This window comes from Palleronia rufa (assembly GCF_000743715.1).
GTDB classification, from domain to species: Bacteria; Pseudomonadota; Alphaproteobacteria; order Rhodobacterales; family Rhodobacteraceae; genus Palleronia; species Palleronia rufa.
In genome coordinates, this window is record NZ_JQEY01000016.1 from 1 (window position 1) to 57,671 (window position 57,671).

General features: G+C 68.0%; 43 protein-coding genes (1 of these 43 running past the window's edge). 22 read left to right on the forward strand and 21 right to left on the reverse strand.

Features of this window, described 5'->3' with window-relative positions; genetic code table 11:
• From KW83_RS15925 to KW83_RS15960, 8 genes are all read left to right on the forward strand, one after another.
• Positions 1-644, forward strand: a 644-nt coding sequence (locus tag KW83_RS15925; protein WP_036180952.1) for an IS481 family transposase, incomplete at its 5' end; no start/stop codon positions are given.
• A 63-nt stretch (positions 645-707) separates the two neighbouring features.
• Complete coding sequence (locus KW83_RS15930; RefSeq protein WP_036180954.1) at positions 708-2,006, forward strand: ABC transporter substrate-binding protein; 1,299 nt, start codon at positions 708-710, stop codon at positions 2,004-2,006.
• Between the two features lie 90 nt (positions 2,007-2,096).
• Entirely contained in the window at positions 2,097-3,002 is a 906-nt protein-coding gene (locus tag KW83_RS15935) for a branched-chain amino acid ABC transporter permease (RefSeq protein ID WP_036180957.1), read from the forward strand.
• 10 nt (positions 3,003-3,012) lie between these two features.
• On the forward strand, positions 3,013-3,987 hold the full coding sequence (locus KW83_RS15940) for a branched-chain amino acid ABC transporter permease (RefSeq protein WP_036180958.1): 975 nt from the start codon (positions 3,013-3,015) through the stop codon (positions 3,985-3,987).
• Complete coding sequence (locus KW83_RS15945) at positions 3,984-4,736, forward strand: ABC transporter ATP-binding protein (protein ID WP_036180959.1); 753 nt, start codon at positions 3,984-3,986, stop codon at positions 4,734-4,736. The genes KW83_RS15940 and KW83_RS15945 overlap by 4 nt, the downstream gene beginning before the upstream one ends.
• Positions 4,736-5,404: an ABC transporter ATP-binding protein gene (locus tag KW83_RS15950; RefSeq protein WP_036180962.1), complete on the forward strand. Its 669-nt coding sequence runs from the start codon at positions 4,736-4,738 to the stop codon at positions 5,402-5,404. Before KW83_RS15945 ends, KW83_RS15950 begins: the two co-directional genes overlap by 1 nt.
• A gap of 21 nt (positions 5,405-5,425) precedes the next feature.
• Positions 5,426-6,175 (forward strand): SDR family oxidoreductase, encoded by a 750-nt coding sequence (locus tag KW83_RS15955; protein ID WP_036180964.1) that lies wholly within the window; start codon positions 5,426-5,428, stop codon positions 6,173-6,175.
• Positions 6,175-6,993 carry an FAS1-like dehydratase domain-containing protein gene (locus tag KW83_RS15960; RefSeq protein WP_036180966.1) on the forward strand — a complete coding sequence of 273 codons (819 nt, stop codon included), beginning with the start codon at positions 6,175-6,177 and terminating at the stop codon, positions 6,991-6,993. The genes KW83_RS15955 and KW83_RS15960 overlap by 1 nt, the downstream gene beginning before the upstream one ends.
• Before the next feature lie 232 nt (positions 6,994-7,225).
• Here the strand turns inward: KW83_RS15960 and KW83_RS15965 are convergent, their stop codons facing one another.
• Entirely contained in the window at positions 7,226-8,371 is a 1,146-nt protein-coding gene (locus tag KW83_RS15965; RefSeq protein ID WP_036180968.1) for a CaiB/BaiF CoA transferase family protein, read from the reverse strand.
• Between the two features lie 144 nt (positions 8,372-8,515).
• Between KW83_RS15965 and KW83_RS15970 the strand changes: the two genes are divergently transcribed.
• Positions 8,516-9,829 carry a cytochrome-c peroxidase gene (locus tag KW83_RS15970; RefSeq protein WP_036180971.1) on the forward strand — a complete coding sequence of 438 codons (1,314 nt, stop codon included), beginning with the start codon at positions 8,516-8,518 and terminating at the stop codon, positions 9,827-9,829.
• A gap of 62 nt (positions 9,830-9,891) precedes the next feature.
• On the opposite strand, the gene KW83_RS15975 is transcribed toward KW83_RS15970, so the two are convergent.
• Both KW83_RS15975 and KW83_RS15980 read right to left on the reverse strand, forming a co-directional pair.
• Positions 9,892-11,367 (reverse strand): CRTAC1 family protein, encoded by a 1,476-nt coding sequence (locus KW83_RS15975; protein ID WP_036181026.1) that lies wholly within the window; start codon positions 11,365-11,367, stop codon positions 9,892-9,894.
• 20 nt (positions 11,368-11,387) lie between these two features.
• Positions 11,388-12,572: an ROK family protein gene (locus KW83_RS15980; protein WP_235191446.1), complete on the reverse strand. Its 1,185-nt coding sequence runs from the start codon at positions 12,570-12,572 to the stop codon at positions 11,388-11,390.
• A gap of 284 nt (positions 12,573-12,856) precedes the next feature.
• On the opposite strand from KW83_RS15980, the gene xylF reads away from it, so the two are divergent.
• From xylF to KW83_RS15995, 3 genes are all read left to right on the forward strand, one after another.
• Positions 12,857-13,891, forward strand: a complete 1,035-nt coding sequence (xylF, locus tag KW83_RS15985; RefSeq protein WP_036180973.1) for a D-xylose ABC transporter substrate-binding protein — start codon at positions 12,857-12,859, stop codon at positions 13,889-13,891.
• Between the two features lie 78 nt (positions 13,892-13,969).
• Positions 13,970-15,262, forward strand: coding sequence for a sugar ABC transporter permease (locus KW83_RS15990; protein WP_036180976.1), 1,293 nt, complete (start codon positions 13,970-13,972; stop codon positions 15,260-15,262).
• Complete coding sequence (locus KW83_RS15995) at positions 15,262-16,026, forward strand: ATP-binding cassette domain-containing protein (protein ID WP_036180977.1); 765 nt, start codon at positions 15,262-15,264, stop codon at positions 16,024-16,026. The genes KW83_RS15990 and KW83_RS15995 overlap by 1 nt, the downstream gene beginning before the upstream one ends.
• Positions 16,027-16,029: 3 nt before the next feature.
• On the opposite strand, the gene KW83_RS16000 is transcribed toward KW83_RS15995, so the two are convergent.
• From KW83_RS16000 to KW83_RS16025, 6 genes are all read right to left on the reverse strand, one after another.
• Positions 16,030-16,806, reverse strand: coding sequence for an NAD-dependent epimerase/dehydratase family protein (locus KW83_RS16000; protein ID WP_235191447.1), 777 nt, complete (start codon positions 16,804-16,806; stop codon positions 16,030-16,032).
• Positions 16,807-16,835: 29 nt separating this feature from the next.
• Positions 16,836-17,639: a glycosyltransferase gene (locus KW83_RS16005; RefSeq protein ID WP_036180981.1), complete on the reverse strand. Its 804-nt coding sequence runs from the start codon at positions 17,637-17,639 to the stop codon at positions 16,836-16,838.
• A gap of 31 nt (positions 17,640-17,670) precedes the next feature.
• A complete protein-coding gene (locus tag KW83_RS16010) occupies positions 17,671-18,888 on the reverse strand; it encodes an NAD-dependent epimerase/dehydratase family protein (RefSeq protein ID WP_036180984.1) in 1,218 nt (405 codons plus the stop codon).
• Positions 18,889-18,989: 101 nt separating this feature from the next.
• Positions 18,990-19,853: a dimethyl sulfoxide reductase anchor subunit family protein gene (locus KW83_RS16015; protein WP_036180986.1), complete on the reverse strand. Its 864-nt coding sequence runs from the start codon at positions 19,851-19,853 to the stop codon at positions 18,990-18,992.
• A gap of 46 nt (positions 19,854-19,899) precedes the next feature.
• Positions 19,900-20,646, reverse strand: a complete 747-nt coding sequence (locus KW83_RS16020; RefSeq protein ID WP_036180988.1) for a 4Fe-4S dicluster domain-containing protein — start codon at positions 20,644-20,646, stop codon at positions 19,900-19,902.
• On the reverse strand, positions 20,643-23,555 hold the full coding sequence (locus tag KW83_RS16025) for a molybdopterin-dependent oxidoreductase (RefSeq protein ID WP_235191448.1): 2,913 nt from the start codon (positions 23,553-23,555) through the stop codon (positions 20,643-20,645). Before KW83_RS16025 ends, KW83_RS16020 begins: the two co-directional genes overlap by 4 nt.
• A 169-nt stretch (positions 23,556-23,724) precedes the next feature.
• Between KW83_RS16025 and KW83_RS16030 the strand changes: the two genes are divergently transcribed.
• From KW83_RS16030 to KW83_RS16040, 3 genes are all read left to right on the forward strand, one after another.
• Positions 23,725-26,214, forward strand: coding sequence for a GcvT family protein (locus KW83_RS16030; RefSeq protein WP_036180989.1), 2,490 nt, complete (start codon positions 23,725-23,727; stop codon positions 26,212-26,214).
• Positions 26,215-26,290: 76 nt separating this feature from the next.
• Complete coding sequence (locus tag KW83_RS16035; protein ID WP_036180991.1) at positions 26,291-26,920, forward strand: Hint domain-containing protein; 630 nt, start codon at positions 26,291-26,293, stop codon at positions 26,918-26,920.
• Positions 26,921-27,401: 481 nt separating this feature from the next.
• Positions 27,402-29,558 (forward strand): DEAD/DEAH box helicase, encoded by a 2,157-nt coding sequence (locus KW83_RS16040; protein ID WP_036181030.1) that lies wholly within the window; start codon positions 27,402-27,404, stop codon positions 29,556-29,558.
• 6 nt (positions 29,559-29,564) lie between these two features.
• On the opposite strand, the gene KW83_RS16045 is transcribed toward KW83_RS16040, so the two are convergent.
• From KW83_RS16045 to xdhA, 11 genes are all read right to left on the reverse strand, one after another.
• Positions 29,565-30,329, reverse strand: a complete 765-nt coding sequence (locus KW83_RS16045; protein ID WP_036180993.1) for a glycoside hydrolase family 25 protein — start codon at positions 30,327-30,329, stop codon at positions 29,565-29,567.
• Positions 30,330-30,348: 19 nt separating this feature from the next.
• On the reverse strand, positions 30,349-31,281 hold the full coding sequence (locus KW83_RS16050) for an aldo/keto reductase (protein ID WP_036180996.1): 933 nt from the start codon (positions 31,279-31,281) through the stop codon (positions 30,349-30,351).
• A 273-nt stretch (positions 31,282-31,554) separates the two neighbouring features.
• Complete coding sequence (locus KW83_RS16055; RefSeq protein ID WP_036180998.1) at positions 31,555-32,631, reverse strand: BMP family ABC transporter substrate-binding protein; 1,077 nt, start codon at positions 32,629-32,631, stop codon at positions 31,555-31,557.
• Positions 32,632-32,645: 14 nt separating this feature from the next.
• A complete protein-coding gene (locus KW83_RS16060) occupies positions 32,646-34,202 on the reverse strand; it encodes a tannase/feruloyl esterase family alpha/beta hydrolase (protein ID WP_200879699.1) in 1,557 nt (518 codons plus the stop codon).
• Between the two features lie 153 nt (positions 34,203-34,355).
• On the reverse strand, positions 34,356-34,856 hold the full coding sequence (locus tag KW83_RS19345) for a GNAT family N-acetyltransferase (RefSeq protein ID WP_051928581.1): 501 nt from the start codon (positions 34,854-34,856) through the stop codon (positions 34,356-34,358).
• A 136-nt stretch (positions 34,857-34,992) separates the two neighbouring features.
• On the reverse strand, positions 34,993-35,922 hold the full coding sequence (locus KW83_RS16070) for an ABC transporter permease (protein WP_036180999.1): 930 nt from the start codon (positions 35,920-35,922) through the stop codon (positions 34,993-34,995).
• Positions 35,923-36,168: 246 nt separating this feature from the next.
• Entirely contained in the window at positions 36,169-37,254 is a 1,086-nt protein-coding gene (locus tag KW83_RS16080) for an ABC transporter permease (RefSeq protein WP_036181002.1), read from the reverse strand.
• Positions 37,251-38,801 (reverse strand): ABC transporter ATP-binding protein, encoded by a 1,551-nt coding sequence (locus KW83_RS16085; RefSeq protein ID WP_051928582.1) that lies wholly within the window; start codon positions 38,799-38,801, stop codon positions 37,251-37,253. The genes KW83_RS16080 and KW83_RS16085 overlap by 4 nt, the downstream gene beginning before the upstream one ends.
• Complete coding sequence (gene xdhC / locus KW83_RS16090; RefSeq protein ID WP_036181003.1) at positions 38,798-39,703, reverse strand: xanthine dehydrogenase accessory protein XdhC; 906 nt, start codon at positions 39,701-39,703, stop codon at positions 38,798-38,800. Before xdhC ends, KW83_RS16085 begins: the two co-directional genes overlap by 4 nt.
• Positions 39,700-42,168: a xanthine dehydrogenase molybdopterin binding subunit gene (locus KW83_RS16095; protein ID WP_036181005.1), complete on the reverse strand. Its 2,469-nt coding sequence runs from the start codon at positions 42,166-42,168 to the stop codon at positions 39,700-39,702. Before KW83_RS16095 ends, xdhC begins: the two co-directional genes overlap by 4 nt.
• Positions 42,165-43,655, reverse strand: coding sequence for a xanthine dehydrogenase small subunit (gene xdhA, locus KW83_RS16100; protein WP_036181006.1), 1,491 nt, complete (start codon positions 43,653-43,655; stop codon positions 42,165-42,167). The genes KW83_RS16095 and xdhA overlap by 4 nt, the downstream gene beginning before the upstream one ends.
• 211 nt (positions 43,656-43,866) lie before the next feature.
• Here xdhA and dnaE point away from each other — a divergent pair, with 211 nt between their 5' ends.
• The 7 genes from dnaE to KW83_RS16135 all read left to right on the forward strand — a co-directional run bounded on the left by dnaE (position 43,867) and on the right by KW83_RS16135 (position 57,492).
• On the forward strand, positions 43,867-47,364 hold the full coding sequence (gene dnaE, locus KW83_RS16105; RefSeq protein WP_036181014.1) for a DNA polymerase III subunit alpha: 3,498 nt from the start codon (positions 43,867-43,869) through the stop codon (positions 47,362-47,364).
• Positions 47,365-47,456: 92 nt separating this feature from the next.
• Positions 47,457-47,744 carry a hypothetical protein gene (locus tag KW83_RS16110; RefSeq protein ID WP_152563622.1) on the forward strand — a complete coding sequence of 96 codons (288 nt, stop codon included), beginning with the start codon at positions 47,457-47,459 and terminating at the stop codon, positions 47,742-47,744.
• Between the two features lie 137 nt (positions 47,745-47,881).
• Entirely contained in the window at positions 47,882-50,518 is a 2,637-nt protein-coding gene (locus KW83_RS19350) for a calcium-binding protein (protein WP_161785519.1), read from the forward strand.
• Between the two features lie 348 nt (positions 50,519-50,866).
• Positions 50,867-51,190, forward strand: coding sequence for a hypothetical protein (locus KW83_RS16120; protein WP_152563624.1), 324 nt, complete (start codon positions 50,867-50,869; stop codon positions 51,188-51,190).
• A 314-nt stretch (positions 51,191-51,504) separates the two neighbouring features.
• A complete protein-coding gene (locus KW83_RS19355; RefSeq protein WP_051928584.1) occupies positions 51,505-53,967 on the forward strand; it encodes a M10 family metallopeptidase in 2,463 nt (820 codons plus the stop codon).
• A gap of 114 nt (positions 53,968-54,081) precedes the next feature.
• A complete protein-coding gene (locus KW83_RS16130; protein WP_036181019.1) occupies positions 54,082-55,155 on the forward strand; it encodes a hypothetical protein in 1,074 nt (357 codons plus the stop codon).
• Positions 55,156-55,161: 6 nt separating this feature from the next.
• Entirely contained in the window at positions 55,162-57,492 is a 2,331-nt protein-coding gene (locus KW83_RS16135) for a rhamnosyltransferase WsaF family glycosyltransferase (protein WP_235191449.1), read from the forward strand.
• Positions 57,493-57,495: 3 nt separating this feature from the next.
• On the opposite strand, the gene KW83_RS16140 is transcribed toward KW83_RS16135, so the two are convergent.
• Positions 57,496-57,671: the 3' portion of a SlyX family protein gene (locus tag KW83_RS16140; protein WP_036181020.1), read on the reverse strand. The gene runs 25 nt beyond the window's last position; the window shows 176 of its 201 coding nt (coding positions 26-201); its start codon lies beyond the right edge, outside the window — the gene reads right to left on this strand; it ends in the stop codon at positions 57,496-57,498.

Here is a 57,671-nt window from a genome sequence, read left to right on the forward strand (position 1 = left end):
GGGTGAGCAAGCTCCGCGACCTCACACCAAAGGCGCCGAAGCCTGCGCACAAGCCTTTCAGGGCCTATGAGCCCGGCTATCTGCATGTCGACGTGAAATACCTGCCGCAGATGCCGGACGAGCAGCGGCGACGCTACCTCTTCGTGGCGATTGACCGTGCGACCCGATGGGTCTTCGTCCGCATCTACCCAGCGAAGACGGCCGCCAACGCGCGCCGCTTCCTGCGTGACCTGGAGCGCGCCGCGCCGATGAAGATCACACGTGTTCTCACCGACAACGGCAAGGAGTTCACCGACCGGCTGTTCGGCCTGCGCAAGCGCGCGGCCACGGGCAACCACGAGTTCGACCGCCTCTGTGCCGACCTCGGGATCGAGCATCGCCTCGCACCACCGATGCGGCCGCAAACCAACGGCATGGTGGAGCGCTTCAACGGGCGGATCGAGGACGTCCTGCAGAGTCATCGCTTCCGATCAGGCGAGGACCTTGAGCAGACGATCCTGCGCTATGTCCGCCTCTACAACGGCCAGCTCCCGCAATCCGTCCTGAAGGGCAGAACGCCTATCGACGCCCTCAAGGACTGGCATCGCCAAAAGCCAAGGCTCTTCAAAAAGCGGCCATACAATCAAGCGGGATCTGACAGCTAGGCTGATGGCCAGACGCGCGCCCGGCCGCTTGCCGGGTGCCCATACATTCAAGGGAGGATCGACATGACCAGGACAGGACTGCTTTCCGCGACGATTCTGGGCGCCGCGCTGGCGCTGAGCGCTCCGGCCGCCGCGCAGGACAAGCCAGAAAGCCTCAAGATCGGCATCACCACGTTTCTGACCGGGCCGGCCTCGGTCTTCGGTGTGCCCGCCCGGGACGCGGCCGAGATGCTGATCGAACAGATCAATGCGGACGGCGGCATCGGCGGTGTGCCGGTCGAAGCCAGCTTCATCGACGAGGGCGCGGGCGGCGAGGCGCTGACCACCGAATACCGCCGCCAGGTCGAAGACGAGGGCGCGGATGTCATGCTGGCCGCGATCTCCTCGGGCAACTGCACGCAGCTGGCCCCTCTGGCCGAAGATTTGCAGGTCATCAACCTGATGTGGGATTGCGGCACCCAGCGGATCTTCGAGGAGGGCGACTACACCTACGTGTTCCGCACCCAGGCCAACGCCACCCCGGAGATGCTGGCCAGCGTCCTCTACCTGCTCCGGCAAAAGCCCGACTTCCAGACCATCGCCGTGGTGAATCAGGACTACGCCTGGGGGCGCGACAGCTGGGACATCTTCTCGACCGCGCTGAAGGCCCTGAAGCCGGACGTGGAAATCGTCGGAGAGTTCTTTCCGGCTTTCGGCGCGCCGGACTATTCCACGGAAATCTCACGCCTGTCGGCCATGCGGCCGGACGTGATTCTGTCCACCTCATGGGGCGGCGATCTGGATACGTTCGTGCAGCAGGCCGCGCAACGGGGACTGATGAACCAGTCCACCTTCGTGCTTCCGCTGGCGGAAAGCTCGCTGGAGCGGCTGGGCACTGCGCTGCCCGACGCCGTCATCGTCGGCGCGCGGGGCGACCACTATTTCCAGCACCCCGAAATGGTCGGCCAGGAGGGGTTCGACAGTTTCGTGGCCGATTTCCGCGATCGGACCGGCGCCTACCCGATCTATTCGGTCTTCCACATGGCGCAGGCCCTGTCGGCGCTGGAAGCGGCCTATGAGACGGCCATCGAGCAGAACGGCGTAGAATGGCCGACGGAGGAACAGGTGATCGCCACTCTCGAAGGGATGGAGTTTCAAGGGTTCGGGCGGCCGGTGACCATACGTGCGGATCACCAAGGCGTCGAGGCGCAGCTTCTGGGGACGACCACCACCGACAACGACCTCGGATTCGCTTCCCTGACCGATATCGCCATCTACGACGGCGGGCCGCTGACGACCCCGGTTGGCGAGAATTCGATCGAATGGATCGAAGCGCTCGACCCGTCCTTCGTGGATCAGGTCACGCCGACGACCTTCGACTGATCCCGGACCCCCTGACCGGGACCGGACACCGAACCATGGCCGGCCCGCCCCCCCGGGGGGGGGGCGGCCCCCGGGCGAAAGCAGGACCACATGACCGGCGCGACCATCCTTTTGGCCATCTTCGACGGCGTCGCCTACGCGGCGCTGGTCTTCATGGTGGCGGTGGGGCTGACGCTGATCTTCGGCGTGCTCAGGATCCTCAACGTCGCCCACGGCTCGCTCTATGCCATCGGCGCGTATCTCACGGCATCTATCGGCGGTGCGATCTTCGCGATGGGCTGGTCGCCGGTGCTGGCCTTTCCGCTGATGCTGGTGTCGGCCGCGCTGGTGGGCGTCCTGCTGGGCGCACCGATGGAGCGGCTGCTCTTGCGGCGGATCTATCACCGGCCGGAGGTGCTGCAACTGCTGGTCACCTTCGCGGTGTTCATGATTCTTGAGGACGTGCAGCGCCTGGTCTGGGGCAACCAGCCCTATTTCGAAAGCTCGGCGCTCGCGCTTCTGGGCAATGTGCAGGTCTTCGGCGTCTATTACACCGTCTATCAGCTGATCCTGCTGCCGCTTGTGGCCATCGCCACACTGATCGGGCTGCGGCTCTTCCTGCGCCGGACCCTGACCGGCAAGCTCATCACCGCCGTGACCGAGGACCGCGAGGCCGCGCAATCCATCGGCATCGACGCCGACCGGGTCTATTTGCTGACCTTCGTTCTGGGCGCGGCCCTGGCCGGTCTGGGCGGCGCGCTGGCGTCTCCGACAACCTCCGTGCTGCCCGGGATCGGAGCAGAGATGATCGTGCTTTCTTTTGCCGTGGTCGCCACCGCGGGACTGGGCCAGATCGAGGGGGCCGCGCTGACCGCGCTGATGATCGGGCTGGGCCGGTCCTTCGCCGTCTATCTCTTCCCGGAGCTGCAGGTGCTGGTGCCGTACCTCATCATGCTCGCGGTCCTGCTGATCCGCCCCGAGGGGCTGTTCGGCAGCCCCGCGGCGCGCAAGATCTGAGGTCCAGCACATGTCCGTCCGCCTGATCCTTCCAGCCCTTGCCATCGTCGCCCTGGCGCTGGTCCCGCCCCTGGCGCCATTCCTCCAGGTGCTGCTGACGCTGGCCATGGCCAAGGGTATCGCGGTGATGGGTGTGACCCTGCTGCTCCGGGCCGGACAGGTCAGCTTCGGACACGCGCTGTTTTTCGGCATCGCCGCCTACGGGGCCGCGTTCCTTGCCGCCTCGCCGCTGGACGACCTGCTGCTGCTCTTGCTGGCGGGCGCGCTGGGCGCCGGGATCGCGGGGGTACTCGTGGGCCTGTTCGTGGTCCGCTACCGGGGTATCTTCTTCGGGATGCTGAACCTGGCGTTCTCGATGATCTTCTGGTCGATTCTGGAGAAGTTCTATTACGTCACCGGCGGCGCGGACGGGCTGCGCCTGCCGCGCCCGTCCGTCGCGTTCATCGAGATGGACCGAGGTCCCTATGAGGTGCTGCTTTACTATGCGTCGCTTCTGCTGGCCATCGCGCTCGGCTGGTTCGTCGTGCGGTTCCTTGCCAGCCCCGTGGGCCAGCTCTTCCAGACCGTCAAGACCAACGAGACGCGGCTGGAATACCTCGGCGTCTCGGCCCGGCGGACGCTGCTGAAGGGCTACGTGCTTTCGGCGGTGCTCTGCGGTGTCGGCGGCGTGCTGATGGCTGCTGCCCAAGGCATCGTGACGCCCAGCTACGCCTACTGGATCCGGTCGGGGGAAATGGTGTTCATCGCCGTCCTGGGCGGGGCGGGGTCGGTCGTGGGCGCCTTCGCCGGGTCCATCGCCTATGAACTGGTGCGCAGCTACGCCGCCGCCTTCGCGGCCGATGCCTGGCAGATGGTGCTGGGCGGATTCCTGTTGGCCATCATCCTCTTCGCGCCGGGCGGTCTGGTGGGGATCTACGCGGCATTTGCCGACCGGATCGGGGCCAGGCGCGCCAAGTCCGCATCGAAGAAGGAGGCCGGGACATGAGCGACGCCTTGCTCGAAGCCCGTGGGCTTGAGATCCGGTTCGGCGGCGTGGTCGCGGCGGATGACGTGAATCTGCGCATCGAGGAAGGCCGGAACCTTGCGATCATCGGACCGAACGGCGCGGGCAAGACCACGTTCCTGAACATCTGCACCGGCTGGATCAAGCCCACCAGGGGCACCGTCCTGTTCCGTGGCAAGGACGTGACCAGGCTTGCCCCGCGCGACATCGTGCGCCGTGGCGTGGCGCGTGCATTCCAGATCCCGCAGCTGTTCACAGAGCATACCGCGATGGAGAACATGCTGATCGCCGCCTCCGCCCGCACCGGACGGCAGTCGCCGCTTCTGGACATGCACGACATGCCGGAGCGCGAGGAAATGGCGCGGCTGCTGGAGATGGTCGGCTGCGACCGCGTGGCCGACCGCCCCGTGGTGGAACTGTCCGAAGGCCAGCGCAAGCTGATCGACATCGCCGTGGCGCTGGCGCTGAAACCGGCCCTGCTGCTGATGGACGAGCCGACCTCCGGCGTGGCGTCGTCCGAGAAGTTCGAGATCATGGAGATCCTGGTCAAGGCGCTGGGCAGGGCCGACGTGACGGCCGTTTTCGTCGAGCACGACATGGGCATCGTCGAGAACTACGCCGATGAGGTCGCGGTCTGGAACGCCGGCGCCGTGCAGATGCGCGGCACGCCCCAGGAGATCCTGAAGCACCCCGACGTGATCCGCGACGTCATCGGTGAGGAGATCGCCTGATGCTGCGCATCGAGAACGCCGACGTGTTCATTGCCAACGTACCGATCCTGCGGAAGCTGAACGTGGATATCGCGGATTCGGACACCGTGGCGCTGATCGGGCGCAACGGGGCGGGCAAGACCACGACCCTGCGCTCGGTCATGGGGTTCACGGATGTGCGCGGAAAGGTGTTCATCGACGGGCAGGATGTGACCAGGATGAAGCCGTCCCGCCGCCCGTCGCTGGGCGTCGGCTACGCGCCGGAGGACCGGCGGCTGTTTTCCGGCTTCACGGTCGAGGAGAACATCACCCTTCCCGGCGCGGTGGCGAAGCTGGACAGGGCAGAGGTCGCCGCGCGGCTCGACAAGATCTACACCATCCTGCCGGAGCTTGCCGAGATGGCCGACCGCCCCGCCGGTGCCGTGTCGGGCGGGCAGGGCAAGATGGTGGCGCTGGGCCGCGCACTCATGGTCGGCACGCGATTGTTGATGCTGGATGAGCCGTTTCAAGGCCTCGCCCCGGCGCTGGCCCAGCGCTATGCCGAGGCGCTGGGCAAGCTGCGCGACGTGGACCGCGATGTCACACTCATCATCACCGAATCGAACCCGGCCCTGTTGAAGACCATCGCCCGCCGCACGCTGGTCATCGAGCGGGGCGAGATCGCCGAAGCGGCACCGGAAACCGCCTAAACCCCTATCGGGAGAAACAGGATGCGACTGAAAGACAAGATCTGCCTCATCACCGGCGCCGCCTCCGGCTTCGGCGAAGGGATGGCCCATAAATTCACCGACGAAGGCGCAAGGGTCGCGGTGGTGGACATGAACGGCGACGGGGCCGGCAAGGTCGCGTCCGACGTGGGCCGCGGGGCCATTGCCGTGACCTGCGACGTCACCAGCGGCGAAGAGGTCGAAGCCGCCGTCGCCCGCGTGGCAGAGGAATTCGGCCGCATCGACGTGGTGGTGAACAACGCCGGCTGGTCTAACAAGAACGCGCCTCTGATGGAGACCGACGAGGCCACCATGCGCAAGCTCTACGACGTCAACGTCATGTCGATCTTCCACATGACCAAGTCCATCGTGCCGCGCTGGCGCGACGGGTCCGGCGGGGTGATGGTGAACATCGGCAGCACCGCCGGCATCCGCCCCCGGCCCGGCCTGACCTGGTACAACTCCTCCAAGGGTGCCGCGAACCTGATGACCAAATCGCTGGCCGTTGAGCTGGCCCCCGACGGGATCCGCGTCTGCGGTATCGCGCCGGTGATCGGCGTGACGGCGCTGCTGGAGAACTTCATGGGTTTGCCCGACACGCCGGAGAACCGCGCCAAATTCCTGGCCACCATCCCGCTGGGCCGCATGTCGGAGCCGCGCGACGTGGCCAATGCGGCGGCGTTCCTCGCCTCGGACGAGGCAGCGTTCCTGACCGGCGTGGTGCTAGAGGTCGACGGCGGACGCACGGTCTGATGGACGCGGCGATCCAGCAGGAGTGCAAGGCCTACGTGGGCCGCCGCCGCGTCGCGGAGGATCCGATGCCCCCGGCACCGGCGGAGAAGCTGGCGACGATCCTGCAAAGCGGGATGCCCGCCGACGGTCTGCCGCCCACCTGGCACTGGGTCTATTTCACCGCCGCCGTTCCGCCCGCCGACATCGGCCACGACGGTCACGAACGGCTGGGACTGTTCCTGCCCCCGGCGCCATTCCAGCGCCGGATGTGGGCCGCCGGCAGGATCGAGATGCACCGACCGCTGGCGCTTGGGCTCCGGGCGCAGCGGGTCTCGACCATCGAGGACGTCTCCTTCAAGACCGGCGCCTCGGGCGATCTCTGCTTCGTCACGATCCGCCACGACATCTCCCAGGGCGGGCAGACCCGTATCACCGAGCATCAGACGGTGGTCTATCGCGACAGGGGGCTTGCCGTCTCCGCCCCACGCCATCCGGACGATCCGGTGCCGCAAGGCTACGTTGTCCACCCCGATACGACGCTCGTCGCCTATTCCGCGGTCACCCAGAACGGCCACCGCATCCACTGGGACCGGGACTTCTGCCGCGACGCGGAGGGGTATCCCAGCCTGGTGGTCCACGGCCCCTTGATGGCGACAGAGCTATGCGACGCGATGCGCGACGGGCTGGCGCCCTGCCGTTTCGCGTTCCGCGCCACGGCGCCGGTCTTCGACACGACGCTCGTGCGCCTGATTCCGGGACAGCCCGGCAGCCCGCGCCAGGGCCGGATCGAGCGGTCGGACGGCGAGACGGCGATGACCGCCACATGGGAGGCGATCTGAGGCTTGTGGGACGGGCCGCGCTGGGGAACCGCAAAGCCTTGCGGGCTGCGGCGGCTCCCGGGAGGTCTGGGAACGACCGGCGTGATTGAGCGCGGTGTTGTGCGGGGCGATACCGGTCATGCGGTGCGTGCCCACGTGGCCAGAGGGTGTTCGAGCCGGACGATAACCAAGTCGCGCCGGCGGCCGCTGCCGCCCCCCGGCCGCATGGATCGACCGGGCGGGCGTGTCCCGCTCACCCTACCGCGCCACTCTTCATCACCGTCTCGATCTTCGCGTCAGAGTAACCGAGTTTTCGCAGGATCGCCGGGGTCTGTGTTGCGGCATCGGGCATCTGCGGCGCGCGTGTATCCAACCCGTCGTAGCGCGGGGCCGGAGCGGGCTGCGTCACGCCAGAAACCTCCACGAACGTGCCCCGCGCCGCGTTGTGGGGATGGCACGGCGCCTCGCGCAGGGACAGGACAGGCGCGTAACAGCCGTCCGAACCATCGAAAACCGCATCCCACGCGTCCCGGGTCCGCGTGCGAACCCGCGCGGCGATGCGGTCCTTGAGCTCGCCCCAGGCCGCCGGATCGTCCCTGCGCGAGAAGCCGGGATCTTCGGCCAGCCCCAGCCGCGCCAGCATCTCGTCGTGGAACTGGGGCTCGATCGCGCCAAGCGCGATATGGCGCCCGTCCGCGGTCTCGTACACGTCATAGTAGGGTGCGCCGCCGTCCAGCACGTTCGCGCCGCGCCGGTCCTGCCAGCGTCCCTGTCCCAGCAGCGTATGCATCATTGCCGTCAGCAGAGCCGATCCATCGGTCATCGCCGCGTCCACCACGCAGCCCCGGCCGGTGGCCTGCGCGCCAAGGATCCCGGACAGCAGGCCAAAGGCCAGCATCATGGCCCCGCCGCCGAAATCGCCCAGCATGTTGAGCGGTGGCACCGGCGCCGCGTCCCGTCGCCCGATGGCGTGGAGCGCGCCGGAAAGTGCGATGTAGTTGATGTCATGCCCGGCGCGCCCCGCCCAGGGCCCGCTCTGCCCCCAGCCGGTCATGCGCCCGTAGACGAGCCGTGGGTTGATCCGGTGGACCGTTTCCGGGCCCAGCCCCAGCCGCTCCATCACACCGGGACGGAAGCCTTCGACCAGCGCATCGGCCGTGGCCAGCAGATCCAGCAGCACGGCACGCCCCGCCTCGGACTTCAGGTCCACCGACATGCGGCTGCGAGAGCGCAGCAGGATGTCGGTTTCGGCCGCGCTCTCCAGCCCGCCTTTCGTGCCGCCGGGACGCTCGACCCGGATCACCTCCGCCCCATGATCGGCCAGCATCATGCAGGCGAACGGTCCCGGGCCGATACCGGCGAATTCGACGACCCGGAGGCCCTCCAGCGGATATGCCATGGCGGTTCCTCCCGGTTTGCGCCCGAGTATTCCGGGACGACGGCCCGGGTGCAAGATCGACACGCGCCCGCGTCAGGCCAGCATTGACACGCGCCCGCGTCAGGCCAGCATTGACGCGCGCCTGCGCCCGGGCAAACTGCGCCCATGGATGCCAGAACCCTCCTCCTTGCCGCCGCCGCGCTTCTGGCCGGTGCCGCCGGGCCGGTCCCGATCGACCCTGCGGATTTCCCCGATCCGCCGATGGCAGAGGTCCGTCTGGGCCAGCTGCTGTTCTACGATCCGATCCTGTCGGGCAACCGCAACATCTCCTGCGCGTCCTGCCATCATCCGCGCTTCGCCACCGGGGACGGGCTGTCGCTGGGGGTCGGCGAAGGCGGCATCGGCCTTGGCCCCGCCCGCCGCGCCGATCCGGCCAACACGCCCGAACAACGGGTCCCCCGCAACGCGCCACCGCTCTTCAACCTGGGCCATAGCGCCATCACGACGCTCTTCGCGGACGGGCGGATCGAGGCCGACACCACCCGCGCGTCCGGGTTTCGCACCCCCCTGGAGGATGAGATGGTCGCCGGCTTCTCCGGCATCCTGTCGGCGCAGACCATGTTCCCCGTGCTCTCCCCCGACGAAATGGCGGGCCATTATCAGGAGAACGACGTGGCCAAGGCCGTCCGGCAGGGTCGGCTGACCGGCGACGGCGGTGCCTGGGACATCATCGCCCGGCGCGTGGCGGCGATCCCGGCCTATCGCGCTCGGCTCGGTGACGCCTACCCGGAGATCGGCGCGGGTCGCAGCGTCGGCTTCGCCGACATCTCCAATGCGATCGCCGCCTTCATGGCCCACGAGTGGCGCGCCGACGACAGCCCATTCGACCGTTACCTGAGGGACGGAACGCCGCTGCCGCCGGACGCCGCAGAGGGGATGGCGCTGTTCTTCGGCGATGCGGGCTGCGGAACCTGCCATTCCGGCCCGCTGCTCAGCGACCAGTCCTTTTACGCGATGGCCGCGCCGCAGCTCGGTCCCGGCAAGGCCGAGCGCTTCGAGAGCCACCGCCGCGACACGGGCCGGATGCGCGTGACGGGCCGCGATGCCGATGCCTACGCGTTTCGCACCCCGATGCTGCGCAACGTGACGCTGACCGGCCCATGGGGTCATGCCGGCGGCCACACGGACCTGCGCGGCTTCCTTGCCGACCACGCCGACCCGGCGACAGGGCTCGCCCGCTACCGGCCCAGCGCCGTTCTGCCGCGGATCGCCGGGCTGGGGCCCGACTGGACGATCCTCGACGATCCCGGGGAACGCGCCGCCATCGCCCGCGCCGCGAAGACGCCGTCGCGCCGCCTGACCGGGCCCGAGCTCGACCGCCTGATGGCCTTCCTCTCCGCCCTGACAGACGCGGCCTCGCTCACAGGTCGGCTCGGCATCCCCGCCACCGTCCCGTCCGGCCTCCCGGTCGAGCGCTGACCGTCTTCATCTTTCTATAAATATCCCGGGGTCTGGGGCAGAGCCCCAGTCCTCTTCACGCTTCACCGCCTCAGGGTCACGCGCCCGTCCGCCGCTACGTCCTGCCAGGCGCCGACGGTCCCGTCCGGCCAGATCACCCTGACATCGGCCCGATCCGCGTCACCCAGCCCGAAATGCACCGGTCCGGCCTGCCCGCCCGCATGTCCGCCGCCCACGGTGACTTCGCGTGTCTGTACCCCGTCACCGGTCCGCACCTCCACGATCGCGCCCACGGCGCGGGTATTGGCCCCGGTCATCCGCGGCTCGACCGCGAGCCAGCGCCCGGTGCCCTCCGTCACGTTCTGCCACACCTTCAACGGGGCGCGTCTTGCGCTCACCACCAGATCCAGCCGCCCGTCGCCGTCGAAATCCGCCAGCGCCGCCCCGCGGGAGCGTACCGGGTCGGCCACCCCCGCAGCGGCCCCGGCTTCGCTGAACCGTCCGTCCGGACCCTGCATCAGCAGGTTGTTCGGGTCGGCCATCGCGTTCGATGGCATCTGGTCCACATTGCCCTTTGCGATGAACAGATCCAGCCGCCCGTCGTTGTCCACATCGCCGAACTCTGCGTGCCATCCGGTCGAGGGCCGCCCGTCGTCGCCCGTATAGGGTCTCTGCGCGGCTGTCCCCGTCTCGAACGGCGCGTTGCGCCAGCCGTCCCCTTCGTTGACCTGCAAAAGCTGGTCGCCCATCGACGTCAGCATCACCTCCGGCCGGCCATCCCCCGTCAGGTCGGCAGAGGCGATGCCCATGCCCCAGAGCGACACCTTTTCCCAGCCGTCGGCTTCGGTCCGGGGGGCAAGCGGTGAGAGGCGCCACATCTCTTCATAGCCGCCTTGCAGGTAATAGTGCCGGTCGTTCGAGATCCTCAGTTCCGGCGTGCCCGACCGCTGCCAGTCAGAGAACAGCATCGACAGCGCGCAATAGCCCGGCGCGATCGGCAGGGGCGCATCGTAGCCGTCCGGGCCGGGCCGGTGAAGCTCATTGTCGTCGCAGGCGCCGAACGGGCCGTCCGGATCCTTCCTGTCCACGTAGTTGCCGATGGCCAGCGTCGGTCCGCCGCGCCCCGCCTCCCAGGTGGCCGAAAACGCGGTGCTCCAGGCATCGCCGCCGGCAAAGCCCCAGGCGGCGCTGGCGTCGGCGAAGCCGCAGGCTCCGTCGCCCCGCAACAGCAGGTTCGCGCCGACCCGCAACACGGCAAGGTCCAGCGTCCCGTCGCCGTCGATGTCCAGGGGATAGAGCCCGGTCACGCCGGTCAGCGATGGCAAGTCGCCCCGGTCGAACCCGATCGGTGCACCGGGGGCGGGGGTGGCGTTGACGAAGAGCCGCGCGGGTGCGGTTCCGCCGGCGGCGGCCACGTCGGGCCGCGCGTCGCCGTTGCAATCGAACACCGCGACGCCGCCGCCCACGAAATGCTCCCACCCCCCGGTATAGACGTGCTCCACCGGAAACGCGTCGGGACGCTGGACGAAGGCCGGGTCGGCCGCGGCAGAGCCGGCCATCACCGTCAGGGCCAGCGTCCTCACGGGCCCGCATCCCGCGCCGCGCCCAGGGCCGCCTCCGTGGCCCGGGACAGGGCCAGCGCCCCCGCCCCGTAGGCCCAGAGCAGCGTGCCCCATTCATGCACCTTGAGCGGCGGCACCCCGTTGCCGGTGTTCAGCGCCAGGGCGCGCATCTCGGCCAGGGTGTCGTCCACGAACGGACCGTCATAGCGCATCCGGTCGCCCGACAGGATCAGCAGGGACGGGTCGAACAGGTTCACCAGATTCGCCAGCCCCAGCGCCAGATAGCGCCGGGACCGGTCGAAGATCGACTGGGCGGCGGCATTGCCGGCGCGCGCCTCGTCGTGCAGCCGCGCGATCAGGTCCGCCACGGTCCGGGGCTCCCCGTCGGGCGCGCCCAGCGCCACGGCGGCCTCCCGCGCCAGCGCATAGTCGGAAATATAGGCCTCCAGGCAGCCGCGCTGGCCGCAGCGGCAAAGCGCACCGTCGAGCTGCACCTTCGTGTGCCCCAGCTCCAGCCCCACGCCGTGCGCGCCACGAAACACCCTGTGATCCAGCACGATGCCGGTCCCGACGCCGTGTTCTATCGTGACGACGGCGAAATCGGGCCGGTCGCGCCCGACGCCGAACCAGAGCTCGGCCAGGGCCACCAGGTTGGCGTCGTTGTCCACCACCACGGGCCGGCCGATGCGGCGCCGGGCGGCGGCGGCGAAACCGACATCGCGGGTGTCCAGCACGGGCGACCAGAAGACGTGGCCCCGTTCGTGGTCCACGAACCCCGGCAGGCCCACGCCCACGGCGTCAAGCGCGCCGGAAGAGACGCCCGCGTCGCGGCACAGACTCTCGACCACCTCGGCCAGGGTTTCGACCTGCTGCGCGAGGGGCAGGGCCCCTGGTGTCGCCTTGCGCCGGACCGACGCAAGCTCACCGCCCGCGCCGTCCAGCAGGATGCCGGTCAGTTCCCGGTCGGCGAGCTTCACGCCCGCGACGCGGAACGACTCGGGGCGGACGCCCAATGCCACCGGCGGGCGCCCGCGCACCGTGTCGGTCGACGCGCGCGCCGCGGTTTCTTGCAGGTAGCCCTGCTCGATCAACTCGGCAGTGAGGGTCGAGACGCTTCCCGCGGAGACGCCGAGATCCTTGGCGACGCCGGCCCGGGGGACCGTCCCGGCGGCACGCACCGATTCGAATATCCTCAGTCGCAAGGGTCGCGCGCCCGCGCCGGTCTCACCCGTAAGCGGTCCGCAGCCTGACACCCTCGGGATTGCGACCGGCGCATCCATATAGTTCGCCTCCCGAACAAAAGACCCGGCGGACCTATTTCTGCACCTGCAAAAACACCGATGGAAGGGGGTCATGGCCGGAAGGATAGGGCCGGCAACGGAGGATCGGCAAGAATTAACTTTGACAACCGAAATAAACCGGTCATCATGCCGCTGATCCGGCGGGCGGACCCGCACCGGACCATAAGAAACTGTGGGAGGATTCCATGCAAAGACGTACCCTGCTGGCCGCGGCCCTTGCCGCGACAAGCCTGACACCGGCCGCCGCGCTGGCCCAGGACGACCTGACCATCGGCGTCAGCTGGTCGAACTTCCAGGAAGAGCGCTGGAAGACCGACGAGGCCGCGATCAAGGCCGCGCTTGAAGAGGCCGGAGCGACGTATATCTCCGCGGACGCGCAGTCGTCGTCGTCCAAGCAGCTGTCGGACATCGAATCGCTGATAAGCCAGGGTGCCGACGCGCTGATCATCCTGGCCCAGGACAGCCAGGCCATCATCCCCGCCGTGGAGCAGGCCGCGAACGAGGGGATCCCCGTCGTCGGCTACGACCGGCTGATCGAGGACGACCGCGCCTTCTACCTGACCTTCGACAATATCGAGGTTGGCCGGATGCAGGCTCGCGCCGTTCTGGAGGCCCAGCCCACCGGCAACTACGTGATGATCAAGGGCTCTCCGACCGATCCGAACGCCGATTTCCTGCGCGGCGGCCAGCAGGAAGTCCTGCAGGAGGCCATCGACGCCGGTGACATCACCATTGTCGATGAGGCCTACACCGACCAGTGGCTGCCCGCCAACGCCCAGCGCAACATGGAACAGATCCTGACCGCCAACGATAACCAGGTCGACGCGGTCGTGGCCTCGAACGACGGCACCGCCGGTGGCGCCGTGGCCGCGCTCCAGGCGCAGGGGCTGGCCGGGATTCCGGTGTCCGGACAGGATGCCGACGGGGCCGCGCTGAATCGCATCGCGCAGGGCACCCAGACGGTGTCCGTCTGGAAGGACTCGCGCGAGTTGGGCAAAGCCGCCGCCGAGATCGCAATCGCCATGGCCGACGGCACGGAGATGAGCGCGATCGAGGGCGCCGAGGAATGGACCTCGCCGGCCGGAACGACTCTCTGGGCAAAATTCCTGGAGCCGGTGCCCGTGACCGCGGACAACCTGAACGTGGTGGTCGACGCTGGCTGGATCAGCAAGGAAGAGCTCTGCCAGGGCGTATCGGGCGGCCCCGCCCCCTGCGAGTGATCTGCTGACCGATCCCGCCCCGGCGCAGGCACGCGCCGGGGCGGTGCCCCACGATCCACTTCCCGAAGGAACGTCCCGATGGCCGACGCCAGCGCGCCCTCCGCCTCTCCGCCTCGCAAGTCCCTCATGCAGACCCTGGAGGTCGACACCCGGCTTCTGGGAATGATCGGCGCCTTCGCCATCGTCTGCATCGTGTTCAACGTCATGACGGACGGACGCTTTCTGACGCCCCGCAACGTGTTCAACCTGACCATCCAGACGGTGAGCGTGGCGATCATGGCCACCGGCATGGTGTTCGTCATCGTCACGCGGCATATCGACCTCAGCGTCGGATCTCTCCTGGCCACGGCGTCGGCGATGATGGCGATGATGCAGACCAGCATCCTGCCCGGCATGGGTCTGGATCTGGGCGACCCTTGGATCGCGCCCCTGGCGATCCTGGCGGGTCTTGCGACGGGGGCGGCCATCGGCGCCTTGCAGGGCTACCTGGTCGGCTACCTGGCCATTCCGTCGTTCATCGTGACGCTGGGCGGTCTGCTCGTCTGGCGCAACGTCGGCTGGTATCTGACCAACGGCCAGACCATCGGCCCGCTCGACGAGAATTTCCAGCTTCTGGGTGGGATCGGCGGCACCTTAGGGACCACCGGCAGCTGGATTCTGGGGCTGATCGCCGTGGTCGTCGCCTGCATGGCGATCTGGTCGGCGCGGCGGTCGCGCATCGCGCATGAATTTCCGGTCAAACCCGTCTGGGCGGAGGCCGCGATGATGGCCCTGTCCGCGGTCGCGATCCTTGGCTTCGTCGCGGTGCTGAACGCCTATCAGGTGCCGTCCCGCGTGCTCCAGCGCGACTTCCAGGCGCGTGGAGAAACCATGCCGGAGGGCTTCACCCAAGGCTACGGCGTGCCTTATTCGGTGCTCTTGCTGATCGCCGTGGCGGTGGTCATGACGGTGGTCGCCCGGCGCACGCGGCTGGGGCGCTACATCTTCGCCACCGGCGGCAATCCCGACGCGGCAGAGCTGTCGGGCATCAACACCAGACTTCTGACCGTCAAGGTATTCGCCATCATGGGGATGCTCGCGGCGCTGGCCGCGGTCGTGGCCTCGGCGCGGTTGTCGTTCCACTCCAACGACATCGGCACCCTGGACGAGTTGCGCGTCATTGCCGCCGCGGTCATTGGCGGCACGGCGCTGGCCGGTGGCATGGGCACCATCTACGGCGCGATCCTGGGCGCGCTCATCATGCAGTCGCTGCAATCGGGCATGGCCATGGTCGGTGTGGACGCCCCGTTCCAGAACATCGTGGTCGGCGCGGTGCTGGTTCTGGCGGTCCTGGTGGACATCCTCTACCGCAAGCGCATGGGAGCACGATGATGGTCGATCGCAGCGGAACGCCCCTGGTCGAATTGCGCGACATCCACATCGCCTTCGGGGGCGTGAAGGCGGTGGATGGCGTGTCGGTCGACCTTTTTCCGGGTGAGGTCGTGGGGCTTCTCGGCCATAACGGCGCCGGAAAGTCCACGCTGATCAAATGCCTGTCGGGCGCCTATCGGCAGGATTCGGGCGATGTTTACGTCAAGGGTGAGAAGGTCAACATCCAGACCCCCCGCGACGCGCGCGACTACAACATCGAGACGATCTACCAGACCCTTGCCTTGGCAGACAATCTGGACGCGGCTTCGAACCTGTTTCTGGGCAGGGAACTGACGACGTCCCTGGGCTTTGTGGACGATTCCGCGATGGAGGCGGAGACACGCAAGATCATGGGCCGGCTCAACCCCAATTTCCGCAAGTTCGCATCACCGGTCTCGGCGCTGTCGGGCGGGCAGCGCCAATCCGTCGCCATCGCACGGGCCGTCTATTTCGAAGCCAAGATCCTGATCATGGACGAGCCGACCGCGGCCCTTGGCCCGCAAGAGACGCAGATGGTGGCCGAGCTGATCCAGGAGCTGAAGAAGGACGGTTTGGGCATATTCCTGATCGACCACGACGTGCATCAGGTCAAGCGGCTCTGCGACCGGGCGGCGGTGATGAAGAACGGCGAACTGGTGGGGATCGTCGATGTGGACGATGTGTCCACCGACGACCTGCTGGGGATGATCATCGCCGGCAAGACGCCGGACCATCTGGCCGCCTGAACGTCAGGACACCAGCATGGCGGCCAAGGCGGACCGCAGGCCCGCCCAACCCCTCGGCCGCCAACCCAGGGTGCGCAGCAGAGCGCAGTCCATCTCGGATACCGTTGTGGGATCGGCGCGGTCGGGCAGGGTGCCGCCCTGGCCCGTGACCTGCGCATAGGTCCGAAGCAGGTCGCGCCGGTCCAGCACGATGTCCGACACGTTCAGGACCGGCGGTGCGGGTCCGCGCAGAACCAATGCCACGGCGGCCGCCAGGTCGTCGACATGGAGTTCCGTGCCGACGCGGGGCGCGATGGGATGCCCGGCGGTGAAATCGGCAAAGAGGTCCGCCCATTTGTGATCCCGCCCCGGCGGCGGCGGTCCATAGAGGCCCGTGGCCCGCAGAGTCACCCCGCCGCGCTCGGCAACGTGGCGCTCTGTCTCAAGTTTCAGCCGGCCGTAAAGCGTGTCGGGACGCGGCTCCGTCACTTCCGTCAGGCGCGTGCCGGGGGGCCAGGCGCCATAGACGGCGCGCGACGACAGGAACACGACCCGTACTCCCGCGGCACCGTCCAAAAGACGCCGCGTCCCGTCGCGGTTCAGTGTCACGAAGCTGGCCGGATCGTCCCCTTCGCCGCCCCGGTACCGGCCGGGTACATGGGCGAACGCGCAATGCACCAGGGCATCCGCGTCGAGACGGACGCTGTCGCCCAGCCGCCACGGCACATGCGCAAGGCCCGGCACCGGCTCGCGGCCCAGCGCGACGACGCCATGGCCCAGCGCGGACAGGTGTCGCGCCACGGCAAATCCGGCCCGCCCGGTCGCCCCGGTCAACGCGACGCGCACGGACGCGGCAGAGCGGAAAGGTCCGGTGTGTCGCCGGCCTCATACCGGCGCCAGAGGTCGATCAGGGGCCGAAGGCGATCCGCCCGGGAATGATCCTGCCATGGCTTTTCGTATTGATAGTGAAGCACGTGTACCGCGTCCCATGACCACAGTTCGGGCAGATTGAACCACACGTATTGCAGCATGTTCATTGTCACCGGCAAACCGTGCCAATCCGGGAAGAATGCCTGCAGAAAGCTCTGATCGGTGCGCCGCCAGAATGCCCCCGGCGTGTCCAGCCGGGTCAGCATCGCCTCGAACGTTGCCTGTGACGGTCGCGCCGTGAACACGCCCGAGTTCATGCGGTGGAAATCCGACAGGCTTTCGTAGACATTCGGCGCGGCGCAGAACTCGGGGTAGGCGAAAAGCTTGTCGATATTGCGCAACACCAGCGTGTCGGCATCCAGGAATACCACCCGGTCGTATGGCAATTGCCACAATCGAAGCTTGGCGAAATTGTCGAGCGGGGTATGAAAGGCAGGTTTTTCGCCTTTGGTGAAGGGCGCGGCGCCGTGCAGAGCGTTGCGGGCATGGGCGGCGTTGAAGGCAGCCGAGGTTGGCAGCAACTCGATCCGGAACGGACGCGCACCGGCCCGCGCCAGGTGCGCGACCGCGGCGGGGTCCACCCCGTCGGTGTGCATCACAACCCGGTCCGCCCGTGTTCCCGTCAGCTTCAGCGAGTGCAGCAGCGCGAGGCATCCGCGCGCGAAATCGGCGTTGGTGACCAGCGTGACATAGGCGTGGCGCATATGCGATTTTCTCGGACGAAAGATCGTCTCCTCAGGACACCGACTTCAGGGACCGCCCCTCCGGGTCGTGCTCCACCGTCGCGCCCAGGTCCCTGGTCCAGGCCGACACCGCCGGCACACGGCTGCGGTCGATCCGATGGGCGAACTTCCGCGCGACATCGACAACCTCTTCCAGAAGCCCCTCGGCCAATACGGTGGGGTTCAGCCCCAACGCCAGGAACTGGTCGTTCTTCACGACCAAGTCGTTCTCTGGCGCTTCCTTCCGCGGGTTGGGCAATGTGGCGATCGTGGCCCCGGTAAGCCGCGCGACCATCTCTGCCAGGTCGCGGACACGGTGCGTTTCGGTCATCTGGTTGAAGATCTTCACGCGGTCGCCCGCCGCGGGCGCGTCCGACAGCGCAAGCTCTATGCAGCGCACCGAGTCGCGGATATGGATGAAGGCACGGGTCTGCCCACCTGTGCCATGCACCGTCAGCGGATAGCCGATCGCGGCCTGGATCAGGAACCGGTTCAGCACCGTGCCGTAGTCGCCGTCATAGTCGAACCGGTTGACGAGCTGCGGATGCAGCGCGGTCTGCGATGTATGGGTGCCCCAGACGATGCCTTGGTGCAGATCGGTGATCCTGAGCCCGTCGTTCTGTGCGTAGAACTGGAACAGGATCTGATCCAGGCTCTTGGTCATGTGATAGACCGATCCTGGGCGTGTCGGATAAAGGATTTCCTGTGCACGCTCGCCGTCCGGCGTGTCGATGCGGATGTTGAGGTAACCCTCCGGGATCGGCGCGCGGACGCTGGAATAGCCGTAGACACCCATCGTGCCGAGATGGACCAGATGCGCGTCGATGCCGGTCTCGACCATTGCGGCCAGCAGGTTATGCGTCGCGCACGTGTTGTTGGTCACGGTATAGACTTTGTGGCGGTCGGATTTCATCGAGTATGGCGCGGCGCGCTGCTCGGCCAGGTGAACGATCGCGTCAGGGCGATGCTCGGCCAGCCAGGCCTTGAGCCGGTCGTATTCCTTTGCCAGGTCCAGCAGGTGGAAGTGGATCGTCCGGCCGGTGACCTCGCGCCAGATCCGGCAGCGTTCCTGGATCGAGTCCATGGGCGTGAGAGATTGCACGCCAAGTTCGGTGTCGATCCAGCGCCGGGACAGGTTGTCGACGACGTGGACCTCGTGGCCGGCGTCGCTGAGGTGAAGCGTGGCAGGCCATCCGCAGAAGCCGTCTCCGCCCAGGATCGCGATCTTCATCGGGGATCTCCTGCGTTCATGCCGCTTGCTCATCTGAAACCATGAGACGCAGCATCGAACAAGTCTCCTGCGCGCGCACGTCGGCGGCGACCCGCCCGGGATTACCGATAGTAGCGGGCGAGCACGTGCTCAGCCTCGGCGAAGAAGAGCCAACGCGTAAGGGCGGTGCCCGCCAGATGCAGCGCCGCGGCAAACGCGACCGCGACGATGTGCGGCGGTATGAGCAGCACGCCGACCGGTGCGAGATAGGCCAGCGCCAGGGCGAGGGCCCGCAGCTTGACCGCGTGTTTGCGGCCGATGACGAAGACCATCTCTTTCGTCAGGTAGCTGTTGCCGGTATGGGGCGGCTCGAACGGACGCACATGGCCGATCGGACCCAGCCCCGTGGCGCTCTCACGCGTGGTGGGGCTGGCGGCGGCCCGCGCGTCGCCGGTTTTCCACGCCACGAACTGCGCCAGGGCGGTGGCCATCAGCAAGACGATCGCAGGCCAGCGGAACCCGGTCAGCACGGTGCCGGCGGTGACCGCGTGGGCCAGGAAGATCGCGGGCGTGGACCAGTGGTGCCAGCGCGGCACGGTGCGAAGCTGGGCGTAGATCATTGCCGTGGCGGCGACCGTGAAGAGGGCAAGCGCCGCCCCGAGGATGCCGACCGGAAGCGCCGGAAGGTTGGCCAGCCGCAGTGCCGCGAAAAGCGTGAGGGTCCCCAGCGCGGCCAGGGCGAGCCACGCCTCACGCGACAGCCAGGACGAACGCCATTCGCGGAACGCCTTGATCGCACGCTCGGGCCGGCCCAGGTGGGCGGTGGACGCGGCAAGGCCGGTCAGCGCCAGGCCGAAGCCCAGGGCGAAGAGGCCCGCACCCGCCCAGCCCCGACTGACACCGAGGCCCAGGCCCATGAAGGCGAGCAACCCGAACCCCGCGCCCGAGAGCGTCGTGAACGCGATGAGGGACGCCGCCGGGTGCATCAGCCGCCCCCCGGGGAAAGATTTTTCTGCGAAAAATCGCCACCCCTCATCCCAGTTTCTCCAGCGCCCGGTCAAGCCAGCCGAGGAACCCTTTCGGCCCCTCCGTCACCGGCGTCAGAAGGGGCGCGAGGATGTCGAGCTCGGTCTCCTTATCGCGCGGCGGCAGATAGCGGTTCACTGGCCCGGTATCCTGTTCCGGCATCAAAGCCATGCCTCCGCGCTCGGCCACCAGCCGCGACACCGCGCTGTCGGGATCGCCCAGGTCGCCGAAATGCCGCGCGCCGGTGGGGCAGGTGCGCACGCAGGCCGGGATGCGGTCGATCTCGGGCAGGGCCGGGTTGTCGATCCGGTCCACGCAGAGGGTGCATTTCTTCATCACCTTCTGAGCCGGATCCTGTTCCCGCGCGCCGTAGGGGCAGGCCCAGGCGCAGAGGCCGCAGCCGATACACTCGGCCTCGTTCACCAGTACGATGCCGTCCTCGGCCCGTTTCCAGCTTGCGCCCGTGGGGCAGACAGTCACGCAGGGCGCGTCGGTGCAGTGCAGGCAGCTTTTGGGGACATGTACGATGCGGGGCGCGGTGCCGTCATGGGGCGTGACCTCATAGGAATGGACCCGGTTCAGGAACGCGCCGGAGGGATGCGCGCCATGGGCATCCATGTCGGCCAGCGGGCTCTGGCCCTCTTCGGTGTTCCACGCCTTGCAGGCGATCACGCAGGCGTGGCAGCCAACGCAGGTGTCGAGGTCGATCACCAGCCCAAGGCGCTTTCCCGTAGCCTGCGGAAGATCCGTCATCGTCCGATCCTGTCTTTCAGGGCGGCCATCGCGCCACGCAGCACTTCTCTGGCCGATGGCGGCGGGGCGGGGACGTCGCCGGTCCGCCGCGCGACGACTTTCCTGCCCTGCCCCACGGGGCTTGTCTGGCGCGCGATGGCCGGATGCGACACCCCTGATGGCGGCACCCTCTCGACCTTCACCCGGCAGTCGAACCACGCTGCCTGACCCGTCACCGGATCCGAATTGGACCAGCGCAACCCGTCGCCCTTTTCAGGCAGAAGCTCGTGGATCAGGTGGTTCAGCAGAAAGCCTTGACGGGCTTCCGGCGCGCCCGGCGACAGCGCCCAGGCGCCGCGGCGCTTGGCGATGGCGTTCCAGGTCCAGACGGTGTTCGGGTTCAGCGCGTCCATGCGCGCCACCGGCACGGTGATCTCTCCGTGCGCAGAGGTCACGCGCGCCCAGTCGCCGGTCGCGAAGCCTTCGGAGAGCCACAGATGCGTGGGCAGGAACAACGGGTTCATGCCGTGGATCTGCCGCAGCCACGGATTCTGTCCGCCCCAGCTGTGATACATGGCCGCCGGGCGCTGGGTCAGGGCGTAGAACGGGTATTCCACCGGGTCGGCATGGCCGTCCTCCAGCGGCGGATACCAGATGGGCAGCGGATCGTGGGTGATCCGGATCATCGCGCGAAGATGCTCCGGGGGCTGGTGCTCTCCCCGCCCTTCCGCCGCCGCCTGGAACCTGCGAAGCGGTTCGGACCACAACTCGAACAGGTAGGGCTGGGGCGCGTCGGTAAAGCCCATCCGCTGCGAGAACTCCCACCAGGCGTCGTTCCAGGGCCGCATGAACCGCGCACTTTCGGGCACGTCGAACTGCTTGAACCCGCCGGCGCGGATATAGTGGTCAAGCTGGCCGCCGTTCGGATCGCCCCGCCCGTCCACCAGATGGGTCTGACCCAGCCGCCACCCGGCGAGCGGGCCGACGCCGGGGCGGCGTTCGTGGAGGGTGATGTATTCCGCGTAATCGGCATAGAGGGGCGTCCCGTCGCCTTCGGTGAAGCCCGGCAGCTTCAGCCGGTTGGCCAGATCCACCAGAACGCTCTGGAAAGCGCGCACATTGCGGTCCGGCTGCACGACCGGATGGCGGATGGCGTCGGCCGCGTGATCGGGCTCGGAGATGGGGCGGTCGAGCAAAGAGATGCAGTCGTAGCGTTCAAGGTAGGTCGTGTCCGGCAACACCAGGTCGGCATAGGCGACGGTTTCCGACGAATAGGCGTCCGCCACCACCACGTAGGGAATGACGTAATTCCCGTCCTCATCCGCATCGGCCAGCATTCCCATGACACCGCTGGTGTTCATGGACGAGTTCCAGGCCATGTTCGCCATGTAGAGAAACAGCGTGTCGATGGGGTAGGGGTCGCCCGCATAGGCGTTCGAGATCACCATGTGCATCAGGCCATGAACCGATAGCGGGTTCTCCCACGAAAACGCCTTGTCGAGGCGGAGCGGACGATTGTCGGCATCCACCAGCAGATCCTCCGGGCCCGTGGGAAAGCCCAGGTGCGGTCCGTCCAGAGGCGTGTCCGCCGCGGACGTCGCGCAGGGACGCGGATGGGCATGGGCGGGCTTGGGGTAGGGGGCCTTGAACCGCATGCCGCCGGGACATTCCACCGCGCCCAGCAGGATCTGCAGCAGATGGATCGCGCGGGCGGTCTGGAACCCGTTGGAGTGGGCAGAGATGCCACGCATGGCGTGGACAGAAACGGGGCGGGCGGTGACGGTCTTGTGCGTCTCGCCGCGGAAGTCGGTCCAGGTCTGTGCCACCTCGTAGCTCTTGTCGAAGGCGGCATGGGCGAGGTCGGCGGCCAGGCGGTGGATCTGGTCGGCCTCCAGCCCGGTCTGCGGTGCGATGCGCTCGGGCGCGAACTCATCCGACAGATACCGCTCCGCCAGTATCTGGAAGACCGTGCGGTGGGTGATGCCCGCGCGCCGGATCCGCCCCGACAGGTCCGGCCGCACGCCCTGTGCGTCGAACGGCATCGCCTTGCGGGAGGCGCGGTCGATGACCAGCGGCTTGCCGTCGTCGCCCCTCAGCAGCAGGCCGGGCATGTCCGATTTCGGATTCTCATCCACCAGGCAGGGCGCGTTGGTCCAGCGCGACAGGTAGTCGAGATCGACCTTGCCGGCCTTCAGCAGGCAGTGGATCAGCGACAGCACCAGCAAGCCGTCGGTCCCCGGCGTGATGCCCAGCCACCGGTCTGCCACCGCGTTGTAGCCCGTGCGGATCGGGTTGATCGCCACCACCGGAACGCCCCGCGCCTTGAGCCGCCCCAGTCCCATCTTGATGGGGTTGGAATCGTGGTCTTCGGCCGTCCCGAACAGAAGGAACAATTCGGCGCGCTCCCAGTCCGGGGACGAGAACTCCCAGAACGCGCCGCCCATGGTGTAGATGCCCGCCGCCGCCATGTTGACCGAGCAGAACCCCCCATGCGCCGCGTAGTTGGGGGTGCCGAACTGCTGCGCCCAGAAGCCGGTGAACGATTGCGACTGGTCGCGCCCGGTGAAGAACGCAAGCTTGCGCGGATCGGTCCTGCGAATCCCGTCCAGCCGCGTGGCCAGCTCTTCAAGCGCCTCGTCCCAGGTGATCTCCTCGAACCGGCCCTCTCCGCGCGGCCCGACCCGGCGCAGCGGCGCCCGCAGCCGCGCGGCCGAGCGGTGCTGCATGATCCCAGCCGCCCCCTTGGCGCAGAGCACGCCCTTGTTCACCGGGTGATCGCGGTTGCCCTCGATATAGGCGACCTCCTTGCCGGAGGGTCCGTCCTTGATGTGCACGTCGATTCCGCATCGGCACGCGCACATGTAGCACGTGGTCTTGCGGATCTCCCGTCCGGGCGGGCCGGGGGGGCGTTGGGTCTGGTCGCCGTCCATGGCCACATGTTTCGCAGAGCCCGGGCCGGGACGGAAGCCCCGCCATGAAGCCGGGGCCGTCCCACAGTCGCCAGGGTGTCGGTTTCGCGCGGCGTTTGGTCGGACGGACGCAGGGGGGCGGGTCCGCGGGTGATACCACCGGCCAGCAGCAGCGCAGGAGGCGGACGCGATGAAGACCCATGTGAAGGCCCTTGTGGTCGGCGGCGGCGCGGTCGGGACCTCGATCGCCTATCACCTGGCGCGCGCGGGCTGGCAGGACGTGATGCTGCTGGAGCGCGATGAGCTTACCGCAGGCTCGACCTGGCATGCCGCTGGCCTTCTGCCTTATTTCAACATGTCCTACGCCACCACCCACATCCACGACTATTCCATCAAGTTCTACAAGACGTTGGAGGAGGAAACCGGCCTCAACGCCGGGTTCTACGTGGTCGGCAACCTGCGCATGGCCCAGTCCAGGGCGCGGATGGACGAATACATGCTCTATGCCGCCACGGCCGAAAACGTGGGCGTGCCCTTCGAGTGGCTCAGCCCGGCCGACATCAGGGACCGTTTTCCGCTGGTGCGGACCGACGATCTGGAGGGCGCGATCCTCCACCCAACGGACGGCTACATCAACCCCGCGGACGTCACCATGGCCATGGCCAAGGGTGCGCGCCAGCGCGGCGTGACCGTCGAGCGGCGCTGGCAGGCCGACGGCTACGAATGGACCGGGGATGTCTGGCGCGTGACGCTGACGAAGATGGTCGAGAAGGGCGGCAACCTCGTCGCGTCAGACGAAACCGCCGTGATCGAGGCCGAGCATGTCGTCACCGCCACCGGCAACCACGCCCAGCGCACCGCCCGCCTGCTGGGGCTGAAAATCCCCGCCATCCCGGTCGAGCATCAGTACATCGTCACCGAACCCGACCCCGCCCTGGTCGAGTGGCGCAAGACCAACGACCAACACCCGGTGCTGCGCGACGCCGATGCCAAATGGTACGTGCGCGAGGAACGCGGCGGCTGGATCCTCGGGCCCTATGAGCGGAACGCCCCCGCGCGCTTCGCCTACGGCGTGCCCGACAGCTTCCGCGCCGATCTCTTCCCCCTGGACCTGGAGCGGATCGAGGCGGAATACATGTCCTTCATCCACCGCATTCCCTCGTCCGAGGAGGTCGGGCTGAAGGACGATTTCAACGGCCCGATCTGCTACACCCCGGACGGCAACCCGCTGATCGGCCCCGCGCCGGGCCTGCGCAACATGTGGCTGGCCGAGGGATTCTCGTTCGGGATCACCGCCGCGGGCGGCGCCGGCAAGTATCTGGCCGACCTGATGGTCGAGGGCGAGGCCGAGATCGACATGGCGAGCCTCGATCCCCGCCGGTTCGGGCCGTGGGTCACCACCGACTACGCGGTCAAGAAGAACGAAGAGGCATACGATCACGTCTACGTTCTCCACCACCCCGATGAGGAACGTCCCGCCGCCCGCCCGCTGCGGACCGCGCCCTGCCATGACCGCATGGCCGCCCGCGGCGCGCAGTTCGGCTGCGTGAACGGCTGGGAGCGGCCGAACTACTTCGCCAGCATCGACTTCGACGACCATGCCGCGCGCAGCTTCCGGCGCGGCGGCTGGTGGGACCACGCCCGCGACGAGGCGCAGGCGATCCGTTCCGCCGCGGGTCTCATCGACGCGACCGCGTTCGCCAAGCATCGTGTCAGCGGCCCTGGGGCGACCGCGTTTCTGGACTGGTTCACCTGCAACAAGCTGCCGAAAGTGGGCCGGATCAACCTGACCTATGCGCTGACCACTGCCGGCACGGTCCGCACCGAATACACCATCGTCCGCACCGCCGAGGACGACTACACCCTGATCTCCGCGGGCGCATGGCATGCCTATGACCAGGATTTCCTCTACCGGGCGATCGCGGAGAAGGAGGGCCAATTCGGCCGCATCGACAAAGAGGACGTCACCGTGAAATGGGGTGTCTTCGCCCTTGCGGGACCGAAATCGCGCGCTGTCCTGAACGAGTTGATCCGCGATGCCGATCCCGCCACCGCCCTGTCGAACAAGCGTTTTCCGTGGCTCTCGGTCCGCGACATCGAGCTTGGCATGGTTCCGGTCCGCGCCCTCCGCGTGGCCTACACCGGTGAGTTGGGGTGGGAGCTGCATCACCCGATGGAGATGCAGAACCATCTTTTCGACCGTCTGATGGAGGCGGGCGCCGCCCATGGTCTGAAACCCGTCGGCGCACGGGCGCAGAACTGGCTGAGGCAGGAGAAATCCTACCGCGCTTTCGGCAACGAGCTTGGCCGCGACGCGACCCCCCTTGAGGCCGGGCTGGACCGGTTCGTGGATCTGTCCAAGGACTTCCAAGGCAAGCAGGCAATGGAGGCCACGGGCATCCGTTCCAAATGCGTGACGCTGCTGGTGGACGGGCCGGATGGCGCTGATCCCTGGGGCCGGGAGGCGCTGTACCTTGGCGATGACCGTGTCGGGCGGCTGACCTCGGGCGGGTATTCGGTGGCCTTCGGTCGTTCCATCGCCATGGGCTACGTGCGTCCGGACCTCGCCGCGCCCGGCGCGCGGCTGAAGGTACGCATGTTCCGCGATCTCTGGGACGCGGAGGTGACCGAGGACAGCCCCTACGACCCCGGCAACGCCACGATCCGGCAGGACGGCTGAGGAACCCGGCGCGCGGTCACCGAATCTTCACTCCTGCTGGTGCAACCTGCGTATGTACCCTGCCGGAGAAAGTCGCGTGAGTCTCATCGCTCCTCTGTCGGTCGAAACGGTTCCGCCCCTGACCGGGGTCGGTGCGCTGACGCCCGTTCGCACCGCCTGCGGATTTCGCCACGCGGAGCGTATCCGCGAGGGCGATCTGCTTGTGACCCGCGACAATGGGTTGCAGCCCGTCCAGCTGGTGATCCGCGGCTCGATCGCCGCCGCCGTGCGCCTGTCGCCGGAGAATGCCGCCTTGCGCGTCGCGCGCCGCACCATCGGCCCGATGATGCCCAGCGCGGACATTCTCATCGCCCCGGACCAGACGATCCTGACGCCCGCCTACCTGATCCGCACCGCCGTCAACGGTCCCGCGGCACTTTTGCCAGCGCGGGCGCTGGGCGGCACCTCCGACGCGGTGTGGCGCGACAGGACTGCGGACGACCAGCCGTTCTACGCGTTCGCCTTCGGCCGGCATGAGGTCCTCTCTGCCGCCGGTCTGTGGATCGAAAGCTACCGTCCCGTGGCCGACCGCCTGGGTGCCATCGACGACGAGCTGCGAGAGGCGCTGCTCCGCCGCTATCCCCAGCTTCGCGACAAGCGCGACCCGTTCCCGCCCTGCCGGTGGGACAGCGTGCCGCCGGACTCCTATCTGCCGCAGGCGACCTAGACCGGAACAAAGCTCGGCCAGACACCCAGGCGCGCCGGTCCTATGGGCGGATCGGAGGTGCGGATGCGCAGCCGGGCGCCAAGGCAGACAGTGCCTGTCGCCGACGTACCAGCCCGTTGGTGCGGGTCTCTCGGCACCCGTGGAAGATCGGTGGCGCCCCGCCCTTTCCGGGGCTGCCACGGGGTCAGTCCTCCCGGAAGACACGATGTCCTTCTGCTGTGCCATGCGCCTGTTTCCTCGTCGGCGCGCTCGATCTTCGGTCCCGAGTTCCGTTTCCGCCCGGACCTGCGGTCGTCCGCCCCGATCTTTCGTCCCGCGCCGCCCTTGCGTTGTCGTCCGGTGGTTCAGACATCCGGCGCGGGCGAACAGATTAGCGGTGTACCTGCGCCGCCGCAGCGGCTATCCCCCGCCCCTGACCTTGCGGACCGCCCGCGCCTTCGGCGGGTGCCGCAAACCGTCCCCCCACGTGGAAGACCCTGACATGATCCAGACCATCGCAGATGCCCTTTCCGCCCGGGGTTACGACACCCTCACCCCGGTCCAAAAGGCCGTCACCGCGCGCGAACTCGACGGCGCCGACCTGCTGGTTTCCGCCCAGACCGGATCGGGAAAGACGGTCGCTTTCGGTCTGGCCATCGCGCCCACGCTTCTGGACGGCGCGGACCGCTTCGGTCCGGCCGCCGCCCCTGCCGCGCTTGTGGTGGCCCCGACGCGGGAACTGGCGCTGCAGGTCATGCGGGAACTCGGCTGGCTCTACGCCGGGGCCGGTGCGCGGGTGGTGTCATGCATCGGCGGCATGGACGCACGGGATGAGCGCCGCGCGCTGGAGCGTGGCGCCCATGTGGTCGTCGGCACGCCCGGCAGGCTCCGCGACCATATCCAGCGCGGCGCGCTCGATCTCACGCAGATCCGCGCCGTCGTGCTCGACGAGGCCGATGAGATGCTGGACCTGGGCTTCCGCGAGGATCTGGAATTCATGCTTGCAGAGGCGCCCCGGGCCAAGCGGACGCTGCTGTTTTCCGCCACGGTGCCGCCCATGATCGCCACGCTGGCCAAGACCTACCAGCGCGATGCGGTGCGGGTGAACACGGCCCAAAGCGGCACGCAACATGCGGACATCGACTACCAGGCGCTGCGGGTCGCCCAGCGCGATGCAGAGAACGCCGTCATCAACGTCCTTCGCTACCATGAGGATCAGGTCGCGCTGGTCTTTGCCAACACCCGCGCCGCGGTGACGCGGCTGGCCACACGCCTGTCGAACCGGGGCCTGTCGGTCGTCACCCTGTCCGGTGAGCTGAGCCAGGCCGACCGCAGCCACGCGCTCCAGGCCATGCGCGACGGACGCGCGCGGATCTGCGTGGCCACGGATGTGGCGGCACGCGGCATCGATCTGCCCAAGCTGGAACTGGTGATCCATGCCGAACTGCCGTCCAACGCGGAGGCGCTGCTGCACCGGTCCGGCCGAACCGGGCGCGCCGGTCGCAAGGGCGTGTCTGCGCTGATCGTGACGCCCAAGGCCGCGAGCAAGGCGGCGCGGCTGCTGAAATTCGCCAAGATAACCGCGGAATGGACCACCGCCCCCTCTGCCGAGGACGTGCTGCGCCGTGACGAGGAGCGGCTTCTTTCCGATCCCGCCTGGTCCGAGGAGCCCTCGGACGAGCAGCGGAGCTTCGCTGAGAAGCTTTTGGCACGCCATACGCCCGAACAGGTCGCGGCGGCCTACCTGCATCTCTACCGCGAACGCCATGCCACGCCGGAGGACCTGACCGACCCCGGCGCCGCGCCCGAGCGCAAGGAGCGGGCGCCCTTCGGCCCCGCGGGATGGATCGCGCTGTCCGTCGGCCGCGACGACCGGGCCGAGGCGCGCTGGCTGCTGCCGCTTCTGTGCCGCGCGGGCGGGGTCGACAAGGACGCCATCGGCGCGATCCGGGTCCAGCAGAAGGAGACATTCGTGGAGTTGACCGAGGCAAGCCTGCCGGGGTTCTTCACGATGCTCGGTCCGGACGCGCAACTGGAAAACGGAGTCGCGGTCCGCCGGCTGAGCGGCCCGCCGGATCTGGCGCCGCGCGGCCCGGCCCAGAAGAAAGGCCGGTCCCCCGACGCCGATACGCCGGCCCCGCGCCCCCCGCGCACCGAGGCTTCGCCCGCACGAGGCGAGCCTGAGCCGACCCCACCCCGGCCTCGGGACAAACCCCGTCACGACCCCGGGCCCGTCGCCGCGCAAATGCCGGAGAGCGCCACGGCGGACCGCCCGCGGGACGCGCCGAAGCCGGCAGCCGCAAAGCCTGCCGCACGCGGAGAGAAGGGCCCGTCGCCGTCCCAGAAGCCGAACCGCTATGCCAAGCCGGGCGGCAAACCCGGCGGAACGCCCGCAGGACCGGGCGGCAAACCGACGCGACACCCCGGTGCCGCGGGGCCGAAAGGCAAGCCCGCCGGGACCGGCAAGCGGTTCGACAAGGCAGGGGGGCCGGGCGGCAAACCGGCATCCCGACCGGGGGGCAAGCCGTCCGCAAAGCCGGGACCGAAACCCGACGCGGCGGATACGTCGAAACGGATGGAACGCCCGGGCAGGCCGGCCAAGCCGCGCGGCAAACCGACGGGAAAACCAAGCGGCGCCAAGCCGCCCCGGCGGGGCTGATCGCGCCTACTGCCGCCGGCGGGCCAGCCACGCGGCCCAATCCCCGGTCCGCCCGTTGAAGACGTTCAGATCCACGTCTCCCGCTATTCCATCCACGCGGCCCGTGGCGCTGTACTGCCAGACGGTCCAGCGCGCTCCGGGATAGACATCGGTCACCGGCTCGGCCGTGGCGCGCAGCCACAGGTCGGTCCCAAGCTGGCCTATGCCCGTCTCTCGATAGAATTCCCGCGTGGTGTAGATGACCGGGCGCTGGCCATAGTGCCGCTCGACGATGTCCAGGAACCTGCGCGCCCGGTCGCGCACCTCCGCCGCCGGAGGGCGCACGGTGCAGGTCGGCGAGAACGGTGTCCATTCCAGGTCCAGCACCGGCGGCAGGTCGCCGGCGCGCCGCGGCACGTTTCGGATGAACCACGCCGCCTGGTTCTCGGCGGAGCTGCACCAGTAAAAGAAATGATACGCCCCGATGGCCACCCCGGCGGATTTCGCCGCATCGTGGTTGACGGCGAACATCGGGTCGACCCGGTCCGCGCCCTCCGTCGCCTTAATCCAGGCAAAACTGGTTCCCGCCCGTCGTGCGGCGGCCCAGTCGAGCTGTCCTTGCCAGCGCGACAGGTCCACTCCGTGGATCGGATAGGCGTCAGGGCCCCGGCCGCCCCAGTCCACCGGGTCGCGGTCGCCGAAGGTGACGCGGGGCGCCGGAACCGCGTCGGTCGCGACCCGGGAACCGCCGCATGAAGCAAGCAGGAGGCACAGGAGGATCAGGCGCGTCATCGGGCTGGCGGGTCCGGGATCAGGACTCTTCCAGCCGATCGGTCGCAGGCGGCGGCGTCCGCGTCAAGGCGGTCAGACGCGTGTCGATGTCATCGTCATAGGCCATGGTCAGCGCCTCCAGCGACGGCACCAGCTGCTCGACCGACCGGGCCGAGATGATCGGCGCGGTCACCCCCGGCCGCCGCATCGCCCAGGCCACCGCCAAGGTGGCGGGATCGACCCGGAGCTGATTGGCCACCGTGGCAAGATCGGCGGCGGTGTTGTGCATCCATTCCTGGCCGTACCGCTTCGAATACATGTCGCTGTCCTTCAGCCGCCCCTCGCCGCCGGCGCGGTATTTGCCGGTGAGCAGCCCGCCGCCCAGCGGCGAATAGGAATAGACGTCGATGCCGACGTCCCGCGCCATCGGCAAAAGCTCGACCTCCACCTGACGCTTGACCAGGTTTAGCATCGGCTGGATGGCGTCGATCCGGGCGTTCGCGGCCTCTGCGGCGGGCTGCGCGCGCATCACCTGCCAGGCGGCGTAGTTCGAGACGCCGACATACCGGATCTTGCCCGCGCGCTTGAGTTTGGCAAGGGCGGCAAAGCTTTCCTGTGCAGGAACGTCGGGGTCAAAGCTGTGCAGGTAATAGAGGTCGATCACGTCGATCCCCAGGCGCGACAGGCTCTCGTCGCAGCTTTCCTGGATGGCTTCGGGAGAGTTGCCGCGGTTGAAGTTCGCCTTGGTGGCGATGATCAGATCGTGCCGGTCGTCGCCGAGGCACTGGCCCAGGATCTCTTCGGACCGGCCGTCCGTATAGACATGGGCGGTGTCGAACATGTTGATGCCGCGATTGCGGCAGGCGTGATAGAGCTTCTTGCTCTCATCCACGTCGGCGTTTCCTCCGAACTGCATGCAGCCGAAGGACAGGGCGGAGGGCGGGCTGCCGTTGGGCGATGTCACATGGGTCATGGCGCGAAGGGTGGTCCGTCGGCAGCCCAAGGCAAGGGGGACGGCATGTGATCGGCGGCGAGCCCGCGACAGAAAGGCGCGCGTGCCTGCCGTCGCCGGCCGGACGATGCCCGACGCGTCGCCTGCGCTCCGAAACTCTTGGTGCCCAGACCGTCGGCACCGAACCTCTGGCGCATCCCGGCCGCCCTCCAGGATCCCGCCCCGCGGAGGAGAAACGCATCGGAACGCCCCCCGCCATTCGCGGGGGGCCGCCCAGCCGCGGAGCACGATGGGTCAGTTCGGGATGTCGCCCGTCAGGCCCTCGACGTAGAAATCCATGCCCAGCAGCACCTCATCGGTCGCGGTCTCGCCGTCGGCCAGCCATTCGGTGCCATCCTGCCTGTTGATCGGCCCGGTGAACGGGTGCATCTCTCCGCTGGCGATCTTGTCCCTGATCTCCAGCGCCCGGGCCTTCACGTCCTCGGGCACGGCGTCGGAGATCTCACCGATCTCGACCATGCCGTCGCCGATCCCCTGCCAGACCGACTGGCTTTCCCAGGTGCCGTCCATCACTGCGCCGACCCGGTCGATATAGTAGGGCGCCCAGTTGTCGATGATGGAACTGACGCGCGGCTTGGGCGCGTATTCCGCCATGTCTGAGGCCTGTCCGAAGGTGATGACATTGCCCGCCTCGGCGGCCGCCGCCTGCGGCGCGGTGGAATCGGTATGTTGCAGGATCACGTCCGCGCCCTGTTCGATCAGGGCCTTGGCGGCGTCGGCCTCCTTGCCGGGGTCGAACCAGGTGAACGCCCAGACGACCGAGAATTCGATCTCCGGGTTCACCGCCTTGGCCGCCAGATAGGACGCATTGATGCCGCGCACGACCTCCGGGATCGGAAAGGACGCGATGTAGCCGATCTTGTTCGTCTGCGTCATCGAGCCGGCGATGAAACCCTGCACCGCGCGCCCCTCATAGAAGCGGGCCGAGTAGTTGGACACGTTCTCGGCGGTCTTGTAGCCCGTCGCGTGTTCGAACTTCACGTCGGGGAACTTCTGGGCCACGTTCATCGTCGGATCCATGTAGCCGAAGGACGTGGTAAAGATCAGGTCCGCACCGGACAGGGCCATCTGGGTCATCACCCGCTCGGCATCCGCACCCTCGGGCACGTTCTCCTGGAACACGGTCTCTACCTGGTCGCCGTATTCGGCCTCAACGGCCCGGCGGGCCTGATCGTGTTCGTAGGTCCAGCCGCCGTCGCCCACCGGGCCGACATAGACAAAGCCGACCTTGGTCTTGTCGTCTTGCGCCCAGGCGCCGGGTGCCAGCGCGAGGGCCGCCGCCGCGCCGAGAAGTGTCCTGCGTGTCGTCATTGGTCCGTTACTCCCTATCTGTCCCCGTTTTCAGTAGCTTTCGCCGTCTCGCAGGTCCAGCCGGCGGGATCGCGCCAGTCGCCGCTACCATCGAACTGCGCCCTGGCCGGCCAGGCGCAGACCGGGCGCGACCACAGCGTTTCGCCCTCTGCCGTCTTGGCGGTGTCCAGCCGCTCCGGAGCCTCGCCCCGCTCGACCCAGGCTTCGAGCGCGGACAGCGGATCGAAGCCGGACTGGTCGATGCCCGGTCCGGTGGCCTGGATGCCGCAATGGTCCATGCCGGGGATCATGAAGAGCCGGGCAAAGTCGCCAGTCGTCTCGGCAGTCATCTTGTCCCAGTAGTCCAGCGTCTTGCCCGGAAACACGATCGCGTCGGCCCAGCCGTGGTACATCAAGAGCTTGCCGCCCGCGTCGCGGAACGCCGTGAGGTCCGGGTCGTCGGAATTGTAGACCTCCTCCATCGGGGCCATGCGCGCGGGATCGGTGTCGAAATCGAACTCGGACACGCTGTAGCCGGCGCCCGGATCGTCAGGAAACGCCATGTATTTCAGGAAGTTCGGGCCGAAGGCTGTGGGCACCAGCGCGCCGCCGCCGCCCTCCAGCCCGGTCAGCCATAGGGGCCAGAACGGCTCTGACCCCACGGGCACGGACGCGGGGTAGAGCACATCTCCGGCGGCGTTGACGGGTTCGGAATACCAGGCGTCGAGCACCGCGATCTTGTCCTCGGACAGGTCCAGCGTGGCAGGGTCGAAATTGCACGACAGCGGGTCCGACACCACACCGTCCTCGACCCCGTCGCCGGCGTCGCAGGCGGCGATCACCGCGTCGCGGACCACGGCGGCGTCGGCGGGCGTCAGGATCGGGCCGTCGGGACCGGCATCGGCCTGGGCGATCCAGGCGAAGGAGGTGCCGACCAGGCCGGGATAGTCGAGCGCGGGCGCGCCGGAAATGATGCCGTCGAAATCCTCGGGCTGGCGCAGGGCGGCCATGTTGGCCATACGCCCGCCGGTCGAGCAGCCCTGGAAATAGGAATATTCGGGATCGCCCCGATAATAGGCAGCGATGATGGTTTTCGCGGCTTTCGTCGTCTCCGCGACGGCGCGGTATCCCCAGTCGGCCTCGGCCACCGGATTCGCCAGCGCCCAGCGCGCGTCGGTCGAGCCGGTGCCCCAGTGCCCCCCGTTCATGGTGGCCGCGGCATAGCCGCGGGCGAGCGCGTGGTTGATCGCGTTGACCGTGCCCGGCGCATCGGCGCCCAGCGTGCCGCAGAACCCGCCGCATCCGGCCATGTAGAACTTGCCGTTCCAGTCCTGGGTCGGAAGTCGGACCTCGAACCGGGTTTCGGGCAGAATCGTGCCCTGCACCCGGCAATAGGCGGGCAGGTCGCCAGTGGCCGCCACATCGACGGCAAGGGTGATGTCGGCATCGGCCAGGGCGGCGGTATCGAGCGCGGTACAATCGCGGCCCTCCTGCGCGCTGGCCGCGCCGCTGTCCATGGGCACCTCGGCGACCTGCGCGGTGGCGGGCGCGGCAAGGCACAGCGCCGAGAGAGCGGCAATCGTGGCTTTCATGTGGCATCCTCCCCTTCGGTTCGACGCCCACCCTGTCGCGGACCGGGCGGCTGGGCAAGGGACGTATCCTGATGCGGTTCGTTCCGTCCGGGACGTCCGGAACCGACGCGGCCATTCCGTCGGACGTTCCGCCATGGTCACTGAAAACAGGGGCTAGTGCGGCGACCGCAGCCGGTAGAAATAGCTGTCGCGCGAGGTATCGCCGTCGCGGACCCGGTCGGGGTGCAGGGCCACCCGTTCAAATCCAAACGATTCGAAAAAGCGGATGGCGCGCGTATTGTTCGTATCGACGAACAGCTCCAGTTGCGCGACGCCGTTGTCCCGCGCTGCGCGGATCACATGGTCCAACAGAAGGGCGGCGGCGCCGCCGCCCTGACGGTCGCGCGTCACGAAGACCGGGCCGATCGTCGCCCTGTGGCGGGTCAGCTTCCATCGCTTGCGGCTGAGACCGCAGAATCCGATCAGATCCTCGCCATCGAAGACGCCGTGCATGGAGCCCTTTTCCAGAATGCGCCGCGCCTGCTTTTCGCTGGTGGCCCGCGCGCGCGCCTCGCTGAACAGAAACGCCAGGGGGAAGTCGCGTGCGCCCTCCTCGCGCAGGGTCAGCCAGGGCGCTGCGTGGTCCGGCCGCAGGATGTCGCAGACAAGCGTCATGTCACCGGGGTCCCTCCCGCGAAAAGTTCTAGCACGGTGCCGGGCCGGTGCGCCAACACGGCCCGTTCAGATGCGCGGAAACTGGAGCATCTGGCGGGTCCGGAATGGTGTGTGTCGCCGCCCGGACGCGCACCTGTCAGGCCGTGGCGTGGAACGGTTTGCCAAGGCTCGCCGGGGCCGCGGTGGCGCGCGAGCGACGGGCGGACATGATGACCAGCACCAGGATGGTGATGACGTAGGGCGACATCGACAGGTACTCTACCGGCAGCGCCGACCCCGCCGCCTGCAGGTTCAGCTGCAGCACCGTGACGCCGCCGAAGAGATAGGCACCCAGCAGCACCCGGTCCGCCCGCCAGGACGCGAACACCACGATGGCCAGGGCGATCCATCCCGCGCCTGCGGTCATCCCCTCGGTCCATTGCGGAACGCGCACCAGGCTGAGGTACGCGCCGCCCAGCCCCGCCATGGCGCCGCCGAATCCGATGGCGGCGAAGCGGATCGCCACGACCTTCAGCCCCAGCGCATGGGCGGCATCGTGGTTCTCGCCCACGGCGCGGAGTGTCAGCCCGGCGCGGGTGCGCGTCAGGACATACCAGATGGCGACGGTGAGCCCCAGGCTGACATAGACCATCCAGTCGTGGCTGAAGACAGCGCGCCCCAGGAACGGCAGGTCCGACAGCGGTCCGAGGTCGAGCCGGGCGGTCGCCGGCGGCTTGATCCCGACGTAGCCCTGTCCCAGCATCGACGACAGGCCCAGCCCGAAGAGCGTAAGCGCCAGTCCGGTGGCCACCTGGTTGGCCAGAAGCACCAGGGTCAGCACGGCGAACACCATGCTGAGGGCCGCGCCGCCGGCCATGGCGGCAAGGAAGCCCAGCGGGGGAGAGCCGGTCTCGACGGCGATGGCGAAGCCGCAGATCGCGCCGGTGATCATCATCCCTTCGACACCCAGGTTCAGCACGCCGGCCTTTTCCACCACGAGTTCCCCGAGGGCTGCCAGCAGCAGCGGGGTCGAGGCGACCATCAGCGACGCGACGACGAGGGCGGGTGAGATCGAGGAAAGGTCCATGTCAGCTCCTATATCTGCCGACGGAAGAGAGACTGACCAGGCGTGGTGCGGGTCCGCCCGGCGCCGCGGCGGAGGTCTTGGCGGCGGGCCGGGGGCCTGCCGGGTCCCGGGGCGGGATCGTCGCCGCTGGCGTGGCAAGGGTCCGCAGGACGGCAAGCCGCGTGAGCGGGCGGGTCATGCCGCCGCCCGGACGCATCGTCCGCGGCATGGCGGGATCCATGACTGCGTCCATCGGGATCTGCAAGGTCACGCGCTGGCCCCTTTCCAGGTGCGGATACGGTAGTTGGTCAGCACGTCGACGGCCAGCAGGAAGAACAGCAGCATCCCCTGGAAGGCCTGGATCGCGGCCGCGGGAATGCCCAGCGTGAACGACGCAAGCTCCCCGCCGATATAGGTCAGCGCCATCAGCAGGCCCGCCAGCACGATGCCGACAGGATGGAGCCGCCCGAGGAACGCGACGATGATGGCCGTGAACCCGTAGCCCACGTTGAAGTTGATGGTGATCTGTCCCGCCGGGCCGGTCGCCTCGAAGATGCCGGCAAGCCCGGCCAGCGCCCCCGACAGCCCCAGGCAGAACACGATCAGCCGCGACGGGTTGACGCCGGCGAACCGTGCCGCGCGCGGGGCCTGCCCGGCCAGGCGGATATGGTGGCCCATGAGGTGCCGCTGCAGCAGCACATAGGCCAGGATCACCGCGATCATCGCGGCCACCACGCCCCAGTGCAGCCCGGTGTCGGGGATCAGCTCGACGTTCCGGGAGGAGCCCCACTGCGAGAGATTGCGCGACCCGGGAAAGCCCCCGCCGTCGGGGTTTCTGAGCGCGCCCACGGCCATGGAGGCGAGCAGGTTCTCGGCCACGTAGACCAGCAGGAGAGAGGTCAGGATCTCGTTCGTGTTGAATCGCGTCCGGAGGATCGCCGGAATCATCGCCCAGGCCCATCCTCCTGCCGCGCCCGCGACCACCATGAGCGGAAAGATCAGCCGCAAATCGAGCGGGTAGAGCGCCAGCCCCGCGCCCGCGCCGCAGAGCGCGCCGATGATGTATTGCCCCTCAGCGCCGATGTTCCAGATGCCGGCGCGGAAGCCCAGCGCCAGACCGGTGGCGATCAGGATCAGCGGCGCCGCCTTGACCAGAAGCTGCGGGCGGGAGTAGCCGGCGAACAGGGGGTTGAAGAGCGGGTCGTAGAAGATCGTGCGGATCGCCGCGATCGGATCCGTTCCGAGGGCGGCGAACATCAGCCCGCCCGCCACCAGGGTCAGGGCCACGGCCAGAAGGGGCGTCGCCCAGGCCCAGGCACGCGACGGCTGCGGGCGTTTTTCCAGCAGGGTCAAGCGGTTGCGCCTTTCTTTCGGGACGGGAGGCCGGGATCTGCGGGCGCCATGTCATGGGCGCCGCCCAGCATCAGGCCGATCTCTTCCACGCTGAGGTCCGAGGTTGAGCGGAAGGACGACAGCCTGCCGTTGGTCAGCCCGGCGAACCGGTCGGAGACCTCCATCAGCTCGTCTAGGTCCTGACTGATGACGATGACGCCGGCGCCCTGCGCGGCCAGGTCCAGCAGCGCCTGCCGGATCACCGCCGCCGCCGCCGCGTCCACGCCCCAGGTCGGCTGATTGACGACCAGCACCATGGGGTTCTGCACGATCTCCCGTCCCATCACATATTTCTGAAGGTTGCCGCCCGACAGCGCCCGCGCCGCGGTGTCCGGGCCCGGCGTGCGCACGTCGAAGCGCGCGATCACGCTTTCGGCGAAGGCCCTGGTGGCCGACCAGTCGATCAGACCGCGCTTCACCATAGCCGGATCGTAGGAGACCGACAAAAGCGCGTTCTCCGTCAGGCTCATGTCGGGGGCGGCGGCATGACCCAGCCGTTCCTCCGGGCCGGTGAGCACGCCGGCGCGCCGGCGCGCGTCCGGACCCAGACGCGATATGTCGCGCCCGCCCAGGAACAGGGTTGCCTCTGGCGCCAGGATTTCGCCCGACAGCGCGGCCAACAGTTCGTCCTGGCCGTTTCCCGCCACGCCGCCAATGCCCAGCACCTCGCCCTCGTGCAGCCGGAGCGAGACGTTCGTCAGCGGCGTGCCGAAGGCGTGGGCAGGGGGCAGGGACAGGTCCCTGACCATAAGCGCCAGACTGTCGAGCGCGCGACCCGCCCGCGCCGGGGCGTCGAGCTTGCGGCCCACCATCAGCTCGGCCAGCCGCCCCGCGGTCTCTTGCGACGGTCTGCAGGTGGCGACCACCTCACCGTCGCGCAGGATGGTGGCGCGGTCGCAGAGCGCGCGGATCTCCTCCAGCTTGTGCGAGATGTACAGGATCGCCACGCCTTCGGAGCGTAGCTGCCGCAGGGTCCCGAACAGCAGCTCGACCTCCTGGGGGGTCAGCACGCTGGTCGGTTCGTCCATGATCAGCAGGCGCGGCTTGCCCAGAAGGGCGCGCACGATCTCGACCCGCTGGCGCTCTCCGGCGGACAGGTCCCCGACGGTGCGGTTCGGCTCCAGCGGCAGACCGTAGGCGCGGCTGACCTCTGCGATCCGGGGGGCGAGCGTGGCGCGGGGCGGCGGGTCGGACATGCCCAGCGACACGTTCTCTGCGACGTCGAGCGCATCGAAGAGCGAGAAATGCTGGAATACCATGCCCACGCCCGCCGCCCGCGCGGCCTCGGGCGAGTTCGGAGCATGGGGCTTGCCCGACAGCGTCATGCGCCCCTTGTCCGGGGTGACCAGGCCGAAGATCATCTTGACCAGGGTAGACTTGCCCGCGCCGTTCTCGCCCAGCAGGGCGTGGACCTCCCCCGGCGCGATGCCGAAGGACACGTCGCGGTTCGCCACCACGCCGGGGTAGGCCTTGGTCAGGCCATCGAGCGTGAGCAGGTCGTCCGTCATCCGGCGATCCTTCTGGCATGCGCTGCGTCCTGCCGGGAGATGAGCGCGGCCGCGACGCCGATGGCGATGGCCTGCGGGTGCTTGCCCAGGGCCGGATCGCCGATCGGGCAGCGGATACGGGCGATGGCGTCGGATGCGTGACCCAGCGCGGCCAGTCTGCTGCGGAAACGCGCCCATTTCGTGGCCGATCCGATCAGCCCGACAGAGGCGACACCCGCCGTCAGCAATGCATGGCAGAGCGCAAGGTCGATGTCATGGGAATGTGTCAGGATCACGTGGTGGCTTTCGGGACCGGCGCGCCGGGCGATAATCTCTGGCCGGGCGGCGTCCAGACGCGTGACCCCTGCCGGTATGTGATCTGGGAACTTGCCGGGCAGATCGACCCACAGGATCGCGACGTCCGGCATCGGGGCCAGCACCGCGACGAGCGCACGGCCCACATGCCCCGCCCCCCAGACGGTGATCGGCAGTGCCGGGTCCGCGGTGGATTCCAGAACGAAGCCGTCGATGACCCGCGGAAGCGGCCCGGTCGGGTCGCAAAGCGCGGCGCGGACGGCGTCGGTCGGCGCGCCGGGGCCGTGCGCGCAGACCCCGGTGCCGGTATGAAGTGGGGTGTCCTCGGTCCAGCGCGACAGGTGCAGCGTCACCGACCCGCCGCAGCATTGCCCCAGCGATGGGCCCAGCGCGACCGTGCGCAGCCCGGTCCTGTCGTCCCGTGCCGCCGCGGATGCCTCCCACTCCAGCCGGCCGCCTCCGATCGTCCCGTCCTGCCCGTCGCCCCAGACGAACATCGCCGTGCCGGCCTGGCGCGGCACGGATCCACGGGTATCCAGGATTAGCACCCGCCAGACCACCGGGTGATCCCGCAACAGCGACCGCAGCCGGGAGGCATCGAAGCTCATCCCGCGGCCCTCCGGCAGGCGGCCAGGACCCTTTCGGGCGTCGCCGGCGCGTCGAGCGCCGGATAGACCGGCCCGCAGGCGGCGCATGCGTCCGACAGCGCCATCAGCACCGAGATCCCCAGCATCAGCGGCGGCTCGCCCACGGCCTTCGAGCGGTAGATCGTGTCGGCCTGGTTCTCGGCGTCCCAGATGGCGACGTTGAAGACCGGCGGGCGGTCGGAGCAGGCCGGGATCTTGTAGGTCGAGGGTGCGTGTGTCGAGAGCCGCCCGGCCGCGTCCCAGACCAGTTCCTCGGTGGTCAGCCAGCCGGCGCCCTGGACGTACCCGCCCTCGATCTGGCCCATGTCGATGGCCGGGTTCAGCGACCGGCCGCAGTCGTGCAGGATGTCGGTGCGCAGGATGCGGTTCTCGCCGGTGCGTGTGTCCGCCGCCACTTCGGTCACGGCCGCGCCATGGGCGAAATAGAAGAACGGCGTGCCGCGGCCTCGGATCCGGTCCCATTCGATGCCGGGCGTGGCGTAGAAGCCGGTGGCCGACAGGCTGACCCGGCCCTGATAGGCCAGTTCCACCGCGCGCGCGAAGGGCATCGCTTCGGTGCCGACACGGACCTTGCCGTCCTCGAACACCACGCCGGCAGGGTCGGCCTGGTGCAACTCTGCCAGGAACGCACCGATCCGGTCACGGATCGTGTCGCAGGCGATGCGCACGGCCATGCCGTTCAGATCCGCGCCGGACGACGCCGCCGTGGCGCTGGTGTTGGGAACCTTGCCGGTGTCGGTCGCGGTGATGCGGACGCGGCCGGTGTCGATGCCGAAACGGTCGGCCGCGACCTGTGCCACCTTGCGATGCAGCCCCTGGCCCATCTCGGTCCCGCCGTGGTTCAGTTGCACGGACCCGTCCTGATAGACATGCACCAGCGCGCCGGCCTGATTCAGATGGGTCAGCGTGAAGGAAATCCCGAACTTCACGGGCGTCAGGGCGATGCCGCGCTTTATTCCGGAATGCGTCGCGTTCCAGGCCGCGATCGCCGTCCGGCGTGCCATGTAGTCCGATGTCTCTGCCAGCCGGTCGACCATTCCGCCCAGGATGAAATCGGTCACCGGCATGTGATAGGGTGTCGTCTGCACGCCCGACGGGACAGCGGCCACCGGGCCGTCCGGCTCGGCCATCTCGTGCAGCGCGCCGCGGCTGGCGATGTCGCCCTCCCCCTCTACCGCCGTCTCGGCACCCACGTGCCCTTTCATCTTTCCCGAAATATCCTCGGGGGGGCGGGCTTGCCCGCGGGGGGCGGACAGCCCCCTTCTGGCCTCCGTTCCCGGCGCAGCGTCGGCATAGAAGTTCGTCCGCCGCACCGCCAGCGGATCGAGATCCAGCCGATGCGCGATTTCGTCCATGACCCGCTCGATCCCCACCATCCCCTGCGGCCCGCCGAAGCCGCGGAAGGCGGTGGCGGACTGCGTGTTCGTCCTGAGACGGTGCGACACGATGCGCGCGTGGGTCAGGTGGTAGGCGTTGTCGGCATGGAGCATCGCGCGGTCGGCCACGGGCAGGGACAGGTCCTGGCTCCAGCCGCACCGGCAGAACTGTTCGAACGCAATGGCCTCGATCCTGCCGCGGCGGTCGAAGCCCACGTCGTAGGCGATGCGGAAATCGTGGCGCTTGCCGGTGATGGTCATGTCGTCGTCGCGGTCATAGCGCATCTTGGCGGGTCGGCCCGTGGCGGCCGCGACCATCGCGCAGGCCACTGCCAGCGCGTTGCCCTGGCTTTCCTTGCCGCCGAACCCGCCGCCCATGCGGCGCATTTCGACCCGGACCATGTGCATGGGCACGCCCAGCGCCTCGGCCACCTTGTGCTGGATCTCGGTCGGGTGCTGGGACGAACTCATCACCACCATCTCGCCGCCCTCTCCGGGCAGCGCCAGCGCCGCCTGCCCTTCGAGGTAGAAATGCTCCTGCCCGCCGATCTCCACCCGGCCGGACAAGCGGTGCGGCGCTTGCGCCAGAGCGCCGTCGGGGTCGCCCTTCTGGTAGGTGCGGGGGCCGTCCTCGAAGATCCAGCCCGCCGACAGCGCGTCGTCGATCGACAGGACCGGAGGCTCTTCGGCGATCTCCGGGCCGACAAGCCGCGCGGCCCGGCGGGCCGCCAGATGGCTGGTGGCCGCGATCAGGGCGAGGGGCTGGCCCATGTAGTGGACCGCGCCATCGGCGAGCAGCGGCTCGTCATGGGCCGATGGCGACACGTCCGCCGGGCGCGGCAGGTCGCTCCAGCCCCAGGCCAGCGCCACGCCGGGCGCGGCACGGGCGGGCCCCAGATCGGGCGGGGTCAGGGTTCCGCGCGCCTTGGGCGAGAGGGCGAAGGCCAGGTGCAGCGTGCCCGGCGGCACGGCAATGTCGTCCACGTAGCGCGCCTGCCCGGTGACATGGAGCGCGGCACTGTCATGGGGGAGGGGGGTGGCAACGCTCATGCGCGCACCTCCAGGATGGCCGGACCGCGGTCTGCCAGCCGGGCCACCATGCCGCGCGCGGCAGCCAGCCGGTAGTCGGCCGATGCACGCATGTCCGACAGGGGCGCGAAATCGCGCTCCAGCGCCGCCTGCGCGGCGGCGACGCCCTCCGCGGTCAGCGGCTGGCCGATCAGCGCGGCTTCGGTCTTTGTCGCGCGTTTCGGCGTGCCGGCCATTCCCCCGAAGGCGATCCGTGCGTCGGTCACGGTGCCGTCGGCGGCGGCGACGTTGAAGCAGCCGCAGACGGCCGAGATGTCCTGGTCGAAGCGTTTCGACAGTTTCTGGCAGGTCAGCCGGTCGGGCTGGCGGGGAAGGGTGACACGCTCGACGAATTCGCCGGGCCTGCGGTCCTGCTTGCCGTATTCCAGAAAGAAGTGTTCGAGCGGCAAACGGCGCCGGTCCGGGCCCCGTCGCAGGTGCAGGGTGGCGCCGAGCGCGATCAGGGCGGGCGGGGTGTCGCCGATGGGCGATCCGTTGGCGATATTGCCGCCGACGGTGGCGGCATTGCGCACCTGGGTCGATCCGTAGCGGCGGATCAGCTCGGCGAACGACGGATGATGCGGGGCGATGGCGGCGCGCAGATCGCTGAGGGTGGCGCAGGCGCCGATGCGGATCTCCCTGTCGGTGACGGTGATCGTCCGCAGATCTGCGATGCCGCCCAGAAAACAGACCGGCCCGAGATCGCGCAACCCCTTTGTCACCCAAAGGCCCACATCGGTGGCGCCGGCGATGAGGGTCGCGTCGGGGTTCTCCGTGTACCAATCGGCCAGATCGTCGGCGGAGGAGGGGCGGAACGCGTCCTGCGGCGCACCGGTGTCGCCGTCGGTGTCGGCCCCCGTCGCGGAAACCGGATCGCGGCCGCCCCATCCTGCGGCGGGGGCGTCGGATGGGCGCGGGGGGCGCTGCCCCCCGTCCGGCGCTGCCGGACTCCCCCCGGGATATTTGGAGAAAGATGAAGTCAGCGGGGTATCATGCATCCAGGCGGGAACGGGCAGCGCTTCGGCGGCCCGGGCGGCGCGGACGATGGGAGCGTAGCCGGTGCAGCGGCAGAGGTTGCCGGCGAGCTGGTCGTCGTGATCGGTGGCACCGTTCAGGTGCGCGGTGGCCATGGCGACGACGAACCCCGGCGTGCAGAAGCCGCACTGGCTGCCGTGATGGTCGATCATGGCCGATTGCACGGGGTGAAGAGCGCCGTCCGGACCGCCGATCCCTTCGACCGTGCGGATCGCCTGGCCGTCGAGCTGGCCCATGAACAGGATGCAGGCGTTGAGCGCGCGAGCGCCGGCGGCGTCGGTGAGCATGACCGAGCAGGCGCCGCAATCGCCTTCGTTGCAGCCCTCCTTGGTGCCGGTAAGTCCGCGCATCTCGCGCAGCCAGTCGAGCAAGGTCGTCGTGGGGGCGATCTCTGTCGTGACGGCTGCGCCGTTCAGTTTGAATCTGACCTTCATGAGTCGTCGTCCGCCGCGTTACCTGTGGTCCCCGGGGCGCCGCGACCGATGCGGCGTAGAGCGCGGCGCCCGGGGGCGAGTGAACCCGTGCGGATCGCCTTTGGCAACCCTCTGGCGTGTGGCGCGCTGGTGCCGATGCAGAAGGGCAGCGTGGCGGTCTTCACAACATCGGGGGTTTCTCCGCGGGTCGGCCCGACATATCGTGCCGACCATGGGCAATCCGCGATTCATCCACCTCCGATTGCATACGGAATATTCACTGCTGGAGGGCGCCATGCGCCTGAAGGCGCTGCCTGGACTTGTGGCCGGCATGGGTATGCCGGCCGTCGCGGTCACCGATACCGACAACATGTTCTGCGCGCTGGAGTTCTCCGTGGGGGCAGAGGCCGCCGGGGTGCAGCCGATCGTGGGCTGTCAGCTATCGGTCGGCGGCTTCGGGGCCGAGGGCCAGCGCGGACAGGCTTCGGCCCCGGCGCCGGTGGTGCTGCTGGCCCAGTCGGAGACCGGATACGAGAACCTGATGCGGCTCAACTCTCGCCTCTACCTGGAGGGTGACAGGTCCATGCCGCAGGTGTCGCTGGACGATCTGGCCGCCCATGGCGAGGGGCTCATCTGTCTCACCGGCGGTCCGGATGGGCCCGTGGGGCGCCTGCTCCGGGCCGGGCACCGGGGCCGGGCCGAGGCGTTGATGGCGCGGCTGGCGGCGATCTATCCCCGGCGGCTCTATCTTGAGCTGCAGCGCCATCCCGGCGAGGGCGGCGCGTTGCCAGAGGCCGAGCGGCTGACCGAGCGCGGCCTTGTAGAGATGGCCTATGCCATGGAATTGCCGTTGGTCGCCACCAACGACGTCTATTTCCCCAAGCCGGACATGCATGCGGCCCATGACGCGCTGATCTGCATCGCGGACGGGGCTTATGTGGACCAGAACGAGCCGCGGCGTCGGCTGACGGAACAGCATTTTCTGAAGTCGCCGGCGGAGATGTGCGCGCTTTTCGCCGATCTGCCCGAGGCCACGGCGAACACGGTGGAGATTGCGCGGCGGTGCGCGTTTTCCGTCGCGCGCCGCGATCCGATCCTGCCGCGCTTTGCCGAGGACGAAATCGACGAGCTGCGGCGTCAGGCGAAAGCCGGGCTGGAGGCGCGACTGGCGGTGATCCCGCATGCCGGCCCGGTCGAGGCGTACGAGAAGCGACTGGAGTTCGAGCTGGGGATCATCGAGGGGATGGGCTTTCCGGGCTATTTCCTCATCGTGGCCGATTTCATCAAATGGGCCAAGGAGCACGACATTCCGGTGGGCCCGGGACGCGGGTCCGGCGCGGGGTCGCTGGTGGCTTATGCGCTGACGATCACCGACCTGGATCCGCTGCGCTATTCGCTGCTGTTCGAGCGGTTCCTGAACCCCGAGCGGGTGTCGATGCCGGACTTCGACATCGACTTCTGCATGGACCGGCGCGAGGAGGTCATCCGCTACGTGCAGCAGAAATACGGCCGCGACCGGGTGGGGCAGATCATCACCTTCGGCGCGCTGCTGTCCAAGGCCGCGGTGCGCGACATCGGCCGGGTGCTGCAGATGCCCTACGGGCAGGTGGACCGGCTGTCGAAGATGATCCCGGTGGAGGGGGTCAAGCCGGTCTCCATCGCCCAGGCGCTCCGCGACGAGCCGCGCCTGCGCGAGGAGGCCCGCAGCGAGGAGGTCGTGGAGCGGCTTTTGACCTATGGCCAGCAGGTGGAGGGGCTGCTCCGGAACGCCTCGACCCATGCCGCGGGGGTGGTGATCGCGGACCGGCCGCTCGACGCGCTGGTGCCGCTCTACCGCGATCCGAAGTCCGACATGCCCGCGACGCAGTTCAACATGAAATGGGTCGAGCAGGCGGGGCTGGTAAAGTTCGACTTCCTGGGCCTCAAGACCCTGACGGTGATCCAGAACGCGGTGGACCTGATCAACCGCACGCGGCCCATCCATGTCGGCCCCGACGGTGCCGAGCTCTATGCCCCGGCGGAGGGGGCCGAGAACCAGATCAACCTGATCCCGCTGGACGACGCGAAAAGCTACGATCTCTACGCGCGGGCGCGCACGGTGGCGGTGTTCCAGGTGGAATCCACTGGCATGATGGACGCGCTCAGGCGCATGAGGCCGACCTGCATCGAGGACATCGTGGCGCTCGTGGCGCTCTACCGGCCCGGTCCGATGGAGAATATCCCGACCTATTGCGAGGTCAAGAACGGGCAGCGCAAGATCGCCTCGATCCACCCGCTGATCGACCATATCCTGGAGGAGACGCAAGGCATCATCGTCTATCAGGAGCAGGTGATGCAGATCGCACAGGTCATGGCGGGCTATTCGCTGGGCGGTGCGGATCTGCTGCGCCGGGCCATGGGCAAGAAGATCAAGGAGGCGATGGACGCCGAGCGGCCGAAGTTCACCAAGGGCGCGATGGAGAACGGCGTGTCCGAGGACAAGGCGCGCGAGGTCTTCGACCTGCTGGAGAAATTCGCCAACTACGGCTTCAACAAGTCCCACGCCGCCGCCTATGCCGTGGTCAGCTACCAGACGGCATGGCTGAAGGCGAACCATCCTGTCGAATTCATGGCGGGCGTGATGAACTGCGATATTCACCTGACCGACAAACTCTCGGTCTATATCGAGGAGGCGCGCCGGGGGCTGAAGATCGACATCGTGCCGCCCTGCGTGAACCGCTCGGCAGAGACGTTCAGCGTGGACGGGAGCCGGATCCTCTATGCGCTCGGAGCGCTGAAGAACGTTGGGCTCGAGGCGATGCGGCTGATCGTCGAAGGCCGGGGCGGGCGCGCGTTCTCGACCCTTTTCGACCTGGCGCGGCGGGTCGATCTCAAGCGGATCGGCAAGCGGCCGATGGAGATGCTGGCGCGCGCGGGTGCGTTCGACGAGCTCGATGCGAACCGGCGGCGGGTGTTCGACAGTCTGGACCAGCTCGTTGCCTATTCGGCCGCGATCCATGAGCAGAAGGCCAGCAACCAGGTGTCGCTTTTCGGTGAGTCCGGCGACGATCTGCCCGAACCGCGGCTGAGCCCGGTCGCCGACTGGCTGCCCACCGAACGCCTGGCCGAAGAACACACCGCGATCGGCTTCTATCTGTCGGGCCATCCGCTGGACGACTACATGGTTCCGCTCAAGCGCAAGGGCGTGATGACCCTGGAGGAGGTTGCCGTGCGCGCCGAGCGGGGACCCTTCGTGGCGCGGATGGCCGGCGTCGTGGCAAGCCGGCAGGAGCGCAAATCGGCGCGCGGCAATCGGTTCGCCTTTGTCGGGCTGTCCGATCCCACGGGTCTCTATGAGGTGACGATCTTCTCCGACACGCTGGAGGCCGCGCGGGAGCATCTGGAGCAGGGCACCAACATCGTCGTGCAGGTCGAGGCGACGATGGAGGCCGAACAGCTGAAGCTGCTGGGCCGGTCCATCGCTCTGGTGGACACCGCCGTGACCGATGCCGGCGGCGCGGGGCTGCGCATCTACGTGGAGGCGGCGGGCGCGGTGGGGCTGGTCGCGTCGGTCCTGGAGCGGGCGCGAGAGGATGCCAAGATCCGGATGCGCGGACCGGTGAGCCTGTGCCTGATGGACCGCAGCCTGCCCGGAGAGGTCGAGGTCACATTGGGCGATTTCCCGGTGACGCCGCAGATCAAGGGCGCGCTGAAATCCCTGGGCGGGGTCATGACGGTGGAGGACCTGTGACCCGGCCCTGCAACAGGCGCCGGCAGGGCGTTGCGCTGCTGTTGGCGGCCGCTCTGGGGATTGCCTGGGGCGGCGCGGACAGGGGCGCTGCCATGGAGCGCCGGGCAACTACGGCCGCAACGTGCCGTGGTGCGACCCCCGACATCGCCGTACCGCCAGATCTCTGCGCCGCGTTCCGCCAGCGCATCGCCGCCGCGTCGGACGTTCCGGATGCGGCGACCCTGGTGGTGGAGAGCCTCTCCGACAGCCGGATCGTGGCACGCGTCGACATCGCAGGCGTGCCGGGTGAGAGCCTGGGCGCCGCATTGCGCGATGCACCGCTGGACGGCCGCACAATCGCCGGATTCCTCGATCGCCTGGTCGGATCGGCCGCAAATTAACGATTTGTTAGGTTAATCCCGCATTTAGGCTGGCGTTTTCCGAAACGCCTTGATTCGGACATGCTCCGTTAGACGCCCAGTGATCCCGACCTGCCAGATTGCTTCCTGCTTGGGGAAGCAATGTGGGGATGAGGTCGATGAGCGTTGCTCTACGGCATGTGGATACTGTTGCCAGCGGCATATTTTCGGATCCTTCGGGGGCAGTGTCGATCACCGTCACCGGTGAGGGTCGCTTTGTCATCAACGACTTCTCCGACAGCCGAACGATAACCGCAACCATCGATGGCAGCGGGATCGGCGGCTTTTCAGGTGCCGTGAACCATAGCGCGCGGGTCGATCTTTCGGTCGTTCAGTCCGGCTGGAGCATCGCCTCCGGCGCTTTCGATGCCGCGCTGGCCGCCGGGCCGATCAGCCAGGAGATCTATCTCAACGCCCGTGCCCGATATGGCGACAGCGGCACGCTGATCGCGGCCGATATCGGCCAGAGCAAGGTGGGCGTGCTGGCGGCGGTGGCATCCGACGGGTTCACGGTCCTCAACCTGGACGGCGCGACTCCGAAAGTGCTGGGCCGCGTCTTTGACACCGAAAACACCCATGCGGCCGGCATCACCGATACGGCGATGATCTCGAACGGCAGTTCCGCGATCCTTGCGACGGTGTCCGGCAGAGAGGACGGCATCAGTTTCTACACCGTGACGGCGAACGGCGGCGTTGCGCATGTCACCTCCGCGGGGATGCTCGACAGCCTGCCGGTCAACACCCCCACGGCCGTGGAGGCGGTGCGGATGGGCGGGAAGGACTACTTCGTCGTCGCCTCTGCCGGCAGCTCAAGCCTGACCGTTCTGGACCTTGCCGCCGATGGTCGGCTCACCGTCACCGACCACGTGCTGGACAGCCGCGATACCCGTTTCGCTGGCGCCACCGAGCTGGAGGTCGTTACCAAGGGCGGCCATGCCTTCGTCGTCGCCTCCGGATCCGACGACGGCATCAGCGTCTTCCGGCTGACGGCATCCGGCCGGCTGGTCCATGTGGCGACCATGGAGGACACGACCGCCGCGGCGCTCGGCAATGTTTCCGGACTGGCGGCGGAATGGCGGGCGGACGGGCTCGACATCGTCACGACGTCGTCCGTGGATGCGGGGCTGAGCCACCTGCGGCTCGACATCGGCCCTCTGGGAGAGGTCATCCAGCAAGCGTCCGGTTCTCTGACCGGCACCGATCGCGCCGATGTGCTGGAACTGACAGCCGGGAACGGGACGATCCGCGGCGGTGACGGAGACGACATCCTGATCGACGGCCCCGGAAGCGATCGCCTGGCCGGCGGCTCCGGGTCGGATCTCTTCGTCATGACGCGCGACGGTATGCGCGACGTGATCCTGGGGCTGCGGCTGGGAGAGGACCAGATCGACCTGTCGCTGATCGGCCGACTCTACGACCTGTCGCGGATTTCGATCGAGCCGACCAAGACCGGCGGGATCCTGACCTTCCGCGGCGAGGAGGTGGAAATCCATACCGCCGATGGCACGTCCCTGACCGCCGCCGACCTGGCCCGGCTCATCCCCACGATGACCAGCCATTTCGACATCGCCCTTAAACCCCTCGAAATCGCCAGCACACCGACGGCGTCCACGCCGACACCGCCGCGGCCTCCCGTCTATGTGCGGGATGAGCCGGAGAGCGGGGAGGACGGTACCGATCCGGGGTCCGTCTCTCGCCCCAGGCTGGACCCGATTCACGTCCCCGCGCCGCCGGGCCTCCCCGTTCCGGCGCCCGTGCCGACACCCGTGCCGCCGGGCCTGCCGGTGCCGGCCCCCCTTCCGCAGCCCGTGCCACAACCTGGCCCGGCGCCGATGCCGGCGCCTTTGCCGGTGCGCGAAGAAGGCCTGACCGCGAACGGCACTCCGGGGAACGACCTGATGGATGGCACGTCCCTCAACGACAGAATGGACGGGCGCGCCGGCAATGACACCCTGCGCGGCGGCGCCGGTGACGACGGGCTCAAGGGTGGTGCCGGCGACGATCTCCTGGAGGGGGGCGCCGGAAACGACCGCCTGCCGGGTGAGGATGGCAATGACCGTGTCTTCGGCGGCGACGGCAACGACATGCTCGGAGGCGGCAATGGCAACGACTACATGTCCGGCGGCGACGGGGTGGACCGCGGGGGCGGCGGCAACGGCCGGGACACGATCCTGGGCGGCGCCGGCGACGACTGGTTCAGCGGCGGCCCGGGAGAGGACCACGTCGATGGCGGCGCCGGCAACGACCGCCTCGCGGGCAGCTATTCCAACGACACGGTCCTTGGCGGCGCCGGCAACGACACCATGGGCGGCGGTGAGGGCAAAGACCGTATCCTTGCCGGCGCAGGAAACGACGTCGTGGGCGCCGGCGGCCATGACGACTACGTCAATGGCGGCTCGGGCGACGACTTCCTGGGGGGCGGCGACGGCGACGACCGCATCATCGGCGGCAGAGGCAACGACACCATCAACCCCGGCTATGGAAACGACATAGCCTCCGGAGGGCCGGGCCGGGACCTGTTCGTCTTCAACGCGCTGAGCGGCGGCGGGCAGACGGTCGTGACGGACTTCACCCCCGGAATGGACGAATTGCGGCTCGTCGGTCTGCGAGGTCTCGATCATATCGGCGAGCTGGAGATAGCTGCCATCAGCAATCGGGGAGCCGCCTCGACGGAGATCCAGTACGGAGATCATTCGATCATTCTCAGGGGTGTTGCGATGAGCGAAATCGACAACGGAGACCTGCTTTTCAGCTAGGGCCTGTCGAGGTGTGAGAAGTACCATATCGGGTGCCGAGCGACTCAACGTCCCCGAATGGGCGGCAGCCTTGATCCCCACGACGTTGACCGACCCCCGATGCCGATCGTCACCCCGCAACGTCTTGGCCGGAAATAGGGCCCCGGCTGCATCGGCCCGGCTCCCCGGTTTTCGTGCAGGCCGTGCTCTGGAGCGCACGGACCGGCTGTCCCTGGCGCGACCCACTGGCGGAGTCAGAAAAACGGAACGCGGTTCACGCTCAGCGCAAAAGGGGGGTCTCGGAGCCAGGCCATCGGACGTTCCTGCGGCGGCATGACCACGACGGCTCTGACCGACGCGCTCGGCGATATGGTCGGCCTCCGCTCGGTGGCCGGACAGACCTGCACGGGGTTCCTCGCGGATCGCGCCTTCGACGCCAATCGGCGGCGCGATGCGCTGACCGGCGCAGGGATCTCCCCGACGATTTCGACCGATACCCCCGAAAACGTTGGCATCCGATGGCTATGTTGCAAAGATCGAACAGAAATCCACGCCGTGAATCCGGTCTGGGAACTGATCCGCATGAGAGAACCGACATCGCCTTCCTGGAAGGCGACGAACGGGACGGCCTGTCTGAAGGCGCTGAAGCGGCGCGTGTCGCTGACGATCTGCTTCGATTGCGAGATGGACTGAGGCGGCGACCCTGGACGACGGTCGCTCTCACGCCAGCGCAACGCAGCCGATAGCGGCCATCCGCGCCAAGTAACGGCGACGCGTCACCGCCGGCGGGAAACGATGCTCTGGCGTCTTGGTCCCGACCGCGCAGTGCCGAAGTCATTCGTTCCGATCGTGACCCCTGGCGCGGACGAACTGGCGAAAATCCATCGAACATGCCGCGAAAAAGCCACCATCAGGCGATGCGCATGTCCAGTCGAAGGGAGATCGATCGGGGATGAAGGGTGTCCTCGGACCAGGACGTTGGCCCGATCAGCGAATGGATGCAGCATATGACCCAGTTCCATCACACGTCGACCGCAAAAATGGCGAAAGGCGTCGCCGTGCCTCTGGTGTCCGCGACGAAGTCCGGCAGCCGCAGCGAATCCGGGGACGCGGCGGACGGCAAGGGTTCTGCCGTTCCGATCAAGATCGGCGATTCCTTCAGCGGCCGCGTCACCTCCGGCGACGTAGATTTCGTGAAAGTCGATTTACAAGCGGGCCGTGATTACGTCTTATACGTCTACGGCACCGGCGGCAGCAATGCGGGGCTGAGCGATACCAGGCTGACTGTCTACGGCCCGGACGGAATGTTGTCGAGTGGCGATGTCGGCAGCAACCCGTTCTCTCTGATTCAGGTCGATGCGGCGACAACGGGCACCTACTACGTCAAGATCGAAGGCCAGCGCAACCAGACTGGAAACTACGTTCTGCAGACCTCAGACGACACGTTCACGCCGGCCCAGGTGGCCAATTACATGACCCGCTTCGACTGGAGCGAGGCGACTCCGATCAGGTTCGACATGCGCAACGACAGCGCGATCAAGGTCGATCTGACCGATCTTGGCGCGGAGGGGGCCAAACTCGCGCGCTGGGCGCTCGACGCTTGGAGCGTGGCGACCGGGATCGACTTCAAGGAGGTGGCGACCGGTGGACAGATCGTGTTCGACGACGCCGGGTCCGGTGCCTTCGCCGGTCCGCAGGCCTATTCTCCCGTCACCGGCTACAATGCTCGTTCTACCGTGACCGTCGGCACCGGCTGGGTGGAGTCCTACGGCAACACCGCCGACAGCTACAGCTTCCAGACCTATCTGCATGAGATCGGCCACGCGTTGGGGCTGGGTCATGCGGGGCCGTATAACGGCGCCGCGGATTACGGCACCGACAACATCTTTCAGAACGATACGACGCAAATGAGTGTGATGTCGTATTTCTCGCTTGCCGACTCGTCCTCGGGGGCCGGGAACCCGTCCATCATCACGCCGATGATCGCAGATCTTGTCGCCATTCATCAGCTCTATGGAAAGCCGCAGGCCTATGCCGGCAACACCGTCTGGGGTGCGAATTCCAACGTCTCGGGCTATCTCGGCGCCGTCTTCGGGGCGGTATTCGACGGCAAGCCCGTAAGTCCCGGCACCTATTCCGGCGACGCCGTGGCCTTCACGATCTTTGATACCGGCGGAAGGGACACCTTGAACACCGGCCCCGTCACCGCGAACCAGACCATCGACCTGCGGGCCGGCAAGGCGTCGGATATCGGCGGACAGGTCGGAAACGTCGTGATCGCGCTCGGCACCCGGATCGAGAACGCGATAGGCGGCTCCGGCAACGATGTCATTTTCGGCAATGCCGCGAACAACAGGATCGCCGGAGGTCGGGGTAACGACACCATCCGCGGCGGTGGCGGGACCGATACGGCGGTTATCGGCGACAGCTATGCCGATGCCAAGATCAAGAAGAACGCCAACGGATCGATCACGATCACGTCCGACGACGGCAGGGATGTCTTCGTAAGCGTGGAGCGATTCGAGTTCACGGATCGTATCGTCTCGGTCTCTGACCTTTTCGGAACATCCTCGAACGTACCGGAGTCATTGAGCGACAACGGTGATGTCCTGCAAGGCACCGCTTCGGACGACCGCATCACCGGCTCGTCCGGGGACGACACCATTCTGGGCGGTGCCGGAGACGACGGACTCAAGGGTGGGAAGGGTGACGATCGGTTGTCGGGCGGCGACGGCAACGATCGGCTGCCCGGCGAAGACGGTAACGACACCATCTTCGGAGAGGATGGCAACGACCGTCTGGGCGGCGGCGACGGCCGGGACGTCATGTATGGCGGCGCGGGCGACGATCGGGGCGGTGGCGGCGACGGCGACGACTGGATCAGCGGCGGTTCTGGCAACGACGTGTTCAGCGGCGGCGCAGGCGACGACCGGGTGGACGGCGGCGCGGGCAATGACCGTACGGCGGGGAGTTTCGGCAACGACACGGTCATCGGCGGCTCCGGCGACGATACGATGGGGGGCGGCGCAGGCCGCGACCTGATGCACGGCGGCGCCGGAGACGATGTCATCGGCGCTGGATCCTTCGACGATACGGTCAATGGCGGGGCCGGGGACGATTTCATCGGAGGCGGCCATGGCGACGACCTCCTGCGTGGGCAGGACGGTGCGGACACCATCAATCCCGGTTTCGGAAACGACACGATCACCGGCGGCGATGGGCGCGACACCTTCGTCTTCAACGCAACCTCCGGCGGCGGCAGGACGGTGATCACCGATTTCCAGGATGGATTCGATACTCTGCGCTTTACGGGCCTGCCGGATGTCGCGCAGGACATCCAGCGGCTCGACCTGACGGCGATCACCTTCCAGGGCGATACGGCCGTCCAGATGAGCTACGGGCGCCATACGGTCATCGTCCTGGATGCCAGGGTCTCCGATTTTGCCGCCCCGGACTTCGACTTCGCCTGAGCGGGGGGACGACGCCGTGCGGGACTTGCCTCCCGCATCCGCCTTCCATAAGACCCCGTAAGCCCGGCACGACGTTCGCCCGGGCAGTGACTCCTGGGCGGAGACGGGCTGGACATGCCACGAACACTCTACCTGCATATCGGGATGCCGAAATGCGCGTCGAGCACCATACAGGGCGCGCTGAAGGCCAGGTCCGGGGAACTTGCCGGGCACGGTCTTTCTTATGCTGTCACGGATTTCGCAGGCACGGAAGGGCAGGGGAACGCGACGTTGCTGGCCGCCCATATCCGATCGGAACAGATCCGCGAAGCGACGGCAGAGCTCGACCAGCTTCTGGCCGGCGACCAAGACGCCATCCTCAGCAGTGAGGTGATGGTCGGCCTCGCCCGGACCCGCAACGCGAACTGGCTGATCGACAACGCCGCAGCGCGCGGCCTTGAGACCCGGATCCTCTGCTACGTTCGACGTCAGGACCACTGGATCGAATCCGACTTCAAACAGCACATCAAGGGCGGTTCCGATTTCTCGGATCCCATCCGGACCCTGATCGGAAACCGCACGCGATCCCGGGTCCTGGATTACCACTGGCTGCTGTCGAATTGGGCGCGCGTCGCGGGTCAGGAGAATATCGCCCTGGTGCCGCTGTGCAGTGGGCAGACGGATACCTACGCGCTTGAGCAATTCGTCGCGTGGACGGGACGTGACCCCGCTTTGGCTCAGCAGCTTGTCCTGCCAAGGCGCAACGTCAGCCCGCCCGTCGCCCTGGTCGAGCCGGCGCGGCACCTCAAACGGGTTTTGCAGCGGGACGGAAAGTCCATCGCTGAGATCCAATCTGCCCTGAGGACGTTCCTGACGAACGCGCCCGCGATGCTGGACCTGCCGAAGCGCCGGTTCATCCTTCCCCGGCAGGACCGGCAGGCGCTGGTTGCCAAATTCGCAGACTCGAACGCACGTCTCAGCGCCGATTTCTACGATGGAAAGCCGGTTTTCGACGACGAATTCGAACCGGATGCCGAGGGCCTGAGCGCGCTACAGGAAGAGAACGCGCTGGTTCTCGCGGAATGTGCCGTGCGGATGGGCCTGTTCAAGCCGGCTGAACACGTGGTCGAACCGGCGGCGGCGCCAAAGCGGTCGATGTCGCGCCTGATGCATCGGGTTCGCGACCAGTTCACCCAGACCCGCGGCTGATCGCGAATGCTGGCCACCGGACCCCTGACCGACGGGGAAGCCCCCGCCAATCCCGATGCCGCGCTCGTCCTGGTCGTCATGGCGATCTATCGCCCCGATCCGGCGCATCTGGCCGCGCAACTGGATTCCATTTCCGCGCAGACACACCGCAGGACGCGGCTGATCGCGGTAATCGCGGATCTGTCCAGCCAAGGTCTGGTGGCCGAGGCAACCCGCGCCGCGGGCCTCCGCGATGCCGTCATCCTGTCGCCAGAGCAAGAGCTCGATGCGGTGCACGCCTTTGAGGCCGGGATCGCCGAGGCCGTCCGCCTTGCCGCGACGGAATCGGCGCCGAGCCTGATCGCCCTGTCGGACCAGGACGACATCTGGCACACCGACCGGCTCTCTGCCGGGATCGACGCTCTGCGGAACGGCGCCGATATGGTCCATAGCAACGCGCGGCTGGTGGACGAAGCGGGAAAGGTCACCCACGCCTCGATGTTCGCGTATGAGCGGCGACAGAGGCGCCCCGGCCTCAGGGGGCTTCTCTATCGCAACAATATCACCGGCATGACGCTGATGATGCGCGTTGAAGTCGCCGAGATCGCCCTGCCGTTTCCCGCGCAGTCCGGGGTGCATTTCTACCATGACCTCTGGCTGGGCTTGATCGCGCAGGGCATGGGCGGCATAGCCTTCATCGACCGACCCCTGGTGGACTATCGCCAGCACGGCGCCAATGCCGTAGGTGCGGTGGACCGGCAAAAACCGCAGTACGGTCGCTGGCGTCGGCCGAATGCGGAATGGCTCCGCCAGAACGCCGCCGCGTACGGGCTAGCGCGCTACCTGGCGCACAGTGCCCGCGCGCGCCTGGCCGAGGCGGAGGCGTCCGGCCGGATCGCGGCGGGGCGCGCTTCGACGGCCAAGCTCGGGCCCTATATGCGCACGCTGTCCGGGCCGATCGTCCATGGCTGGGACAGCCTGCGGCTTGCCGTGACGGGTCACCTGGCTCTGTCCAGAACGGCTGCCGCATTCGCTGTCGTTTCCGCCGGGCGGGCGGTCTGGGCGCTGCGGCAGGCTCTGGGGCCGGGAGTCGCTGCCGCCATGCGGACCTTCGACGCCAGACTCTACGCCATGTCGCCCGGTGTTGCGCCTGCGATCGCAGCGGACGCGGGCGACGGCGCGCCCGCCGCCGTGGAATGGTCCACGCTTGCGGACGGGCGCAAGTCCCCGCTCTGGGCCCCGGTTTTCGAGGCGGAGCATCCGGCGGTCACGGTCCTGGTGCCGTCGCTGAACCCCGCTGAGATGTTCGCCGGCATCGCCACGGCCATCGACATCGGCGTTGGCCTGGCCGAACGCGGCCACCGGGTGCGCTTCATCGCGACCGACCTTCCGGTGTCCTCGGCGCCCGTATCTCGCAACTTCATCCTGCGGCGCATCTCCCGGACCGCGCCGGAGGGGACGCAGGCGCGCATCTCGATCGCCTGCGGTCGCCGGGACGGGCGTATCCCGGCCCACAGGGACGACGTTTTCGTGGCCACCGCCTGGTGGAGCGCCCATGTGGCCCGCGCTCTGATCGACACGCACGGCTACCGCTCCGGCCGTTTCCTCTATCTGATCCAGGATTTCGAACCGAACTTCTATCCCTGGGGCCCTGAGTTTGCAGGGGCCATGGAAAGCTATGCGATGGAGTTCGATCCGATCTTCAACACGACCCTCCTGCGCGACCATTTCGCGGATCTCGGGTTCGGTTTCGCGACCGAACCCGCTCTGGCCTTTCACCCCGCCATCGACCTGGCGCGCTACACCGCGACGCCGCGCAGCGGTGCCAGCCCACGCCGCCTGGCGCTCTACGGCCGTCCGGAGGTGTCGCGCAACATGCACGGCACCGCGATCGAGGCGCTGGCCCGGTTCGTGGAGGCCGAGGGGCTGGGGCGAGGCGATATAGAGCTCATCTCCGTCGGGCTGCGCCATGCGCCCGTGACCTTACCCGGCGGGACAAGGCTCGACAGTCTGGGCAAGTTGCCGTGGGATCGCTATCCGGCGTTCCTCGGCTCGGTCGATGTGGGGCTGTCGCTGATGTATTCTCCCCATCCCAGCCATCCGCCCCTGGAAATGGCTGCCTCCGGGGTGCGCGTGGTGACGAATCATTTCGGTCCCAAGGATCTGAGCCGCCTGTCGCCTGCCATCCTGTCGGTTCCCGCCACGCCGCAGGACTTGGCGGAGGCGCTGTCTGCGGCGTGGCACGCGCCGGCGGTGACGGCGGCCGAGCGTCAGGTGGACCTGCGCCAGTTGGGCGCGCCCCTTCCGGAGGCGCTGGACCTTCTGGCGAAGCGGATCGCCCTTGGCCCGCGCGGCTGACGCCTACCAATGGGGCGGACGCTCGTCCCCGATGACCACGCCGCCGCCCCCGTCGCCCTCTCTGCTCCGTTCGCGTTCGGTCAGCAGGGCGACCTGCCGTTCCAGCCGGTCGATGCGCCGTGACTGCGCCGTCACCACGTCGCTCAGGTCGTCAGTTGCGCGGATCAGGTGGGCCAGCT

What these genes read in the sequence shown, in the direction of transcription:
- KW83_RS16085 (WP_051928582.1), bottom strand. Translation starts at nt 38,801, where the DNA reads ATGACGGACGACCTGCTCACGCTCGATGGCCTGACCAAGGCCTACCCC.
- KW83_RS16005 (WP_036180981.1), bottom strand. Translation starts at nt 17,639, where the DNA reads ATGCGCCACGCCTATGTCACGCTGGTCACCAACGCCGATTTCGCGCGC.
- KW83_RS16060 (WP_200879699.1), bottom strand. Translation starts at nt 34,202, where the DNA reads ATGAAAGCCACGATTGCCGCTCTCTCGGCGCTGTGCCTTGCCGCGCCC.
- KW83_RS15945 (WP_036180959.1), top strand. Translation starts at nt 3,984, where the DNA reads ATGAGCGACGCCTTGCTCGAAGCCCGTGGGCTTGAGATCCGGTTCGGC.
- KW83_RS16020 (WP_036180988.1), bottom strand. Translation starts at nt 20,646, where the DNA reads ATGACGGATCTTCCGCAGGCTACGGGAAAGCGCCTTGGGCTGGTGATC.
- KW83_RS16015 (WP_036180986.1), bottom strand. Translation starts at nt 19,853, where the DNA reads ATGCACCCGGCGGCGTCCCTCATCGCGTTCACGACGCTCTCGGGCGCG.
- KW83_RS15940 (WP_036180958.1), top strand. Translation starts at nt 3,013, where the DNA reads ATGTCCGTCCGCCTGATCCTTCCAGCCCTTGCCATCGTCGCCCTGGCG.
- KW83_RS15935 (WP_036180957.1), top strand. Translation starts at nt 2,097, where the DNA reads ATGACCGGCGCGACCATCCTTTTGGCCATCTTCGACGGCGTCGCCTAC.
- KW83_RS15955 (WP_036180964.1), top strand. Translation starts at nt 5,426, where the DNA reads ATGCGACTGAAAGACAAGATCTGCCTCATCACCGGCGCCGCCTCCGGC.
- KW83_RS15970 (WP_036180971.1), top strand. Translation starts at nt 8,516, where the DNA reads ATGGATGCCAGAACCCTCCTCCTTGCCGCCGCCGCGCTTCTGGCCGGT.
- xylF (WP_036180973.1), top strand. Translation starts at nt 12,857, where the DNA reads ATGCAAAGACGTACCCTGCTGGCCGCGGCCCTTGCCGCGACAAGCCTG.
- KW83_RS16130 (WP_036181019.1), top strand. Translation starts at nt 54,082, where the DNA reads ATGCCACGAACACTCTACCTGCATATCGGGATGCCGAAATGCGCGTCG.
- KW83_RS15995 (WP_036180977.1), top strand. Translation starts at nt 15,262, where the DNA reads ATGGTCGATCGCAGCGGAACGCCCCTGGTCGAATTGCGCGACATCCAC.
- KW83_RS16095 (WP_036181005.1), bottom strand. Translation starts at nt 42,168, where the DNA reads ATGAGCGTTGCCACCCCCCTCCCCCATGACAGTGCCGCGCTCCATGTC.
- KW83_RS16135 (WP_235191449.1), top strand. Translation starts at nt 55,162, where the DNA reads ATGCTGGCCACCGGACCCCTGACCGACGGGGAAGCCCCCGCCAATCCC.
- KW83_RS16050 (WP_036180996.1), bottom strand. Translation starts at nt 31,281, where the DNA reads ATGACCCATGTGACATCGCCCAACGGCAGCCCGCCCTCCGCCCTGTCC.
- KW83_RS16055 (WP_036180998.1), bottom strand. Translation starts at nt 32,631, where the DNA reads ATGACGACACGCAGGACACTTCTCGGCGCGGCGGCGGCCCTCGCGCTG.
- KW83_RS16110 (WP_152563622.1), top strand. Translation starts at nt 47,457, where the DNA reads ATGGAGCGCCGGGCAACTACGGCCGCAACGTGCCGTGGTGCGACCCCC.
- KW83_RS15960 (WP_036180966.1), top strand. Translation starts at nt 6,175, where the DNA reads ATGGACGCGGCGATCCAGCAGGAGTGCAAGGCCTACGTGGGCCGCCGC.
- KW83_RS15930 (WP_036180954.1), top strand. Translation starts at nt 708, where the DNA reads ATGACCAGGACAGGACTGCTTTCCGCGACGATTCTGGGCGCCGCGCTG.
- KW83_RS19350 (WP_161785519.1), top strand. Translation starts at nt 47,882, where the DNA reads ATGAGCGTTGCTCTACGGCATGTGGATACTGTTGCCAGCGGCATATTT.
- KW83_RS16025 (WP_235191448.1), bottom strand. Translation starts at nt 23,555, where the DNA reads ATGGACGGCGACCAGACCCAACGCCCCCCCGGCCCGCCCGGACGGGAG.
- KW83_RS16030 (WP_036180989.1), top strand. Translation starts at nt 23,725, where the DNA reads ATGAAGACCCATGTGAAGGCCCTTGTGGTCGGCGGCGGCGCGGTCGGG.
- KW83_RS16120 (WP_152563624.1), top strand. Translation starts at nt 50,867, where the DNA reads ATGGTCGGCCTCCGCTCGGTGGCCGGACAGACCTGCACGGGGTTCCTC.
- xdhA (WP_036181006.1), bottom strand. Translation starts at nt 43,655, where the DNA reads ATGAAGGTCAGATTCAAACTGAACGGCGCAGCCGTCACGACAGAGATC.
- dnaE (WP_036181014.1), top strand. Translation starts at nt 43,867, where the DNA reads ATGGGCAATCCGCGATTCATCCACCTCCGATTGCATACGGAATATTCA.
- KW83_RS15990 (WP_036180976.1), top strand. Translation starts at nt 13,970, where the DNA reads ATGGCCGACGCCAGCGCGCCCTCCGCCTCTCCGCCTCGCAAGTCCCTC.
- xdhC (WP_036181003.1), bottom strand. Translation starts at nt 39,703, where the DNA reads ATGAGCTTCGATGCCTCCCGGCTGCGGTCGCTGTTGCGGGATCACCCG.
- KW83_RS19355 (WP_051928584.1), top strand. Translation starts at nt 51,505, where the DNA reads ATGACCCAGTTCCATCACACGTCGACCGCAAAAATGGCGAAAGGCGTC.
- KW83_RS16045 (WP_036180993.1), bottom strand. Translation starts at nt 30,329, where the DNA reads ATGACGCGCCTGATCCTCCTGTGCCTCCTGCTTGCTTCATGCGGCGGT.
- KW83_RS15950 (WP_036180962.1), top strand. Translation starts at nt 4,736, where the DNA reads ATGCTGCGCATCGAGAACGCCGACGTGTTCATTGCCAACGTACCGATC.
- KW83_RS15965 (WP_036180968.1), bottom strand. Translation starts at nt 8,371, where the DNA reads ATGGCATATCCGCTGGAGGGCCTCCGGGTCGTCGAATTCGCCGGTATC.
- KW83_RS15975 (WP_036181026.1), bottom strand. Translation starts at nt 11,367, where the DNA reads ATGGCCGGCTCTGCCGCGGCCGACCCGGCCTTCGTCCAGCGTCCCGAC.
- KW83_RS16010 (WP_036180984.1), bottom strand. Translation starts at nt 18,888, where the DNA reads ATGAAGATCGCGATCCTGGGCGGAGACGGCTTCTGCGGATGGCCTGCC.
- KW83_RS16040 (WP_036181030.1), top strand. Translation starts at nt 27,402, where the DNA reads ATGATCCAGACCATCGCAGATGCCCTTTCCGCCCGGGGTTACGACACC.
- KW83_RS19345 (WP_051928581.1), bottom strand. Translation starts at nt 34,856, where the DNA reads ATGACGCTTGTCTGCGACATCCTGCGGCCGGACCACGCAGCGCCCTGG.
- KW83_RS16070 (WP_036180999.1), bottom strand. Translation starts at nt 35,922, where the DNA reads ATGGACCTTTCCTCGATCTCACCCGCCCTCGTCGTCGCGTCGCTGATG.